This is a genomic window from Microbacterium sp. P5_E9, from assembly GCF_054049175.1.
In genome coordinates, this window is record NZ_JBFUMV010000009.1 from 1 (window position 1) to 56,870 (window position 56,870).

The window sequence follows — 56,870 nt, forward strand, 5'->3', positions numbered from 1 at the left end:
ATGTTGGCGCTGTCCAGATACAGCAGGCCGAACGAGAGGGCGGAGATGACGAACAGGAGGACGACGCCGGCGAGGACGCGTCTGATGATGAAGGTGAGCATGCTGCGCTCCAAATCTCAGGGAAGTGAGAGGGGTCCGGCCCGCCCGATCAGGTGTCGGGCGGGCCGGAGTGGCCTGTCTAGGACTTCGGGACGAAGTCGTAGATGGCCGGGTAGGCGTTCGTCGGAAGCATCTCGACTGACGTGTTCGCGTCCGTCGCGACGCTGCCCTGCACCCGGAAGAACGGGGCGAACCAGGCCTGCTCGACGATGTACGCGTTGAGCTCCTTGGCCGCTGAGTCCTGCGCCGCCTCGTCGCCGAACTGCATCTCCTGGATGTACTCGTTGACCTTGGGGTCCTCGTAGTGGAACGGGTTGAAGACGGCCTGCGGGGCGATCATGAACTGGACCAGCTGCCAGTCCGGGTTCTGCTCCAGGGCCATGAACGACGCCGGGTACTTCGGGGCCAGCAGGTCGGCGATGAAGTTGCTCAGCGGGACCTCGGTGTAATTCACCGTGATGCCGACGTCGGCCAGCTGCTGCTGGACGAGCGTGGGGGCCGCCGTGCCGAATGCCGTCACCGACGGCATGCTGAGCGTGAAGCCGTCAGGGTAGCCGGCCTCTGCAAGGAGCTCCTTCGCCTTCTCGGGGTCGTACGTGTAGAACTCGTCGAGCGCGGGGTCGAATGCGTCGCTCGAGGCGTTGAAGACCTGCGTCGTCGCCGTGCCCTTGCCGGCGCCGATCGCGGTGAGCAGGCCTTCGCGGTCGAACGCATAGTTGATCGCCTGCCGCACCTTGACGTCGGCGAGCTCAGGCTGCTGAGTGCCGGCGCGATCCAGCAGCAGGACGCCTTGGAAGTCGAGCTCGTTCGCGTTGATGGTCCAGCCGGCCCCCTCGACCTCGGCGAGGTTGTCGTTGTTGGCGAGCTTGACGCCGTTCGCCTCTCCCGCCTTGATGGCGTTGAGAGCGGCGGTCACGTCGCCCAGGACGTTGATGACGACCTCGTCGTAATGCTGCGCGTCCGGGTTCCAGTAGTCGGCGTTCTTCGTGTACGCGTAGCTCGTGCCGGTGACGGTGGCCGACGTGTCGAGCACATACGGGCCGGAGCCCACGGGGGTCGTGGGCAGGTCGGCGCTCTCGAGCGATTCTGAGCTCGCGACGAGCCCGGCGGTGCGGGTGAGGTAGCTCAGGAGTGCCGGGTCGGGTGCGCTGAGTGTGAGGACGACCGTCGTGGCGTCGGGTGCCTCGATCGTGGCGACGTTGTTGAAGTAGCCCTTGTCGGGGCCGCTGCCGTCCTTGGAGCGCTGCATGGTGGCCACGACGTCCGCCGAGTCGAGGTCGGATCCATCGCTGAACGTGACGTCGTCGCGGAGGGTGATCGTCAGGACCGTGTTGTCGTCGTTGTACGACCACTCGGTCGCGAGCCAGGGCTCGATAGTCCCCTCGGGGGTGGCGAGGAGAAGGGTGTCGTAGACCGCCTGGTAGAACGGGGCGCGGTTGCCCCACTCCGAGCCCGCGGGGTCGAACGTCGTGGGTGCGAGGATCGCACCGAGCGTGAGAGTGCCGCCCCCGTCCGTGCCTTCGCCGCCTTCGCTTCCGCCTCCGCCCGCGCATGCCGTGATGGCGAATGCGGCGGTGACGGCGATGGCCGCTGCTGCTGCGGCTTTCTTCCATCGGATCATCTTCGAGTCCTCTTGATTCGGGGGCGGTACCACTGCGGACTGCCTCTGGATCGAGACGCTAGCACCAAAGCCGAGCGGTTACTAGGTTTTTGGGATAAAAAACTAGTAACCGCTAGGTTTTTGTCGGAAAGGGGCCCACAATGGGCTCCACGCCCGATCCATCGACGGTTCGGGCGACAGATAGGGTGATGACGATGACGGGCACCGAGACCGACCCCAAGGCGCGCAAGCCGCGTGGGGAGTACGCGAAGACCGGCGCGAAGCGAGCTGCGATCCTCGACGCCGCCCTCGAAGTCTTCGCCGAGTCGGGCTACCGCTCGGGCTCTCTCAAAGACATCGCCACCCGAGTCGGGATGAGCGAGGCGGGGCTCCTGCACCACTTCAAGAACAAGAGCGACCTTCTCGCCGCGGTGCTCGACCGGCGCGACGAGCAGTCCCTGGAGTTCGTCGACTTCACGGACCCGGACGGCTCGGTCGGGCTGCGCGGCCTGGTGCGTCTCGCGCGCTACAACGCGTCGGTACCCGGCGTGGTCGAGCTCTACACGACGCTCTCGGCCGAGGCGACCTCGCCGCAGCACCCGGCCCACGACTACTTCGTGCGCCGCTACGCGTTCACACGCGAGGCGGCGTCGGCGATGTTCGGGCGCCTCGCCGACGACGGCCGGCTGGCCCCCGGAGCCGATCCGATGCGCGCTGCGGTCGCGACCCTCGCGTTCATGGACGGCCTTCAAGTGCAATGGCTGCTCGATCGCAGCGTCGTGGACATGGCCGCCGCCCTCGAGGAGTTCTTCCGCGGCTTCGTCAGCGGCTTCGAGTCCGAGGATGACGACGAGCCCGACCACGAGGTCGACGACTTCGTACCGGGCGAAGAAGTCGCCTAGACCTGCCGCGCAGCCCCGCAAGCCCCCCACAGACCCAGGAGCGCAGATGCTTCCCCGTTCTCATGCCCGCACGCTCGCCGACGGGCAGGGATGCCGCATCCGCACCTTCGACATCGCCACCGGTGAGACCCAGACCGTGCATGTCAGCGATTCGGCGCTCTTCGAGGCGCCGAACTGGACACACGACGATCAGCTCATCGTCAACGGGGACGGAGTGCTGTGGCGCGTCCCGGTCGGCGGCGGTGCACCCGAGCTGATCGCGCTGCACGGCGTGCCCGAGCTGAACAACGACCATGTGCTCGCACCCGACGGAGAGACGATCTATCTGTCCGCGAACGACTGGCAGCTCTACGCCGCGCCGCTCGAGGGCGGTCAGGCGCAGCGGATCACGCCCGACGGCACCCGCATGCACTTCCTCCACGGAGTGAGCCCCGACGGCGCGAAACTCGCCTACGTTGCGCTGGAGCCCGACGCCGAGAAATGGGGGACGGGCGCGCACGTGCGCACCGTCGGAGTCGACGGTGCCGGTGACGCGGCGCTCACCGTCGGTGCGGGGCCGGACGACGGCCCCGAGTACAGTCCCGACGGCGAGTGGATCTACTTCAACACGGAGCGCTTCTCCGAGGTGGCCGGTCACGCCCAGATCGCCCGCATCCGTCCCGACGGATCCGGGCTCGAGCAGCTGACCTTCGACGAGCGGGTCAACTGGTTCCCGCACCTGCCCCCGGTCGGGGATGCCGCGGTGTACCTCAGCTACCCGCCCGGCGTCGAGGGTCACCCCGCCGACCACGTGGTCGAGTTGCGGCTCGTGCGGGACGGGGGATGGGCCGACGCCTCCGTCATCGCCCGTCTGTTCGGCGGGCAGGGAACCATCAACGTGAACAGCTGGTCGCCCGACGGGAGGCGGTTCGCGTTCGTGGACTACCCGCTGGGCACCGATTCCAACACCGACTTCGCCGCATCGGCGGAAACCAAGGAGACCCGATCATGATCCGCGCACCCTTCCACGACGACTGGACGGTCGGCCCCAAGCTCGGCGCCTTCGAGGCGCTCGGCGGCGCGGGCTCGGCGCAGCCTGTCACCCTTCCGCACGATGCGATCCGCGACCTGCCCCGATCGGCCGACAGCGATCAGGGAGTGCACACCGGGTACTACCCGGGTGGCGTCTTCGAGTACGAGAAGTTCTTCGACGTGCCGGCGGACTGGCGTGACAAGACGATCCTCGTCGAGTTCGAGGGTGTGTATCGCGACGCCGGCGTCTTCGTCAATGGCGACTTCGTGGTGCACGAGCCGAACGGCTACAACTCGTTCTCGGCGGTGCTCGATCCGTTCCTGCGGTACGGCGAGACCAATCGCATCACCGTGGAGGCCAAGGCGCACAAGGACAGCCGGTGGTATTCCGGTGCGGGCATCTATCGCCCGGTGCATCTCCTCGTCGCCGATCCGCTGCACATCGCGCTCGACGGGTTGCGCGTCACGACCCCCGACATCGACGCCGAGCGCGCCGTCGTCGCAGTCGCCACAAGCGTCGTCAACGACACCCGCCACACCCGCACGACCCGCGTGTCCTGGTCGATCACCGGACCCGACGGTGCTCTGGTCACCGTGAGCTCGGCGCCCCTCACCGTGCTGCCCGCCAGCACCTCCGTCGCCCGCGCACGGCTCGTCGTCCCGAACCCTGCGCTCTGGCACCCGGACCACCCTTCGCTTTACGAGGTGAGCGCGGTGGTCCACGACGAGAGCGGGGCGCAGATCGACGCGGATGCCGCGACCTTCGGCATCCGTCGCCTCCAGCTGGATCCGCAGCAGGGCCTGCGGATCAACGGTGAGGTGGTCAAGCTGCGGGGCGCGTGCGTGCACCACGACAACGGACCGCTGGGAGCGGTGACGATCGCGGCCGCGGAGGATCGCCGGGTGCGGCTGCTCAAGGACGCGGGCTTCAACGCGCTGCGGAGCGCCCACAACCCGATGAGCCGGGCCATGCTCGACGCGTGCGACCGCCACGGTGTGCTGGTAATGGACGAGCTGACTGACATCTGGACGCGATCCAAGACGTCGTTCGACGGGTCGGCGATGTTCGCCGACCGCTGGCAGAACGACATCGAGGCCCTCGTGGCCAAGGACTTCAACCACCCGAGCGTGGTGCTCTACTCGATCGGCAACGAGATCCTCGAGCTCGCCACTCCCATTGGGGCGACCTGGAGCAGCCGTCTCGCCGAGGGCCTCCGCGCCCTGGACGACACCCGGTTCGTCACGAACGGAATCAACGGCATCATCGCCAACCTCGACAAGATGGCGGCGGCCATGGCGGAGGCCACGGCAGCGCAGGATCCCTCCGACCCGAACACGATGATGGCCGACATGGGCGAGCAGATGGCGCTCATGAACGCCTCGTCGCTCGTCACCGAGTCGACCGAGGAGTCGGCCGCCGCGCTCGACGTCGTCGGCTTCAACTACGCCGACTCGCGGTACGCCCTCGATGCCGAGCTCTTCCCGCACCGCGTGATCGTCGGGTCCGAGACGTTCCCGGCGAAGATCGACGTGATGTGGGACCTCGTGACCCGCCTGCCGCACGTCATCGGCGACTTCACCTGGACCGGTTGGGACTACCTGGGCGAAGCGGGCATCGGCCGCGTGGATTACACGGATGTCGAGGGCTACGAGTCGACCGGAACCGCCGGCCCTTACCCGTACCTGCTCGCTGAGTGCGGCGACATCGACATCACCGGCCACCGCCGCACGATCTCGTACTACCGCGAGATCGTGTTCGGGCTGCGCACCGACCCCTACATCGCCGTGCACCGCCCGCAGCACCACGGCCGGCCGACGGCGACGACTCCCTGGTCGTGGGACGACTCGGTCTCGTCGTGGACGTGGGATGCCGCGCCCGGCGCACCCGTGACGGTGGATGTGTACGCGGATGCCGATGAGGTCGAGCTGCTGCTCGACAGGATCTCACTCGGGGTGGCGGCGGTGGGCGGCGAAAAGGCCTTCCGGGCGAGATTCGAGACCGAGTACCGCCCCGGCGAGCTCGTCGCGGTCGCTCGGCGGGCCGGGGTGGAGGTCGGGCGCCACGCGGTGCGGACCGCTTCGGGCGCGCCGCGCCTCACGGCCCGCGCCGAGGCGGCGGAACTCGACGGCCTCGACTACGTGGCGATCACCCTCGAGGACGAGTCCGGAACGGTGTTCAGCGACGCCGACCTGCTCGTGACCGTGACCGTCGACGGCCCCGGGGTGCTTGCCGGCCTGGCGGCGGGCCTGGCGCGCACCGAGGAGCCGCTCTCTGGGTCGAGCGTCACCACCTACGACGGCCGGGCGCTCGCGATCGTGCGGCCGACCGAACCGGGCGAGGTCACGGTGACGGTGACGGCCGACGGGCTCGAGGTCGCGGAGTTACGCCTCCACGCGCGAGCCTGAGCCCGGTCGCCTGGCAACTGTCTCCGAAACCACTCACCTCGCGCGAATCCACCGACTTCCGCGCGTCGAACTGAGTGGTCTCGCGCGAACTCGGTGGTTTCGGGGCCGGTGGGCACAGGTCGAAGACGCGGTGCGGGGGAGGGGCGGCGGGATCTCACTCCGGCGCGGAGCGCCGGCGATAGGCCGTGGGGCTCATCCGATGGAATGCGCGGAAGCGCTGCGAGAAGTAGAGCGGGTCGTCCCACCCGACCGCGCGCGCGATCTCGCCGATCGACAGGTCGGAGAAGTCCAGCAGCTGGGCGGCGCGGGCCATCCGCTCGCGTTCCACGAAGCGCTGCGGGCTGGCGCCGAGGTGCTCGCTGAACAGGTGCGTCAGGCGTGAGCGCGACAGGTGCGCCACCCGCGCGAGTGCGGTCACGCTGAGATCTCCTTCCAGGTGGGACGCGATGTGCTCCATCACGCGCAGGATGCGGGCGTCGGTGCGCCCGCGGAGCGGGTTCTGGGTGTCGATCCACAGCAGCGCCGATTCGAGGGCGTTCACAGCGAAGAGCTTGGACTGCAGCTGCGGTCGCACGCCGGCGCGCGCGGTGCGACGCAGCTCGGCGGCGATCCGCCGATGCACCTCGTCCGGGCTGTGGACGTATCCGATCGTGCCCGCCCTGATCGGCCAGTCCAGCAGCGGCAGCCACTCCGCACGCGGGTGGAAATGGGCGAAGACGAGCGTCCAATCGTGGGTGGCCGTCGAGTAGTCGTGGCGCACGTGGGGTCGCAGCAGCACCGTATCGCCCGGGGTGGTGATGACCGTTCCGGACGATCCCGTGACGCGACCGGAACCCGCGATCGTGTGCATGAGGAGCCAGTCGTCGGTGCCCGAGACCCGCCACGTGGAGTAGTCAGCCGAAACCGAGTACTCCCCGGCGAGCACCCGGTCGACCTGCGGGTGGAGCGATTCGAGACGAGGTGAGGTGGCGGCATCCATAGCACGATCTTCCATATCGATGACAGCTGAGCCCATGGTGTCAGAAGCAGCCGCCCGGCACAGTGGCGTGCATGTCGAATATCACCCTCAGCCGGTCCGGGACGCTTCGCGACGAGTACGAGGAGCGGGGTGTCGTGCAGCTCTCCGCGGTGCTGAACCCCGCGGAGGTGGCCGAGATCCGTGGCGTCTTCATGGATCTCATCGAGCGCGACCGTTCGGTCGGCCACGACGACGGGACGGGAGTCGACGACGTGCTCTCGCGGTATCCGCGCATCGTGCACCCGCACCGGCGCACCGACCTCGAGATCGGACGACTCGCGCGACGCTGGATGCTGGACCTGCGGGTCGTCGGTCCGGTCGTGGAGATGGTCGGGCCGGTGTACGCGGCGCAGTCGATGTTCTACTTCAAGCCGCCCACCGCTCGCGGTCAGGCACTGCACCAGGACAACCTGTTCCTGCAGGCGCATCCCGAGACCTGCATCGCGGCATGGCTCGCCATCGACGACTGCGACGAGGAGAACGGCAGTCTGCGGGTGGTGCCGGGCTCGCATCGCTACGAAATCGTCTGCCCCGGCGAGGCGGATGAGACCGTGTCGTTCACGAGCGGCGAGGTGAAGCTCCCCGACGGCATGGCCGCACGGCAGACCGAGCTCGCCGCGGGCGACATGCTGTTCTTCCACGGGAGCATGGTGCACGGCTCCGGACCGAACCGGTCGGCGCAACGCTTCCGCCGGTCGCTGATCTTCCACTACGTCCCGGTCTCCAGCGTCGAGATCGCGCGGTTCTACAACCCGCTCCTCACCCTCGACGGCAGCGAGGTGCGGATCGAGGAGTCCGCCGACGGCGGTGCGTGTGGCGAGGGCTGGATCCCTGCCGGACCGCACTGACGCTGTTGCGCGCGGCTAAGAGGATCCCCACGCGGTCTGCAGCGCGCCGGGCGGACGGTCCCAGCGATGGGCCGGATAATCCGTGCTGATGGCGACTCCGGACGGGTCTGCGGCGATCGCGTTGGAGCCGATCGCCGTCCACGGCGCCACGACCAGCACCGACAGCAGATCGCGCGCCGGGTCGGCGTAGATCGCCGCAGCGATCGCGGTGCCGGCCGCGATCAGCTCGATTCTGCTCAGCGAACCCCCGCAGACGCGGGCGATGAGGTCGTACGCGCCAGGGGTCGTGCCCGAGGGCAGCACCTGCACTCCCGGGCTGAGTGCCACGAAGGAGGGAAGCGAGGCGCTCTCGGCGGCCAGCGCCAGCGCCTCGCCGCCGGACGCGATGCCCAGGTCGCCCCCTTCGAAGGCGACGCAGGCGGCCGGTGCATCTTCGGCTGCGCTGGGCGTGGACGTCGCGAAGGGATCGGGGGCAGCTCCACCGGTCCGGTAGACCGCGACGACCGCGACGCCCCCGACCAAGGCGCCGATCAGGACGAGAGACACCACCGCCGCGGACATCCCGAATCCGCGCCCCACCCGGGCGTCGTCCATACCCCGTAGTTTCCGCCCACGACCGGACGATGAACAGGGGCTTGCGGGTCGCTCGGACGAGTGCCCTAGCCGATGACCACGCGGGCGAATCCGAGGGCCTCGACCCGCACCGTCGCCGTCTGGCCGGCGACCGCGACGGCGATCTCCCTCGGCCGGGCGTCGAGGTTCGCCACGAGCACGGTCGAGCCCGCGGCATCCTGCGCTCCGATCGCCCAGACCAGACCGTCCGGGCTGTCGCCCCACAGCCGCCGCGCGCCCCAAGCGCTCAGTTCGGCGAGGAGTGCGATCGCCGCAGCGACGGGGAAGGGTTTGCCGGAAGGAGAGTGGATGCCGCGTGCCCCCCACTCCTCGAAGTAGGCGATGCTCCCCACGCCGGGGATGGCCAGGGCCGCGGCGCTCGCGATGACCCAGGCGGCGAGTTCGGGGGACTGCTGCCGCGCGTCTGCGGATCCGGTGAACTCCGCACCGTAGCCCTCACCGAGGTCGCTGCGGGTGGGCCCAGGCTGGGGGCCGGTCGCCACGTTGTTGAACCGGGGGCGCAGCGCGATCGGCCCGACGTGCACGGGGTGCCCGGACGCGAGCTCGACGGTCTGCTCGGCGACGAGGCGCTGCATCGCGATCGACTCGATCAGCTGCTCAGAGCCGTGGGCATGGAAGAGCGGGGTGACCGTGACGGTAATGCCGTCGAGATCCTCGGGGAGGCGGTGCTGCTCGCGGTTGAGCTCCGTGAAGTGGGAGCGCGCGCCCCCCACCACGGCGACGTCGCTGCCGACCGCGGCCAGCGCCGCGCGCAGCGCGATGACGGCTTCGCGGTCGGACACGTGCGCGGCGTAGCCCGCCTGCTGGAAGGCGGCGACGCGGACAACCTCCAGGCCGCGCAGCGCGGCGACCGCGTCGACCAGCGCCAAGGGGAGGTCGGCGTCGAGGAGGAAGCGCACATCGAGCGGCTTCCCGCTCGCGGCTGCCCGGGTGAGGGCCGCGCGCCAGTTCGGGCTCGCGAGGTCGAGCTCGACGAGGACGAAATCGCCGATCGACGCAGCGTCGGGCGCGGGATCCGGCGCCGTCGCAGCACCGAGGCCGACTGAAGGGAAGCCGTCTCCGGCCTGCAGGTCGATCCGAGCTGGCGCGGCCTCCGGCGCCGTGCTCAGCTGCGGGCGGGACTCGTGACGCGCCGGGTCGGGGCATCCGTCGTCGGCGTGTCGGTGCTCATCCCCGCTGTTGGGTACGGAGGGGTGGGGATCAGCCGCGGCCATCCGGGCGTGCAGGGTGACGCTCTGGCGCACCCGACCGCCGGCGGGCAGCAGGTACGGGAACGGCAGCGCGAGCGGGCGGCTGTACGTCTTGAACGAGGCATCCGTCCAGTTGCGCTGGTCTTCCATCTCGAACACATCGCCGGTGAAGGCGACGGATGCCTCGACCCCGTCGTCCGCCCACTCCAGCGCGGCGATTTCGAAGACCGGCTGGTGCGGGCTGATCTCGCGCGGGAACCGCGTCTGCTCGACGCCTCCGCCGGAGTGCGTCACCGCGAGCTCGGCACCCGCGACCTGGTACGGGTGCAGCACGACCAGGCCGGTGCGGTTGGTCAGGAAGTCCGAGGCCGAGATGGCATCGAACGTCACCTGCAGCCCATCGCCGTCCGCGGCTGCGCGTACGGTGCCACGCACCTCAGCCCCGAAGGCGGCCGTCGACACGGCCACCTCGAGAAACCCCTCGGCGGCCGTCACCGACTCGACGGTGAACGCGGCGGTGTTCCAGTCGCGGTCGCGGACGACGGCACGGATGCTGCGCAGCACGCGACGCCCGTCGAACCGCACCTCGGCGAGCTCGTCGTCGCGCAGCTCGAGCGACCATGGTCCGCTCCGCCACGGCACCGACGGTGCGTGCGAAGAGTCCCAGGCCGTGCTCATGCTGCTGCGCCGCTCGTCAGAGCGTCGTCATCCCGCCGTCGACCGCGAACAGGCCGCCGGTCGCGAACGCGCCATCGTCCGAGGCGAGGAACACCATGATGCCCTCGACGTCCTGCGGCGATCCGGCCCGGCCCAGCGGAATGCGCCCGATGATGGCGGCACGGGCCTCCGGGTCGGAGGTGATGGTAGACACGAGCGACGTCTCGGTATAGGCCGGCACCACGGTGTTCACGCGTATGCCCTGATCGGCATAGGCTGCGGCGACCGTGCGGGCCAGGCCGTGGATGCCGGCCTTGGACGCGCTGTAGGCGGTGAAGTCCCGGCCCTCGCCGTTCAGGCCGGTCGGGCTGCCGGTCAGGATGATCGACCCGCCGCCACCCTTCGCGACCATGGAGCGGACCGCGTGCTTGACGGTGAGGAACGTGCCGGTGAGGTTGATGTCGATGGTGCGCTTCCACACGTCGAGGTCGAGGTCGGCGGCCGCGGCATCCTGTCCGAACAGCTGCACGCCGGCATTCGCGACGACGACGTCGGGTGCCCAGCCGCTCGCGGCGAGTTCGGCGAAAGCAGCCTCGACAGACGCTTCATCGGAGATGTCCATCACCGCGGCGCGTGCCGTCGGACCGATCGTCGAGACGGCGGCAGCGGCGGCCTCGGCATTGCGGTCGGCGATGATGACCCTGGCGCCCTCGGCGGCGAAGCGGGCCGCCACGGCGAACCCGATGCCGGTGCCCGATCCGGTGACCAGGGCGGTCTTGCCTGCAAGTCGGCTCATCAGGTTCTCCTAGCGCTCGATGTGACTGCGCTCGATTTTTTCGAGGTGCAGCATGCGGGCGAGGTTCTTGTCGAGCTCGTCGTCACGGAAGATCTTCTTCCAGTCGTCCTTGATGATGCTCTCGCGACCGTAGTCCATCGCGATGAGGCAGGCGTCGCTGAACGGGTTGTCGCCGCGCAGCCCGTTCGCGAGGGCGACCTGCGTGTGGCCGTACAGGATGCTGCGCGCCGCCGCCTCGGGGACGCCCATGGTGTTGACCGCCTCGCTGAGCGCCTCATTGAGCAGGGCGCCGATCATGCACGCGACAGTCTCGACGAGGGTGGGCTCGAGCTGGGCGAGCTGCTTGATCGTGACCCAGTGCACGTCGATGATCGGCGCGTAGATCGCCCGGACGGTGGCCTCGACGATCGCCTGCTTGGCGGGGTCATCGGACTCGATCGCGGCGATCGCATCCTGTGGCGCCGCGATGCCGCCGAACGTGTCGGCCCACTCCTCAGGCGTCTGCCGCTGCAGGAAGATCGACGGGTGGCAGGGGTGCGCGACGGCGCGGATGACGTCGGCGCGGTCAGTCAGCAGGCCGGCGTATGCCGCGGCCGGGTCGAGCGTGAGCGCGATCGCGCCGGACTTCAGCTGCGGCACGAGCTCGGCAGTTACCGGGCCGAGCGCCAGGTCGGGGACGGCGAAGACGACGATGTCGGCGTCGGCGACGGCGGTCGCGGCATCCGTCAGCTCCCGCCCCGCGTCGATCGTGCGCTGCGCGCCCGCGGGGGAGTTCTCGACGTAGCTGACGTGATGGGCGGTCTTGGCGAGGTTGTTCGACACCCGCATGCCCATCTTTCCGCCCGCGCCGATGACGGCGATCCGGTAGGTCCCTGAGCTTGGAGATGGGGTCCCTGAGCTTGTCGAAGGGTCGGTAGGTGTGCTCACAGCGTGCTCCTCAGATAGTCGAGTGTGATGCGGGTCCAGTCCCGCTCGGCGGTGACGGTGGTCTCGGGGTCGCCCTGCCAGGGCAGCCAGTGCTCGACGATCTCGTTGATGCCGCGCTCGCGCGGGCGGACGGTCTCGAGCAGGTGGGGGTAGTCGTGCAGGCCGGTGCCCATCGGGGCGCCGCTGTAGGTGAAGCCCACCCAGCCGTTGCGCCGGGCGAAGGCGAAGTCCTTCACGTGGATGTTCTTCACTACGGGCGCGGCGATCTCGACAGCGGTGCGCGGGGGCTCGAGGCGAGCGACGACGTTCGCCGGGTCGAGGCACACGCCGAGCCGATCGGATCCGACCCGTTCGACGAGCGCGACGAGGTCGGTGGTGGCGACCTGCTCGTACGTCTCGAGGGCGAGCGTGACTCCGGATGCCTCGAACTCCGGCAGCGCGGCGGTCAGCCACTCCTCGGCCTCGGCCAGCGAGGGGCGGGTCGTGGGACCGAAGAGCATCGACCGGACGAGGCCGGCTTCGAAGATCGCGGCGAGCTCGAGGAAGCGCGTCAGGCGCTCGGGCTCGATGCCCTTCGTGCCCAGCTCGATCGTGAGGTGCAGGTCGCGCGCGGCTGCGGCGGCATCGGCGAGTTCCGTCGCATCCATCGACTCCAGCGGTGCGTAGTCGCAGATCTGGAAGAGGTCAACGCCGAGCTCGCGCGTCGCCTCGAACGCCTCGATCAGCGACAGCTGCGTCGGTGCGAGATCGGAGTGCTGCCAGAAGAACGCGTACGTGCCGAGCCCGATCATGCGTCGCCTCGCTCACCGTCGGTTGACGACCGGGACTCGGCCAGCGCGGCGGCTTCGTCGAGCACCGCAACGAGGTTGTCGGGATCGTGGGCGAAGCGTCCGAGGAAGAGCCCGTCGACGGCGTCGCCCAGCTCGGTGAGCAGCCCCGGGCCGGCCGAGCCGCCGTAGATGACGAACGTTCCTGGCCGGTCGGCGACGGCATCCCGCAGCGCCCGCGTCACGGTCTGGATGTGTGCGACCGGGGCAGGCTGGGCCGCGCCGATCGCCCACACCGGCTCGTAGGCGACGATGATCCCGCCGTCCGGCGCACCGTCGAGCGCGTGGCGGAGCTGGGCGACCGTGCGGGCCGCGGCTTCGGCGGGCTCGACGCGCTCGTCCTCGCCGATGCACAGCACGGGCCGCAGTCCGTTGCGCAGGGCGGCGGCGGTCTTGGCGCGCACGACCTCGTCGGTCTCGCCGAAGAGCCGGCGCCGCTCGGCGTGTCCGATCTCGACCACGCCCACGCCGACCTCGGCGAGCTCCGCCGGGCTGACCTCGCCCGTGAACGCACCGGAGTCCTCGGTCGCGGCATCCTGCGCTCCGATCACGGTGTTCGTTCCGGCGAACGTCTCGAGTGCTGCGGCGATCTGCAGATAGGTGGGGATGACGAAGAACTCGACGGTGCCGCTCGCAACCGCGGGATGCCCGGCGACGACCTGCGCGACGCGCGCGAACCACGCGTGCGCCTCGAGATGCCCGAAGTACATCTTGAGGCTCACGCCGACGGTCACGCGCGGGGGCATCAGCAGCTGCCGGTCTGCTCGTACCGGTCGAGGTCCGCGACCTTCTCGGCGGAGGCCGAGGTCGGGTCGAACCGGTAGGTCAGCCACTCGCGGGCCAGGCGGCGGGCGAGCTCGATGCCGACGACACGCTGCCCGAAAGTGAGCACCTGCGCATTGTTCGAGAGCACGCTGCGCTCCACGGAGAAGCTGTCGTGCGCGGTCACCGCGCGGATTCCGGTGACCTTGTTCGCGGCGATCGCGACGCCGAGCCCTGTGCCGCAGACGAGCAGCGCACGGTCGGCTTCTCCCTTCGCGACCAGCTCCGCCGCAGCCGTGGCGATGCGCGGATACGAGGTGTGGCCGTCGGCGTCCACACCGACGTCGACCACGGACGCGACGCCGGGGTTCGCCTCCAGGTCGCGCTTGAGGATCTCCTTGTAGTCGAAGCCGGCGTCGTCGCAGCCGATGACGATCCGCAGCGGTTCGGGCATGTCAGTTCCTTTCATCCGCGGCACCGGCGAGCAGCGCGCCGACGGCGGTGGCGATGAGGGCGAGCGAGTGCGCGCCCGGGTCGGGGGTGCCGAGGCTCTTCTCCGCATGCGGACGCGCGCGGCCCATGCGGGGGAGCAGGTCAGCGGTGGAGGCCGCAGCCCGCGTCGCGGCGCTCGCCGCGGTCGCCCAGGCATCGGCGAGGCGGGCCCCGCCATCGACGGCACGGCTGAGTTCGGTGCTGAAGGGCACGAGCGCGTCGACCATCGTCTTGTCGCCCACCTCGGCCTTGCCGTAGGCCATCACCCCCGCGGAGGCCGCGGCGACGCCGGCGGAGACGGATGCCGCGCTCGGCGCGTCCTCGTCGCCGATCGCTTCGCCGACCGCGCGGAGAATGACGCCCCAGAGCGCGCCGGACGTGCCGCCCGCGCGGTCCGACCACGCGTCGCCCGCGTGGACGAGGACGGTGCCGGCACCGGCGCCCTGCGCGGCGGCGCGGGCCGCAGCCTCGCGCGCAGCGCGCGCTCCACGCTGCATGCCGATGCCGTGGTCGCCGTCACCGGCGATCTGGTCGAGCCGGCCCAGCTCGTCGACGTGCTCGTCGATGATGGCAGCGGTCGCCGCAACGACGCGGGCAGTCAGGTCCGCGGCCGCGCGGGAGGCGTCGCTCGCGGGCGGGACCGCGTCGGCGGTCGCGGCATCCGTCGTCGTAGTGTCATCGTGGGCGACCGGCGCGACCGAGCCCCGGCGGTAGGCGGGTGTGTCGACGGGTGCGTCCCAGAGGGGTGCGAGCTCGTCGTCCAGCCAGAAGAGGGTGAGCGATGTGCCCGCCATGTCGAAGCTCGTGCAGTACTCGCCCACGTGCGGGTCCACGATGACGGCGCCCGCTGCGGTGAGCAGCTGCGCGATGCGCCGGTAGACGACGAACATCTCCTCGTACTTGAGCGATCCGAGCCCGTTGAGGATCGGCACGACGCGCGCGCCCTGGGCGGTCACGATGCCGGCGGGCAGTTCGTCGAGCAGCCGGGACACGAGCAGTTCGGCCAGTCCGTCGGCGGTCGGGATGTCGGTCTCGTCGATGCCCGGTTCGCCATGGATGCCGAGGCCGATCGCCATGCGCCCCTCGGGCACGCTGAACAGCGGTGCCTCCGCGCCGGGGAGCGTGCAGCCGGTGAAGGCGACGCCGAAGGAGCGGGTGCGCTCGTTCGCGAGCTGCGCGAGCCGGGTGACCTCGGCGAGGTCGCTGCCCGCCTCAGCGGCGGCGGCGGCGATGCGGAAGACGGTGAGGTCGCCGGCGATGCCGCGGCGCTTGTGCTTCTCGTGGGGAGCGGCCGAGAAGATGTCGTCGGTGACGGTCACGGTCTCGCAGGCGATCCCTTCGGCGCGGAGGCGATCCTGCGCGGCATCGAAGTTGAGCACGTCGCCGGCGTAGTTGCCGTAGCTGAAGAACACCCCGCCGCCGTGATGCGCGGCCTTCGCGACCGAGACGATCTGCTGCGTCGAGGGCGAGGCGAAGAGATTCCCCATCGCGGCGCCGTGCGCGAGTCCGGGTCCGACGAGCCCGCCGAAGGCGGGGTAATGGCCCGACCCGCCGCCGATGACGACGGCAACCTGGCCGTCGGGCACGACGGTGCTGCGGACGACGCCTCCGGCGACGCGGCGGACCGAGCGGCTGTTGGCCGCGACGAAGCCGTCGATCATCTCGTCGGCGAAGGCGGCCGGGTCATTCCATAGACGCGTCATCGCGGTTCCTCCCTGGCAGACTCCGCGTCCGCTCTCTCATTTTGGCAAACCGGTTGACCAATTGCAAGCCCTGCGGAGAATCGGATGCGGTGGGCGGCCGCAGCTGCCCACCGCATCCGATTCCATATTCCTACTCGATGGCGAACAGCGTGTAGCCCCCGGCGTTCGCGGCGTTGATGAGGATGCAGTCGATCGACTGCTTCTCGTCCTCGCCGGTCTCGCCGGTCGTGATGAACTTGTCGGCCTGCTGCACGGCCAGCTGCGAGATGAGGACGGCCGGCTGCAGACCMGTCGCCAGCAGCGTGCCCGCCTCGATAGCGGCGACAGCGTCGGGACTGCCGTCGAAGCCCGCGATCACGACCTTGCCGGTGAGTCCGGCCGCTTCCACCGCAGCGACGGCACCGAGTGCCATGGTGTCGTTGCCCGCGATGATGCCCTGGATGTCGGGATCACGCTGCAGGAGGGTCTCGATCTTCGTGAACGCCTCGTCCTGGCTCCAGTTCGCGGTCTCCTTGGCAACGCTCACCAGGTTCGGGTACTGCGAGATGACGCTCGCAAACGCCTCCGAGCGCACGCCCGCGTTCGTGTCGGACTCCTTGCCGGTCAGCTCGATGTACTTGCCGCCGTTCGGCAGCCCGGCGACCCATTCCTCGGCGACGGCGGCAGCGCCCTGGGCGTTGTTCGCCACGATCTGCGCCTCGGCGATGCCGGTCTCGTTGATCTCACGGTCGATGAGGAAGACCGGGATGCCGGCATCCTTCGCCTTCTGCACCGGGCCGATCGACGCGTCGGCGCCGGCGTTGTCGAGGATGATGGCCTTCGCCCCGTTGCTGATCGCGGCGTCGATGAGCTCGCTCTGCTTGTTGGGGTCGTCGTCGTGCGAGGCGACGGACGTCTCGTAGCCGAGCTTCTCGGCTTCGGCCTGCGCGGCATCCGCTTCGGCCTTGAAGAAGGGGTTGTCGGGCGAGGGGGTGATGATCGCGATGAGGCCGCCGGCCTCCGCGGCATCGCCCGAGGCTTCGGAGCTGTTGTCGGAAGACGAGCAGCCTGCCAGTCCGATGGCGAGGAGTGTCGCCGCAGCAGCGGCAATGATCCTGCGTCGCATGTTGTTACCTTTCGATTGAGGGATGTGTTCTCAGGTGCCCGCCCACCGGGTGGTCGGCGGAGTCTTGGGGTGTCAGCCGGTCGCGTCCTGGGTGGTCGGACGCGCCGACTGCTTGTCGGCGGCGGCGAGGGCTGCGTTCTTGGACCGCTTGATGCGCTGCTGTGCCTGATCGAGCATCACGGCGAGGATGATCACGGCGCCCTTGATGGCGATCTGCCAGAACGTCGATACGCCGACCAGCACGAGGCCGTCGCTGAGGAAGCCGATGACGAAGGCGCCGATCAGCACGCCGCGGACGTTGCCGCGGCCACCGGTGAGGGCCGCGCCGCCGATCACGCAGGCCGCGATGGCGTTGAGCTCGAAGGTCTCGCCGAGCTGCGGGGCGGCGCTGGTGAGCTCGGAGGAGATGAGGATGCCGACCGTCGCCGCGCAGAAGGCGCTGATCATGTACACCCGCATCTTCACCTTGCGCACCGGAACGCCGGAGAGCGCGGCGGCCCGCTCGTTGCCGCCGGCCGCGTAGACCCACCGGCCGAACGGCGTGAAGCGCAGGACGAGAGCGGCGATCACGGCGAAGACGACCATGATCCAGATCGCGTTGGGGATCCCGAGCGTGCGCCCGCCGCCGATCGCGAGGAAGCCCTGGTTTCCGAGCTCCGCGGTGCCGGCGAGGCGTGGGTAGGTCGTTCCGCTCGAGATCAGCAGTGCGGCGCCGCGCGCGATGTAGAGCATGCCGAGGGTCGCGATGAACGGCGCGACATTGAACCGGGTGACCAGAATGCCGTTGATCAGGCCGACGAACGTGCCGACCGCCAGCGACGCCAGCACGACGAGCCACACCTGCGGGTAGAGGACCGCGTCGAAGACCGTGAGCTGCCAGCCTTGCAGCAGCGTGCCGGCGACGACGCCGGAGAGCCCGACGATGGACCCGACCGAGAGGTCGATGCCGCCCTTCAAGATCACGTAGAGCATGCCGAGCGCCAGGATCGCGTTGTACGCGACGTGCTTGGTCATCGTGATGAGGTTGCCGAAGGTGAGGAAGGAGTCGGACAGCAGCGCGAAGATGATGATGAGGACGATGAGCGCCACGAAGGCACGGCCTTCGAGCAGCAGCGACCAGATGTCGACGTCTCTGCGGGGGCGGCGCTTGCCGGACGCCGGCGTCTGACCCGTCGGCGCGGTGGTCTGGGCGGTGTTGGCGTTCATGCGTGGTGGCTCCCCAGCGGGTCTTCTTCGGTGGCTTCCCCGGACGCGATCATCAGGTCCTCCCGGGTGGCGGTGGCGGAGTCGAACTCGCGGACGATCCGGCCCTTCGACATGACGAGGACGCGATTGGACACGCTGAGCGCCTCGCCGACCTCGGAGGTGGCGAACAGGACGGCGAGTCCGCGGCGGGCCTCGCGCGCCATGAGCGCGAAGATCTCGGCTTTGGCGCCGACGTCGATCCCTCGGGAAGGCTCATCGAGCAGGATGACGTCGGGCTGGGTCATGAGCACCTTGCCGATGACGACCTTCTGCTGATTCCCGCCGGAGAGCGAGGTGATGGAGGCCGCCGGACCGGAGGTCTTCACCCGGACGTCGTCGATCTGCTTCTGCACGGCATCCCGCTCGCGGCGCATGCTGATCGACAGCCCCTGCACGAAGGACCGCAGGCTCGCCAGGGAGGTGTTCTCGCCGACCGACATCGTCTGCACCAGCCCGTCGCGCTGGCGGTCTTCCGGCACGAGCGCGAGGCCGAGCTGGATGCGCTCGGCGATCGACTCGCCCTGCAGCACGCGTCCGCGCACCTCGACCGTCCCGCGCTGGATCGGGACACGACCCGCGAGCGCCTCGAGCAGCTCAGTGCGGCCGGCGCCCATGAGGCCGTACAGGCAGACGATCTCACCCTCGCGGACGTCGAGGTCGAGGCCGCTCACGGCCAGCCGGGCGGGATTCGCCGGATCCGCGACGGTGATGCCGCGCAGGCTGAGCGCGACGTCGCCGAACGTGTCGAGCAGGTCGGGCGCCAGATCGTCGATCGACCTGCCGACCATGTTCGCGATGACCCACTCGATGTCGATGTCGGCGCGCTCACCGCGGGCGACCAGTTCGCCGTCGCGGAACACGACGGCGTGGTCGGCGATCTCGAGCGCCTCCTCGAGGTGGTGCGAGATGTAGACGATCGCGACGCCGGCCGCGGTGAGCTCGCGGATGAGCGAGAAGAGGACCTCGACCTCGCTGCCGCTCAGCGCGGAGGTGGGCTCGTCCATGATGAGCACCCGTGCTTCGCCGGCGAGCGCGCGGGCGATCTCGACCACCTGCTGCTGTCCGAGTCGGAGCTCTTCGACGAGGGTGCGGGGATCGAGGTCCTCGGCCAGGCGGCGCATCAGCTCGCGGGTGCGGGTGGCTTCGGCCTTGTCGTCGATGATGATGCGCGACCGCACGATTTCGCGACCCATGAAGATGTTCGCCTGAACGCTGAGGTTCGGGCAGAGGCTGAGCTCCTGGTGGATGATCGCGATCCCGCGGCGCGACGCGTCGACCGTGTCGCTGAGCTCGATCTCGAGGCCGTCCAGTTCGAGCGTGCCCGAGGTGGGCGACTCCACCCCGGACAGGATCTTCATCAGGGTCGACTTGCCGGCGCCGTTCTCGCCGAACAGCACCGTCACGGCGCCGCTGCGGATCTCGAAGTCGACGCCTTTCAGTGCGCGCGTCACGCCGTACGTCTTCGTGATCCCCCGTGCGCGCATCACGACGGCGTCGTGGACGGGTGTGATCGTGGGAGTGCTCATTGCTCGACCTCGAACACGACCGGCACAACTGACACCAGCGCCGGATTCACCCGGGTGTAGGCGCCGACGACGTGGATCGTTTTGCCCTCCAGAGCCGCGGGGTCGACGTCGGCCAGCACGCCGGCGCGCACCCTCGAGTTGAACTCGGTCGCGACTCCCTGAAATTCGAGCTGGTTGGTGAACTCGTTGAACGAGACAGTGCCGGTCACGTCGCGCAGCGCCGTGCCGTTGATGGCGGGGCCGATCTGCACCTGCACCGTGAGACCCGCGGGCAGGCCATCGAGGGTCACCGGGAGGATCGCCCCGTTGGGAGCGCCGGCCACGCCGGTGAACTCCACCGGGAAGGAGTAGGAGCTCCCCGCGCCGGGGGCGTGGCCGAAGTCGGCCTCGTCGGCTCCACCCTCGAGGTCGGCGAGGAGCGTCGCGAGGTCGACGGCCTCCTCTTCGATCTGGGGAACGATCTCGCTGTCGAAGCGCGCATCGGCGTACGCGACGGGATCGAACCGCTCGCCGCTCGCGGCCGCCTCGACGTCGGCGATCGGGACGACCTTGGTGGTGAGCACCGCGGCGACCGCGAGTACGACCGCGAGCGCGGTCCAGATCATCCACGGACGAATCGGCGAGCGCCTCGGGGACGGCTTCGGCACTGCCATGGGCAACTCCCTGGAATCGGCGCTGATGGGGACGGGCGGGGTACAGCTTGTCAAACCGGTTGACCAGTTGGCAAGCGCAGCTTCAACATTCGTTTCAGCCGGAAGGCAATGGTGTCGATCGGCCGGGGCCTGTGTATGTTGATCCGCATGCCAGCCTTCCCCCGGGCGCGAACCGCCGCCGGAGTCGTGGTGGTCGGGTCTGCGAACGCCGACTTCGCCACGCAGGTCGAGCGTCGACCGCGCGCGGGGGAGACGGTCATGGCGGTCGCGAGCGATCAGCATGCCGGAGGAAAAGGGGCGAATCAGGCCGCTGCCGCGGCCCGGGCGGGCGCCGCGGTGTGGTTCGTCGGCGCGGTCGGCGATGACCAGCTGGGGCGGGCTCAGCTGGACGCGCTCCGCCGGGTTTCGGTCGACGTCGGTCACGTTCTCGTCACCTCGGCGGCGCCGACGGGTGCGGCGTTCATCACCGTCACGCCGGATGGCGAGAACACCATCGTGGTCGCGCTGGGCGCGAACGCCCTTCTGCGTGCCGACGAGGTGCTGAACCGGCTGACGGCGATCCCGACGCCCGCCGTCGTGCTGATCCAGACCGAGATTCCGGTGTCGACGATCGACGCCGTCGCCGGCTGGTGCGCCGCCAACGGGGTGCGGCTCGTCCTCAACAACGGCCCCTACCGCCACCTCGCCGCCGCGACGCTGCGGGTCGCGGATCCACTCGTGCTGAACGAACACGAAGCCCGCGAACTCTGCGCGGATGCGACCCTGCCGGCCGCCGTGCTCGCCGAGGCGAGCAGCCGCGCGTCGGGCGCCCGGTCGGTGCTCGTGACGCTCGGCAGTGCGGGCGTCCAGCTCTGCACGGAGGATGCCTCAACCCATGTTCCGGGGGTTCCGGTCACGGAGGTCATTGACACCACCGGCGCGGGCGACACCTTCGTCGGAACGCTCGCCGCTCTCCTGGCCGCCGGAGAGCGCCTGGAGGGTGCGACGGCGGGTGCGACCGCGGCCGCCGCGGAGTCCGTCACCTGGCCGGGTGCGAGACCCGCATGACTTGCGATGTTCGAACGCTAGGTTGTTCGCATGCCCGCCTTTCCCGATGATCGATCGGCCGAGATATCGGCCGCTCTCGGCGCCCTGCCCAGCGGCACGCCGGTGTCGGAGGTGGCGCGGCGCCTGATGGATCTGTTCACGAGCGGGTCGATCGAGCCCGGCACCCGTCTCCCGCCGGAGCGGCACCTCGCCGCGACTCTCGGCGTGGGCCGCTCCGCCGTGCGAGAGGCGCTCGCCGCCCTCGAGATCCTCGGCATCGTCGATGTGCGACCAGGCTCGGGCACCTACCTGCGCGGCACGGCCAGCGAACTCCTGCCGCAGACCCTGCGCTGGGGGCTGCTCATCGGCGAGCGCAACACCGCCGAGCTGCTGGAGCTGCGCTCAGGCCTGGAGATCTTCGTCGCCCGACTCGCCGCATCGCGCGGGGACCAGGCATCCCTCGCCGTCGTCGGCAAGCAGCTGGAGCGGATGCGCACGGCCCTCGGCGATCTCAAGCCGTTCGCGCGCGCCGACCTCGAATTCCACCATGCCCTGGCGGCGGCCGCCGGCAACGCGGTGCTGATCGACCTTCTGCATGTCGTCCGTTCGCTGCTGCAGGTGTACGCGGATCGGGCCGTCGAAGACGTGGCCGGAGCCCAGAAGGCGATCGACGAGCACGCCGCGGTCTACGCGGCGGTCGCCGCGCGCGATGAGGATGGCGCGGCGTCGGCAATGGCGATCCACATGGCGACGGCCTCGGCACGACTCGCCGCGGCGACCAGATGAGCACTGCCCAGGAAGGCGCACGATGACCCTGAATCCCAGCCCGATCACCCTCGGAACGTCGGGCCTGGGGCGTGACTCGCTGCCCGGCAGCTCGGAGGAGGCGGATGCCGTCGCTGACGCGATAGCGCTCTTCGAGTCATCCCACACGTTTCTCGACACCTCGAACAACTACTCAGGCGGCCGGTCCGAGGCCGTCATCGGTCTTGCGCGCGCACGGGTCGGAGACCGAGCCACCGATCGTGTGATCACGAAGGTCGACGAAGATCCGGTGACGCACGCGTTCGGTCGCGATCGTGTGCTGCGCTCCTTCGAGGAGAGCTGCGCCCGGCTCGGCGTCGACACGCTGCCGCTGCTGCACTTCCACGATCCGTATTCGGTGACCTTCGCCGAAGCGGCCTCCTCTGGCGGTGCCATCGAGGGGCTTCTCGAACTGCGCGCTGCCGGAGTGGTCGGAGCGATCGGAATCGCCACCTACCCGGTGGACGAGATGATCGAGTACGTGGAGACGGGCGCCTTCGATGCGGTGCTCAGCCACAACCGTTACACGCTCGTCGACCGCAGCGCCACGGAGCTCTTCACAAGGGCGAAGGAGCGCGGGATGACGGTGTTCAACGCGGCTCCGTTCGGCAGCGGCCTGCTCGCGAAGGGCTCGGCATCTTCGTCGACCTATGCGTATCGGGAGCCTTCTGCCGAGCTCCTGGCGTGTGTGGTCCGCATGGAGGAGATCTGCCGCGCGCACGACGTGCCGCTCGCCGCCGTCGCCCTGCACTTCTCACTGCGATCGCCGCTGGTGGATTCCACGGTTGTCGGCATCAGGACCGCTGCCCGACTTCGTGCACTGGACGAGCTCGCCGCCACGGTGATCCCCGATGAGCTCTGGGCGCTCATCGATGATGCGAACGCGAGCGAGTGAGGGCTGAGCGCATGTCACGCAATTGGGCCGGAACCCACGAGTACACCGCGCCGCGCATCGCGCCCGCGCAGACGGTCGACGACGTGCAGCGTCTTGTGCGGGAGCCCGGGCTCGTCCACGCGCTCGGCACGCGGCACTCGTTCACCGACCTGCCCGACACGACCGGCACGCTCATCGATCTCGCCGGCCTCGAGCCCGGGTTCGCGCTGCACGCCGACGAGGGCTATGCCACGATCGGCGCGGGCACCCGCTACGGGGAGCTCGCGCTGCTGCTCGACGAGCAGGGCTGGGCGCTGCACAACCTCGGCTCGCTGCCGCACATCGCGGTCGGCGGCGCGACGGCGACCGGGACCCATGGCTCGGGCGACGCCAACGGCGTGCTGACGACGGCGGTGCGCGCGTTCCGCTACGTCGGCGCCGACGGCGACCTGCACGAGGTGCGCCGTGGGGACGCCGACTTCGCCGCGCAGGTGGTCGGGGTGGGCGCCTTCGGGATCATCGTGTCGCTGGATCTCGACATCCAGCCGTCGTATCGGCTGCGGCAGGACGTCTACGAAGGAATCACGTGGGATGCCGCGCTCGCCGACCTCGACGCCATCACTGGAGCCGGCTACAGCGTGTCGGTGTTCACGCGATGGGACGACGACAGCATCGGCTACGTGTGGGTGAAGACCCGCCTCGATCAGGACCATGACCCGGTGCCCGACGAACTGCTCGACGGTGGGCGCGTCCTCGGCGCCGGCTCGCCGCTGGGCGAGGGCGACAACATCACGGAGCTCGGGGGTGTGCCAGGACCGTGGATGCTGCGGCTCCCGCACTTCCGACTCGACTCGCAGCCCTCCTTCGGCGAGGAGATCCAGACCGAGTACTTCGTCTCGCGCGAGCATGCAGCGGGCGCCCTCAATGCCGTGCGTGCGCTGGCCTCGAGCATCCAGCCGCACCTCCTCGTGAGCGAACTGCGCACGGCCGCCGCCGACGACCTCTGGCTGAGCGGCGCCTATGGGCAGGACGTGATGGCCATCCACTTCACCTGGTACCGCCACGACGAGGTGTACGGCCTGCTCCCATCGATCGAGGCGGCGCTCGCCCCGTTCGGGGTGCGGCCGCACTGGGGCAAGGCGCACCGGTTCGACGCGGCATCCCTCGCCAGGGTGCACCCGAAGCTCGCCGATGCCCGGGCGGTGTTCGAGCGCCTCGACCCGGAGGGCCGCTTCTGGAACGCGCACCTCGAGCGGGTCGGCCTCCGCGACCCCCGCTGACCCTCCCGCAGCGCGCCGACCGAACCCTGGATGGCTCGGCGTCGTCAGAAGGTGGCGCAGGTGGTCGTATGCCTGTGACCGAGGTGACCGTTTGCGACCCCTTCAGCGGCCGGATGACTGCGACGCGAGCGCGGCGTCCCGCGCGTCGGGGATCGGGATGGGCGTCGTGCCGGCGATCTCGTCGCTGAACTCCTCCGGCACCGGCTGCACCACGCGGATGGGGAGCGTCTCGTCGATCGTGAGGCGGAAGCGCCGCGACTCGTGGCGACGGACCCGGCCGGAGGCCAGCATCCAGGTCGCTCCGATGGCGAAGGCGACGAAAGCGCCGACCGCACCCAGCATGATGGCGACGCGCGGACCATACTCCGCGGCCACCCACCCGACGATGGGAGCGCCGATCGGCGTGCCCCCCATCAGGATCGCCATGTAGAGCGCGAGCACGCGGCCGCGGAGCGCCGGATCCGTCGTGGTCTGCACGTAGCCGTTGGCGGTGGTCAGCGTCGTCACGACGGCGAACCCGGTGACCATGAGCGTGAGTGCGTACAGCCAGTAGCTCGGCATGAACGCCGAGACCGTGGCGGCGACGGCGAACAGCGCCGTGCCGCCGATGACGAGCCGGATGCGCGCGCGATCCCGCCGCGCGGCCAGCAGCGCGCCGGCGAGCGACCCGACCGCGAGGATCGAGCTGAGCAGACCGTAGCCGTCGGCCTCCTGGCCGAACTCGATCGCCATCGTCGAGGCGAGGATCGGGAAGTTCATGCCGAACGCGCCGAGCAGGAACACCATCGCGAAGATGACGAGGATGTCCGGCCGCTTCTTCACATAGCGGAAGCCGTCGGCGAGGCGTCCGGAGCCGTTGGCGCGGGCGCGGGGGATGAGCTCATGCGTGCGGATGAGCATGAGCGCGACGATCATGCCGAGGAAGGTGACGCCGTTGACGAGGAACACCCAGCCCGTGCCGACCGCGACGATCACGATGCCGGCGACGGCAGGCCCGATCATGCGCGCGCCGTTGAAGGAGGCGGCATTCAGTGCGACCGCGTTGGAGGCGTTCTCGCGGGTCACGAGGTCGGACACGAACGCCTGTCGCGCGGGGTTGTCGAACGCCGAGACCACGCCGAGGGCGAGCGCGAAGGCGTACATGAKGGGGAGGGACATGACCCCTTGGAGGATCAGGATGCCGATCACGACGCCGATCACGAGCAGCAGCGACTGCGTGACCATGAGCAGACGCCGCCGGTCGAACCGGTCGGCGACCCAGCCCGTCGCCCCCACGAGCAGCAGCGGCGGAGCGAACTGCAGCGCCATCGTGATGCCCATCGCGGCGGCGTCGTTGTCGGTGAGCTCGGTCAGCACCACCCAGCTGAGCGCGGTGGCCTGCATCCAGGCGCCGATGTTCGACACGAGCGCGCCGATGAACCAGACGCGGTAGTTGAAGACCGAGAAGGAGCGGAACATCGCGCTCATCGGGCGGCCACCGCCAGCATGATCCCGGCGGCTTCGGCGAGCAGGTGACGCTGCTGCGGGGTGAGCGCGGCGAGCGCCTCCTCGAGCCACGCGTCGCGGCGCCGCACGGTCTCTTCGACGACCTCGCGTCCGGCATCCGTCAGCGAGAGGTTGACCTTGCGACGGTCGTCGATGTCCGGCGTGCGGGCGAGGTACCCGGACTCCTCGAGGCAGTTGACGGTGCGATTCATCGACGGCGACGACACCCGCTCACGGTCGGCGAGCTCCCCGAGGGTGTGCGGCCCGTGCATCTTGAGGGCTGCGAGCACCGCGAACTGACCGTCGCTCATGGCGTCGATCGCACGCTCGGCGCGCAGGCGGCGGGCGAGGCGGAAGGTCGCCATGCGGAGTTCGGATGCCTCGGCAGGCAGATCCTCGACGGTCGGGGCGGCAGGGGTATCCGTGGCGGGGCTCATAACGATCGTTAGCCTAGCTCATTAGCCTTGCTAAGTAAATCTCCATCGTGCTGCTGCGCGTCGAATCCCCGCACGGGGGGCGGGCTGCGGCATCCGATCTAGACTCATCCGCATGCCAGAGTTCACCGATGCACATGGCATCGACATCGTCTATGACGTCCATGCGGCCAAGACCACGCCCCGGGCTGTGGTGCAGCTGCTGCACGGTCTCGGAGAGCACGCCGGGCGGTACGCCGCGCTCGTGGAGTCCCTCACGAGCGAGGGCTACATCGTGTACGCGGACGACCACCGCGGGCACGGGCGCACCGGCATGAAGCAGCACGGCGACAAGGACAAGCTCGGCCGACTCGGACCCGGCGGGCACCGCGCCGCCGAGGATGCGCTCTGGCAGTTCACCCAGTTCATCCGCGCCGAGAACCCGGGGCTCCCGCTCGTGCTGCTCGGACACTCGTGGGGGTCGTTCCTCTCGCAGATCCTCGTCAACGATCACCCGGACGGATACGACGCGCTCATCCTCTCGGGATCGGCGCTGCGGTGGCCCGGGTCGCTGAATGCGGGCGACCTCAACGCACCGTGGAAGCACAAGGACGCCAAGGGCGTCGAGTGGCTGTCGTCCGACCTCACGGTCGGCGATGCGTTCCTCGAAGACCAGCTCACCACGAGCCAGCCCATGCTGAAGCTCTTCGGACCGATGGCGGCGTTTCGCATCTTCGGCAAGCCGCGCAGGAACCTGGGGCACGACATCCCGGCCCTCCTGCTGGTGGGACGCGACGACACCGTCGGCGGCCCGCGCAGCGTTCACAAGCTCGCCGAGGCCTACCGCACCCGGTCGGGGCTGACGGATGTGACGACGCTCGTCTACCCGGGCGCGCGCCACGAGATCTTCAATGAGGTCGTGCAGGCCGACGTCCGCGCCGACGTCGTGGCGTGGCTCGACAAGCGGTTCCCCGCGCGCGACTGAGCCCCAGCGCGCGGCGCTGGACGTCGAGCATTGACGTGGAGCCCAGGGAACGGGCATGCTGACACTTAGCGCTAGCGGTGGGAGCGCTCCCACGGGTGGTGCGGCGTCGACAGAGCAGTCGGCGCGGTCGATGAAGACCTAGCAGAGGAGCCGTTTCATGTCCCCCCAACTCCGCCCATCCCGCCATCGCTCGCGGATCGTGCTCGGAGCCGTCGCGCTCCTGGCCGGTTCGCTCGCGCTCCCGCTAGGCGCGACCGCCGCCGCGGGCGCGGAACCCGGCCTCGCCGGTTCGACGCTGTTCGTCAATCCGTTCAGCACCACCCTCGAGGCGGCGCAATCGCTCGACGGACGGGCCCGCGACGACGCCCAGCTGCTGGGGAGCATCCCATCCGCGGAGTGGTTCACGAAAGGCACGCCTGCCGAAGTCGAGACCGCGGCGCGCCGCTACGTCGACCGCGCCAGCGAAGTGGGCGCGATGCCGGTCCTGGTCGCGTACAACCTGCCGTTCCGCGACTGCGCGCAGTACTCCGCGGGCGGGGCGGCCAGCACCGCCGACTACGAGGCGTGGATCGACGGGCTCGTCGCCGGCATCGGCGGCCGCCCGGCGACCGTGATCCTGGAGCCCGATGGCCTCGGCATCATTCCGCATTACACGACCATCAACGGCGACCACGAGTGGTGCCGGCCGGCCGACGCCGATGCCGCCACTGCTGCGGCCGATCGTTTCGCCCAGCTCAACTACGCCGTCGACGCGCTCGGCGGGTCGGCAGCGACATCCGTCTATCTCGACGGCACGCACAGCGGCTGGCTCGGCGTCGGCGATATCTCGGATCGCCTCATCAGGGCGGGTGTCCAGCGGGCCGAAGGGTTTTTCCTCAACGCGTCGAACTACGTCGAGACCGAACGGCTCGCCAAGTACGGCACCTGGGTCTCGGACTGCATCAACCTGTCGGTGAACTCCTGGTGGGAGCCCGGTTGGTGCGCGAGCCAGTACTACCCTGCGAACCCCTCGGACTTCTCGACGTGGGGGCTCTCCGACGCCGAGTACGCCAAGGCGTATGCGCAGACGGGCGTCACACGCGACCCGGCGACCCAGGCGCACTTCGTCCTCGACACCAGCCGCAACGGAGAGGGCCCATGGTCGGGTCCGGCCGCGGCGTACCCGGGTGCGCCGGCGGGCGCCGACCCCCAGGTGTGGTGCAACCCGCCCGAGCGCGGACTCGGGGCGCTGCCGACGACCAGCACGGGTGACGCACTCATCGATGCTTACCTGTGGATCAAAGTCCCCGGCGAGTCGGACGGCCAGTGCTACCGCGGCACGGGAGGCCCGCTCGACCCCGAGCGCGGCATCGAGGACCCTGCGGCGGGTCAGTGGTTCGTCGAACAGGCGCATGAGCTCATCGAATTCGCCGAGCCACCGATCGACCCTCTCGACTGCCACGTGAGCTGGGATGCGGCGGGTGCAGGCAACGCGTTCTCGGCCAAGCTCCACGTCGACGGTGCGACCGGGCTGCCGCTGTCATTCGTATGGTCCGGCGACCAGAAGGCCACCAAGGCCACGCGCGCCACCGTCAGCCAGGCCGGTCACGTGGTGACCCTCACGGCGAACGGCGCATCCAAGCCCGGAAAGGCGCCCGACGTCGTACTGAGCGGGAAGGGCTCCGCTGAACAGCCGTGGATCTTCTGGCTCGACGGGAAGGCCTGCACCTCCGATTGACCGGGAGAGGGGAGCGGACTGACTCAGTCCGCTCCCTTTCCCATGGGGACCGGATGCCGAGCCGCGACGAATCCCACGGCGAAACCACCCGGTTCACGCGAAACCACCGAGTCCTGCGCGCGAAACTTTGTGGTTTCGGCAGAACTCGGTGGTTTCGCGCTGAGCCAGCCGGAGCTGGCTCAGCGGAGGGCGTCAGCTCGAGGAGAGCGTCAGTTGGACGACCAGCGGGGGACAGACCCGCCGCCGGTCGCGCGCCGTGCGCCGCCGCCGCGGGGGGCGCTGCTGCTGCGCGGAGCGCCGTCCTGGCGGGGCTGACCGCCACCCGAGCGACCGCCACCGGTGCTGGCGCCGCCGGAGCGACCGCCACCGGTGCCGGCGCCGGAGCGACCGCCGMCCGTGCTCGCGCCGACAGTCGCTCCACCGGAGCGTCCGCCGCCGGAGCGCGATGCGCCGCCGCGGCCGCCACCCGAGGGGGCGCCGGTGCGAGGTGCGCCGCCGCCGTTGCGGGGGCGTCCGCCGGAACGCTGCTGCTGGGGCTGCTCGGTGACGGGAGCCGGCTTGACGTGCGCGGCCGGCTCACCGACCAGCTCGACGATGGTCGCGGCATCCGCGGCGACGCGCTCGAGAGGCGCGGTGATCTGCGCCTTGCGGAGCAGGTCGGTGACGTCCCGGCGCTGCGCGTCCAGGGCGACCGTGACGACGATGCCCTCGGCGCCGGCGCGGGCGGTGCGGCCCGAGCGGTGCAGGTACGACTTGTGCTCCATGGGCGGGTCGACGTGCACGACCAGCTCGACGTCGTCGACGTGCACACCACGCGCAGCGACATCCGTCGCCACGAGCACGCGCACGCCGCCCTTGTCGGCATCCGCTCCGAACGCGGCGAGGTTGCGCTCGCGGGCGTTCTGCGAGAGGTTGCCGTGCAGGTCGACGGCCGGGATGCCGGCGCCGGTGAGCTGCTTGGCGAGCTTCTTCGCCTGGTGCTTGGTGCGGGTGAACAGGATGCGGCGGCCGCGGCCGGACGCGAGGTGCTTGACGAGAGCGGTCTTCTCGTCGGCGTCGCCGACGATGAACACGCGGTGGGTCATCTGGCCCTGCGGAACGCTGGACTCGTCGACCTGGTGGCGCACCTCGTCGCGAAGGAATCGGCGCACGAGGGTGTCGACGCCGCCGTCGAGGGTCGCGCTGAAGAGCATGCGCTGGCCGCCCTGCGGCGTGGCGGTGAGGATGCGGGTGACGCCGGGGAGGAAGCCCAGGTCGGCCATGTGGTCGGCCTCGTCGAGCACGGTGATCTCGACGCGGTCGAGGCGCACGACGCCCTGCTTCATGAGGTCTTCGAGCCGGCCGGGGCAGGCCACGACGATGTCGACGCCGTTGCGCAGCGCGGTCTCCTGCGGCTTCTGGCTGACGCCGCCGAAGATCGTGGTGACCTTGAGGCCGGTCGCCGCGGCGAGGGGCTGGAGGGTCGCGGCGATCTGCGAGGCGAGCTCGCGGGTCGGGGCGAGGATCAGGCCGCGGGGCCGTCCGGGGGTGACGCGGGCGGCCGAGCCGCCGGAGAGGCGCGCAATCATGGGCAGCGCGAAGGCGATGGTCTTGCCGGAGCCGGTGCGGCCGCGGCCGAGCACGTCGCGACCCGCGAGCGAGTCGGGCAGGGTGTCGGCCTGGATGGGGAAGGGCTCGGTGATGCCGGAGGCGACGAGCGAGTGGGCGAGGGCCTCGGGCACGCCGAGGTCAAGGAAAGAGGGCATGGGGATGCTTTCGTGGTTGCAAGCTCGCGGATCGTCCGGCAGAGCGAGGGAGTTGGGCGACGGCGCGGGATCGCGCATCGGTTCGCCGATCGAAAAGACGTCGCGGCTCAGAAGGCCGGGAATCATGACGTCGACGCAGCAGCTTGGGAGAGCCGCAGCCTTCACCTTAGCAGGCGGTTGTGCCGCGACCCTGTGCGTCGGCCCCGCCGGCCGGCGCCGTGCGCCCGGCGGCCCGCCGTCCCGCGCCGCGGACCGGCACGCCTAGGCTGAGCGTCATGCACGGCGAATTCAAGGTGCCCGGTGGAAAGCTCGTCGTCGTCGACCTCGAGGTGCGTGACGGCCGCATCGCGGAATTCCGCCTCGCGGGCGACTTCTTCCTCGAACCCGACACCGCCCTCGACGACATCGACGAGGCGGTGAACGGATTGCCCGTGGAGACGGATGCCTCGGCCATCGCCGCAGCCGTGCGCGCGGCTCTCCCCGAGGGCGCGCAGCTGCTGGGCTTCACCCCCGAGGCGGTGGCCACCACTGTGCGGCGGGCCCTCGTGACGGCGCCGGGCTGGCGCGACTTCTCGTGGGAGATCGTGCACGAGAAGCCGGTCTCGCCGCGGATGAACCTCGCGCTCGACGAGGTGCTGACCGGGCGCGTCGGCGACGGCCGGCGCAAGCCGACCCTCCGCCTCTGGGAGTGGAACGAGTCCGCCGTGGTCATCGGATCGTTCCAGTCGTATCGCAACGAGGTCGACCCGGAGGGGGCCGCGCGCCACGGCTACGACGTGGTCCGCCGGATCTCGGGTGGGGGCGCGATGATGATGGGTGCGAACTCGATCGTGACGTACTCGCTGTACGTCCCGGCATCCCTCGTCGCGGGGATGACCTTCGCCGACTCGTACGCGTTCCTGGACGACTGGGTGCTGCAGGCGCTGCGCTCGCTCGGGATCGACGCGACCTATCAGCCGCTCAACGACATCGCGTCGCCGCAGGGCAAGATCGGCGGGGCCGCGCAGAAGCGCCTGGCGAACGGCGGGGTGCTGCACCACGCCACGATGAGCTACGACATGGACGGCCAGGTCATGACCGAGGTGCTGCGCATCGGCCGCGAGAAGCTCAGCGACAAGGGCACCGCCTCGGCCGCCAAGCGCGTCGACCCGCTGCGGCGTCAGACCGGGCTGTCTCGCGAGGCGATCATCGAGCGGCTCAAGGAGACGTTCGCGAACCTCTACGGCGCCGCGCCTGGACACATCACCGACGACGAGTACGCCGAGGCCGAGGCCCTCGTCGCGACGAAGTTCTCGTCCGACGCCTGGCTGCACCGCGTCCCGTGACGGTCCCTGAGCCTGTCGAAGGGCCGACCGTCGGCCGCGTCACCATCCACGAGGGCGACAACCTCCAGGTGATCCGCGGCTTCGCCGACGGCTCGTTCACCCTCATCTACCTCGATCCGCCGTTCAACACCGGCCGGGTGCAGGCGAAATCGGTCCAGACGGCGACCTCATCGGGCGGTGGAGCGGATGCCGGTGCCGTCGTCCGCCGCGGCTTCCACGGCCGGGAGTACGAGCGGCTGAGCGGCGACCTGCGCAGCTACGACGACAGGTTCGGCGACTACTGGAGCTTCCTGGAGCCGCGACTGATCGAGGCGTGGCGACTGCTCGCCGCCGACGGCACGCTCTACCTGCACCTGGACTACCGCGAGTCGCACTACGCGAAAGTCCTGATGGACGCCCTGTTCGGCCGCGACCGCTTCCTCAACGAGCTCATCTGGGCGTACGACTACGGGGCGAAGAGCCGACGCCGCTGGCCCACCAAGCACGACACGATCCTCGTCTACGTCAAAGATCCCGCAGGCTACTGGTTCGACTCGGAGGCGGTCGACCGCGAGCCCTACATGGCACCAGGCCTCGTCACCCCCGAGAAGGCGGCGCGCGGCAAGCTCCCCACCGACGTCTGGTGGCACACGATCGTGCCGACCGCAGGACGCGAGAAGACCGGGTACCCGACCCAGAAGCCCGAGGGCATCCTGCGCCGGATCGTGCAGGCCTCCACACGCCCCGGCGATCGGGTGCTCGACTTCTTCGCCGGCAGCGGCACCACGGGCGCGGTCGCGTCGGCGCTCGGTCGCGAGGCCGTGCTGGTCGACGACAACCCTGCCGCGATCGCCGTGATGCGGGAACGGATGCCGCATGCCGAGGTCGAGGGGAATCCCCTCCTAGGCTGAACCCATGCGATTCGGAACCTTCATTCCCCAGGGCTGGCGCTTCGACCTCGTCGGCATCGATCCGGCCGACCAGTGGCGGGCGATGTCAACGCTCGCCCGGCAGGCCGATGAAGGTCCCTGGGAGTCGCTCTGGGTGTACGACCATTTCCACACCACTCCCGTCCCGAGCGAGGAGGCCACCCACGAGGCCTGGACGCTGATGGCCGCCTTCGCCGCCTCGACCAGCCGCATCCGCCTCGGCCAGATGTGCACGTGCATGGGGTACCGCAGCCCCGCCTATCTCGCGAAGGTCGCCGCGACCGTCGATGTCATCTCCGGCGGACGTGCCGAGATGGGCATCGGCGGCGGGTGGTACGAGCACGAGTGGCGCGCGTACGGCTACGGGTTCCCGCCCGTTCCGGAGCGCCTGCGGATGCTGCGCGAAGGCGTCGAGATCATGCACCAGGCCTGGACCACCGGCGAGGCGACCCTGGACGGCACGCATTACCAGGTCGACCGGGCGATCGTCCGGCCGCTGCCGCTGCAGGAGGGCGGCATCCCGCTCTGGGTCGCGGGAGCCGGCGAGAAGGTGACGCTCAAGATCGCGGCGCAGTACGCGGCGTACACGAACTTCGCCGGAGACCTCGAGGAGTTCGATCGCAAGAGCGAGATCCTCCGCGGGCACTGCGATGCGCGCGGCCGCGACTTCGCGGAGATCACCCGGTCGTCGAACTTCAACACGATCGTGGGTGCAACCGAGGCCGAGGCATCCGATCGCCTCGCCGCGGTGAAGGCGCGACTGCTGCCGCACGTCGGCCAGGACCGCGCCGACGCGATCGAGCACGACTACCGCACGTCCGACGGGTTCGGCACCGCCGAACAGGTCGCCGAGCGCCTCGCGCTGCGCGCCGAGCACGGGCTCGGCTACGCGATCCACTACTTCCCCGAGGCGGCGTACGACCGCTCCGGGCTCGATCTCTTCGAGCGCGAGGTCATCGGCGCGCTGGCCTGACCTGTCTCCAGCGCTCGCGCGGTCGAAACCTGGAAACGCGGTCGTCCTGTTCGGGCGCGTCTGGCGGTTTCGGCCGCGCGAACGAATCAGACGCCGGGATCGCCTGCCCGAGCCCGCGCCCCGGGGCTACATCAGCGCGAGCACGCTCGCGAACGCGTTCGGCATCACCGCGGGGGTCGAGGGGTCGCCGTCGAAGACGCGTCCGGCGGCGATGTCGGTGGCCCAGGACGTCCAGCCGGGGTCGCCGTCCCGCACGAACGCGGTCGCGGCTCCGTGTACTGCGGCGGCGAGAGCGGCCGGCGGGGCGTCTCCGGCAATGGCCGACACGCCGTCGGCGTCCAGGCAGTCGAACCAGAACGGCACGTCGAGGCAGTGCACGGCCCAGCCCATCTTCGGCGATGACCACGCGAAGCGGTACACCCAGGTCTGCGAGTCCGCGCGCTGCGCGTGGCGGATGTCGGCGATGCGCACGACCGCGGTGCGGAACAGCTTGTCGGTCATGTACCGGCCGAGGATGGCCGCGGTGCCCTTCGAGCGCGACTCCTCGTTCGCGGCGAGATACTCCTTGCGTCCGGCCCGGCGAAGGCCGAGCTGGCCGAGCGCGAGTGACACCGGCACGAAGCGCAGCTTGCCTTTCTGCCCGTCGGTGATCATCGTGAACTCGTCATCCGTCGCGCCCAGCACGAGCGGCTTGTCGGCGCCGACGCCGGCCCGCAGCGACGCCAGCGTCGACCGGGGGATGAGGTCGCCGTCGATGGCCGGCCCCCAAGGGAGGCCTTCGTCGAGGAACACGCGCACGCCCGCCATGGGGTTGCGGCCCTCAGGTGCGCTGGCCTTCTCCTGCAGTTCGAGCAGCCGCGCTTCCGGCACGGACGCGAACCCCTCGCGGGTCGGCGGCACACCTGCGAGCTTCGCGAGCTGAGCCGAGAGTTTCCACGCGCGCTCCGGGGCGATGTCGCCGAGCGCGCCGGAGAGCACCCAGACCGCATGGAAGAGGTGCTGCGCGGCCGGCATGCCGAGGAGGGTCAGCACGGCGCCGCCGCCCGCGGACTGGCCGGCGATCGTCACCCGGTCGGGGTCGCCGCCGAACGCCGCGATGTTGTCGCGCACCCACTCCAGGGCGGCGATCCAGTCGCGAACCCCGCGGTTCGAGGGGGCGCCCTGGATGTGCCCGAAGCCGTCGAAGCCCAGCCGGTACGAGACCGAGACCGTCACCACGCCGTCGCGGTTGAAGGAGCGACCGTCGTACCAGGGGCTCGCGGGCGAACCCGCCGTGTAGCCGCCGCCGTGGATGTAGACGAGCACCGGGAGCGAGGCATCCGTGGATCCCGGAACGGGGGTGAAGACGTTCACGTTGAGGGTCGACTCGCCGGGAACTGACGGCTCAGGGATCAGCGTGATGCCCTTGTCGCCGCGCTGGGCCGTCGCGCCGAATTCCACGGCATCGCGGATGCCCTCCCACGGCTCCGGCGGCACCGGCGCGGCGAACCGGAGGTCGCCGACCGGAGCCTGGGCGAACGGGATGCCGAGGAACGCGGCGGATGCCTCGGCAGTGCCGGGCTCGCCGCGCCAGAAGCCGCGCACCCGCCCGGGGGCGATCGCCACGACGGGAGTCTGGGTATCGATGATCATGCGGGGTTCGTTTCCTTGGTCGGGACCGTGAGCGCGTCGAAGAGCTGGCCGACGATGCCCGCCATGTCCACGTCGGGCTCGAGCATCCATTGCAGCTGCAAGCCGTCCGAGACGGCCTGGAGGATTCGGGCGAGGGTCTCGGGATCGATGGCGGTGGAGATCTCGCCCGCTTGGCGACGCTCGGTCAGCGCCGCAGCGAAAAGGCCGCGCAGGTGCTGGCCTCTGTCGAGGAAGAACCTGTGGGCCGGATGCTGGGGATCGGCCGCGTCGACGGAGAGCTGCGAGTAGAGCTGCACGAGGCCGGGGACATGGGTGTTGTGGCGGATGACGGCGATGTAGCCCTCGCGCAGATCGTCCGCAGAAGGGTTCGTCAGGGTGGCCGCGCCGTACTCGGTCATGTCGACGTCGTCGCGCTTGCGGACGATCTCGGTGAACAGCTCTTCCTTGCTGTCGAAGTAGTGCAGGAGCCCGGCCTGACTGAGGCCCACGGCATCCGCCAGCTCCTTCACCGACGCGCCGCGATAGCCCTCGCGGGCGATCACCTCGAGAGCCCCCTCGAGGATCTCCTCGCGCTTCGCGATGCCTTTCGCGTAGGAACCGCGTCGTCCTGGTTGCACCGTTGCCATACGCCCCAGTAAACCCGAACAATGCTTGATTTTCAATACCGAGTGTCATAAGGTTTCTGTGACGGCACACCGACGAGCCGTCGTTGAACCATTGAGGACCAACATGACAATGCCGTCAGAGTCAATCGCTCCGGTCGAGGAGCCCCTCGACATCGCCTTCATCGAGGAGGCCGCGGGCAATGACGACCCGCCCACGCCGATCAAGGGTGTGCGGCGCCTGCTGTGGTGGATCATCCCGTCCAACTTCGCGATCTTCCTCATCTGGGGCGCGGTTCCGGGCATCCTCCTCCCCGCCCAGATCACCGGACTGGACCCGGCGAACAAGGTCATCAACCTCGCGATCGTCGCGACGGTCGGCTCGTTCGCCGCGATGCTTGCGCAGCCGATCGCCGGTCAGGTCTCCGACCGCACCCGGTCGCGCTTCGGGCGTCGTGCGCCGTGGATCATCATCGGAGCGCTCGCCGGCGGCCTCGCCCTCGTCGGGCTCGCGTTCGCGAACACGTTCGTCGGGATCCTGATCGCGATGACGCTCGTTCAGATCTGCTTCAACTTCGCGCAGGGCCCGCTGAGCGCGATCCTGCCGGACCGCGTGCCGATCGCCCGTCGCGGCACGTTCTCGGCGCTGTCCGGCATCGGACTCATGGTCGGAGCGCTCGGCGGCTCGATCATCGGATCGATGTTCCTGCACAGCATCGCCCTCGGCTACGTCATCTTCGCCGTGTTCTCGCTCGTCACGCTTTCGCTGTTCGTCCTCCTCAACCCCGACTACTCGAGCAAGGACCTTCCGCGCGAGCCGTTCAGCGTCGTGGACTTCCTGAAGACCTTCTGGGTCAACCCCGTCAAGCACCCCGACTTCTTCTGGGCCTTCACGGGTCGCCTGCTGCTCTACACCGGCTACTTCACGGTCACGGGCTACCAGTTCTTCATCCTCACTGACTACCTCGGCGTCGAAGATCCCGCGACCGTCATCCCGCTGCTCGGCATCCTGAGCCTCGTCGGCATCCTGGTCTCCACCATCGTGGCAGGGCCGCTCTCCGACAAGATCGGCCGGCGCAAGCCGTTCATCTTCGGCTCGTCGGTGTTCGTCGGACTCGCGATGCTCATCCCGATCGTCTCGCCCACCATCGGGGCGTGGATGCTCATGACGTTCATCTCCGGCTTCGGCTTCGGCATGTTCCAGGCGGTCGACACGGCCCTCATGAGCCAGGTGCTCCCCTCGGCGAAGTCGTTCGCGAAGGACCTCGGCGTCGTCAACATCGCCGCGACCCTCCCGCAGATGCTGGCTCCCGCCGTCGCCGGCGCGATCGTCCTCACCTTCGGCTACGTCGGCCTGTTCCCGGTCGGCATCGTGCTGAGCATCCTCGGCGCCTTCGCGGTGCTCCCGATCAAGGCATCCCGCTGATCGCGGACGCCCTCACCCACCCACGGAATCGATACGAAAGCAGCGCAATGACTGACACCAGCACCCTCACCGACGTCCCGGCACTCGTCGCCGACCTCACCCTCGAAGAGAAGGCCTCGCTCACGAGCGGCGCGAGCTTCTGGACGACCAAGCCCGTCGAGCGCGTCGGCATCCCCGCCGTGATGCTCACCGATGGCCCGCACGGCCTGCGCAAGCAGGCGCAGGGGGGCGACCACCTCGGCCTCGGCGACAGCGTGCCGGCCACGTGCTTCCCGCCCGCCGTCGCATTGGGCTCGTCCTGGGACGCCGAACTGGCCGAGCGGGTCGGCGTCGCCCTCGGCGTCGAGTCGTCGATCGAAGACGTCGCGGTCATCCTCGGACCGGGCGCCAACATCAAGCGCTCCCCGCTGTGCGGGCGCAACTTCGAGTACCTCTCCGAGGATCCGATCGTCTCGGGCGTCATGGGCGCCGCGCTGGTCAACGGCATCCAGTCCACCGGCGTCGGCGCGTCGCTCAAGCACTTCGCGGCGAACAACCAGGAGAACGACCGCATGCGCTCCTCGAGCGACATCGACCCGCGGCCGCTGCGCGAGATCTACCTGCGCAGCTTCCAGCGCGTTGTCCAGGACGCTCAGCCGCACACCGTGATGTGCTCGTACAACCGCGTCAACGGCGTGTACGCGTCGGAGAACCCGTTCCTGCTCACCCAGGTGCTGCGCGACGAGTGGGGCTTCGAGGGTCTTGTGGTCTCGGACTGGGGCGCCGTCAACGAGCGCGTCGCCGCCCTCGCGGCCGGTCTCGACCTCGAGATGCCCGCCAGCGGTGGAGCGACGGATGCCGAGCTCGTCGCCGCGGTGCGCGATGGGTCGCTCGACGAGAAGCACCTGGATGCCTCCGCGCAGCGCGTCGCGAAGCTCGCGCTGCGCTGGGCCGAGACCGAGCGCGTCGAGGGTCCCCTCGACGTCGACGCCCACCACGCCCTCGCCCGCGAGGCCGCCGGCCGCTCGATCGTTCTGCTGAAGAACGACGCCCTTCGACCGGCTCAGGGACCGATCCTCCCGCTCGCGGCCGACGCCTCGCTCGCGGTTATCGGCCTCTTCGCTGACAAGCCCCGCTACCAGGGCGCCGGCTCGTCGATGATCCACCCGACGCGCCTCGACGACGCGCTCACCGCGATCCGCGAGGTCGCGACCGACGTGACGTACGCGCAGGGCTTCACGACCGCCGTCGACACCGACCCCGCCGAGACCGCACGCCTGCGCGACGAGGCCGTGACCGCGGCATCCGCTGCGCACACCGCCGTCGTCTTCATCGGTCTGCCGGCCCGCCTCGAGTCGGAGGGCTACGACCGCGAGGACATCGACCTGCCCGCCGACCAGCTCGCCCTCGTCGACGCCGTGCTCGCGGCCAACCCGCGCACCGTCGTCGTGCTCTCCAACGGCAGTGTGGTCGCGCTCCCGTTCTCAGACCGCGTGCCCGCGATCGTCGAGGCCTGGCTGCTCGGCCAGGCCGGCGGCTCGGCCACCGCGGACGTGCTCTTCGGCACGGTCAACCCCTCGGGCAAGCTCGCCGAGACGGTGCCGCTGCGGCTCGAGGACACCCCGGCGTTCCTCAACTTCCCCGGCGAAGACGGCCACGTCCGCTACGGCGAGGGACTGTTCGTCGGCTACCGCTGGTACGAGGCGCGCCGCATGCAGATCGCGTTCCCGTTCGGCCACGGCCTCTCGTACACGACGTTCGGATACGGGGATGCCGCAGCCGCGGTGACCGCGGACGGCGACGTCGAGGTGCGCATCACGGTGACGAACACGGGCGACCGTGCCGGTCGCGAGGTCGTGCAGGCGTACACATCGCTGCCCGGCTCGGCCGTGCAGCGGGCGCCGAAGGAGCTCAAGGCCTTCGCGCTCGTCGCGCTCGAGGCGGGGGAGTCGCGCGAGGTGACCCTCACGGTTCGTCGCGCCGACCTGGCCTACTGGCACGTCCGCGCCGACCGCTGGGTCGTCGAGGGTGGCGACTACACGGTCGCCGTCGGAGCGTCGAGCAGCGACATCCGCTCGACCGTCGAGGTCGCGGTCGACGGTGACGCGGTCTCGCTGCCGCTCACGCGCGAGTCGTCGCTCGGCGAGGTGTTCGCCCACCCGGTCGCCGGCCCGATGGTGCAGGCCGCGATGGCCGGCATGGCCGAGATGATGGAGGGCGCGGCGTCGATCATGCCCGAGGGCGTCTCGATGGACAAGATGATGGAGTCGTTCCCGGTCGGCCGCATCGGGATGATGGCCGGCGGCTCGGTCAGCCCCGAGATGATCGACGGCCTGATCGCGATGGCGAACGCCTCGCAGCAGTAGTCCGGCACGACCCGCCGGTCGTTGAGCGAGCGAAGCGAGACGAAACGCCTCGAGCTGTCCTGGACGCTCGGGGCGTCGTCTCAGTCGCTGCGCTACCTCGCTCAACGACCGGAGCGGCGCTCCCTCGCTCAATGACCGGGGTGGGTGCCCTCGCGCCGAGCCGCGGTGCGTGCCGCGACCCAGTCGTAGAAGGTCAGCGCGAGCCGCAGCGGACCGAGCTCGAGCAGGATGTGGTCGCGCGTCGGCGCGAGCCGATGCCAGAGTGCCGGGTCGAGCTCCCGCAGGTAGCCGCGGGCACGGCGGGCGTGGAACGTGTTCGAGGCGATGCGGATGGTCCGGGCCTCGCGCAGCCACGGCAGCGCGAACGCGATGTTCTCGCGCGTCGACGTCGCGCGCGGTTCGAGCGCGACATTCGCGCGCGGTATCCGCAGGCGACGGATGCCGTACTCGGCCATGATCTCGGCCTCGGGCCGCCGGCCGCGCACGGCCCCGCCGGAGAAGACGAACAGTGCCGTGGTCGGGTCGGCCGAGCGCACCGCGATGCGGGTGCGCCAGCGCTGCAGCCAGTTCACGCGGTCGTCGGCCGCCGAGCGGAACCCCAGCACGAGCACGACATCGCGCCCCGCTGCAGGCACGGTCGCAGCCGGATACTCCGCGCGCGAGGCGCGCCAGGACTGCCACTCGCCGAACGCGAGGAGCGAAACACCGGCGACGGATGCCGCGGCCAGAGCCGCCACGGCGGGTCGAGGCATCCGGAGCATGACCGCGAGCCTACGCGGGGGTGCAGCGGGCGCGGCCCGGCTCAGGCCCGCACGAAGGCCAGCAGGGCCTCGTTCACCTCGTCGGGGTGGGTGAGCAGCATCCCGTGCGGGGCGCCCTCGATCTCGACGTACTCCGCGTCCGGCAGTAGCTCGCGGAACCGCCGGGCCGTCACGTCGATCGGCAGGATGTTGTCGGCGGTGCCGTGCACGATCAGGGCAGGCACGTCGATGTGCGGAATGTCGGCGCGGAAGTCGGTCGGCCAGGTCAGCGGGGCGGCGGCGATCGCGACGTTCCCGGCGTTGTTCGCCACTTGCACGCAGGCGTCCAGCGCCGCCTGCGAGATGCGGGAACCCAAGTAGTCATCGAGGTTGAAGTAGTCCTTGAAGAACTCGGTCACGAACGCGTAGCGGTCCTTCTTCACCGATTCGGCCACGCCGTCGAAGTACTCCTGCGGTCCCGCTCCGTCGGGATTGTCATCCGTCTTCAGCAGGTACGGCTCGATCGAGCTGAGGAACGCGGCCTTGGCGATCCGGTCGCTGCCGTAGCGGGCCAGGTAGCGGGCGACTTCGCCGCCGCCCATCGAGGAACCGACGAGGATGACGTGCTCGAGGTCGAGTTCGTTGATGAGCTCATTGAGGTCGGACGCGAACGTGTCGAAGTCGTACCCCGTGCCCGCCTTGGTCGAGGTGCCGAACCCTCGTCGGTCGTAGGCGATGACGCGGAAGCCGGCGTCGAGCAGCGCGGCGGACTGCCTGCCCCAGGACTCGCCGTTAAGCGGGAATCCGTGGATCAGCACGACCGGCTGACCGGACCCCTGGTCGGTGTAGAAGAGCTTGATCTGGGCGGTGTTCTCGGTCGCCACGGTGATGTAGGCCACGACGGTTCCCTTCCGCGCCGAGGCGGGCGCTCGACACCAGCTTCGACGTTAGGCCGAGGCATCCGGTGTCTGCGAGGGGGTTGCGGACTCTGACGGCGAGGGTTACGGCCTTCGCGCCGGGCGCCAGGGCTGCCACGGGCAGAGTGTGGCCCTCCGCTCGGCGGAGTGGCACGCGGGAGCGGAGGGTTGGGGTGCCCGGATCTAACCTCCGCTCGCCTGTACCCCTCCGCTGAGCGGAGGAATGGCTGCGGCCTTGACGACCGGGGCGCAACGCGGCTCGCGTCAGGCGTCGCGGCGGGCGCCCTCCGACGGCGTGACGGTGAAGATGTGCGGGGCGCGGAATCCGGATGCCGCGAAGGCGGCGGTCACGGCATCCGACACGTTCTGCACCGCATCGTGGGTGACGAGCGCGATCGCGGCGCCGCCGAAGCCGCCACCGGTCATGCGGGCGCCGACCGCGCCGGCGGCGAGGGCCGCGTCTACCGCGGTGTCGAGCTCGGCGACCGAGATCTCGAAGTCGTCGCGCATCGAGACGTGGGAGGCGACCAGGAGGTCGCCGATCGCCTTCGGGCCCTGCGTGCGCAGCGTCTCGACGGTGTCGATCACCCGCTGGTTCTCGGTCACGATGTGCCGCACCCGGCGGAACGTCACGTCGTCGAGCAGCTCGGCGGCCCGCGGCAGGTCGTCGACGGTCAGGTCGCGGAGCGCCGCGACACCCATGGTCCGGGCGCCGAGCTCGCACGAATCGCGGCGCGCGCGGTAGCCGCCGGTGGCGTGCGAGTGCTTCACGCCGGTGTCCATGACGAGCAGCTCGAGCCCGGCGGCGGCGAAGCCGAGGTCGACGATCTGCGCCTCGAACGAGCGGCAGTCGAGGAAGATCGCCGCGTCGGTCTGGCCGAGCATCGACGTCATCTGGTCCATGATCCCGGTGGGGGCGCCGACGGCTTCGTTCTCGGCGGTGCGGCCGACCTTGGCGAGGGCGACGCGATCGAGGCCGAGCGCCCAGGTGTCGTTGAGGGCGGATGCCACGGCTCCCTCGATCGCGGCGGACGACGACAGCCCGGCTCCGACCGGGACGTCCGAGGCGATCGCGAGATCGACACCCGAGACCGAACCCGCGCTGCGGCCGGTCGCGTGCAGGAGCGCCCAGGCCACGCCGAGGGGGTAGGCGGCCCACTCCGGCACCCGGGTGCGACCTGTCGGAAAGAGCACGTCGAGCTCGTCCAGCGCGACCTCGACCACTTCGGCGCTGAACGTCGACGCCACGCGGATCCGCCGGTCGGTGCGCGCGCCCAGGGCGACGTGCGTGCGGTGCTCGATCGCGAAGGGGAACACGAAGCCGTCGTTGTAGTCGGTGTGCTCGCCGATCAGGTTGACGCGGCCGGGCGATGACCAGAGGCCCGCCGGGTCGGTGCCAGTCAGCTCCGCGAAGAGGGCGCGGGCCGCGGCATCCGGAGTCGATTCGGTGGTGGTGCTCATGCGGGGATTCCTTCTACTGCGTCGCGCAGCCGCGCGGCTGCTGTCTCGGGGGCGGCATCGCCGATCCAGGCGCCCATGGCGGCCTCGGATCCGGCGAGGTACTTCAGCTTGTCGGCGGCCCGGCGTGGGCTCGTCAGCTCGAGGTGCAGCCGGACGCTGTCGCGCCCGACGTGCACTGGCGCCTGATGCCAGGCCGCGATGTACGGGGTCGGGGTCTCGTAGAGCGCGTCGATGCCGCGCAGCAGGCGCAGGTAGAGGGGGGCGAGCTCGTCGCGCTCGGCATCCGAGGTCGCCGCGAAGTCCGGCACGTGCCGGCGGGGGGTGAGGTGCACCTCGATCGGCCAGCGCGCGGCGAACGGCACGTAGGCGACCCAGTGCTCCGCTTCGAGGACGACACGGGGACCGGATGCCTCGAACCCGAGGATCCGCTCGAACAGGTCGGCGCCTTCGCGCTCGATCGACGACAGGAGCAGCTTCGTGCGCGGGGTGATGTACGGGTACGAGTAGATCTGGCCGTGCGGGTGGTGCAGCGTGACGCCGATCTCTTCGCCGCGGTTCTCGAACGGGAACACCTGCTGGATGCCGGGGAGTGCGGACAGGGCGGCGGTGCGGTCGGCCCACGCTTCGATCACGGTGCGGGCCCGGGTGGGGGAGAGCGTGCCGAACGACCCCTCGTGCTCGGGGGAGAAGCAGACGACCTCGCAGCGGCCGACCGAGCTGCGGGTGCGGCCGAGGCCGGGAGCGTCGAGATCGGCGAGGCTCGCCGGTGCGTCGGCGGCGGCCGGGGCATCGGTGGTCGCGGCGGCGAGCGCAGGACCGAATGAGGGCGACTTGTTCTCGAAGACCGCCACGTCGTACACGGATGGGATCTCGGACGGGTTCGTGGGCGTCTGGGGCGAGAGCGGGTCGAGGTGCGCGGGCGGCAGGAACGCCCGGTTCTGCCGGGAGGCGGCGACCGAGATCCAGTCGCCGGTGAGCACATCGCGGCGCATGGTCGCGGTGTCGGGGCGGGCATCGAGGGTGCGGGTGTCGATCGAGCGCTCAGGCGGAAGCGCGGTGCCCGGGTCGTCGAAGTAGATCAGCTCGCGGCCGTCGGACAGGCGGGTGGGGCGTTTCACGACGCCGGCGCCGATGGTGGTCGCGCCGAACTGGGTTGTGTTCACGTCAACACGCTAGTCGACGGCCATGGTAACGTCAACACAAGGGGTGCAATATACCTCCGGAGGGGGCGCGATGGGTCCGGCCGAACGCAGGGTCTCGATGGCCGACGTCGCCGAGCTGGCCGGCGTGTCGGGCCAGACCGTGTCGCGCGTCGCGAACGACAGCCCTCGGGTCGATCCGGCCACGCGCGCGCGGGTCGAGGCGGCCATGGCGACGCTCGGCTACCGCCCGCACCGCGCCGCGCGGGCGCTCCGCACCGGTCGCAGCCAGACCATCGGTCTCGTCGTATCGACCCTCGCGACCGTCGGCAACTCGCGCATGCTGCAGGCGGTGGCGGATGCCGCGGCCGCGCGTGGCTACGCCCTCACGGTCGTGACCCTTGCCGAGGGCGACATCGCCGACGCCTTCGCGCGGCTGCGCGACCAGGGCGTGGACGGTGCGATCGTGCTCAACGAAGCCACCGCCGTCGCGCGGGGCGCCGGCGCGCCGGCCGGTCTCGCCCTCGTCGTCGTGGACTCTCCGGCGGACGACCGCTACGCCGTCGTGCAGACCGATCATGCGGCCGGAGCCGCAGCGGCGACCGCGCATCTGCTCAGCCTCGGGCACGCGACCGTGTGGCATCTCGCCGGTCCGGCAGGCTCGTTCGCGGCGGCCGAGCGCGAGCGCGGGTGGCGCGAGGCGCTGCAGGCGGCCGGCGCCGAGGTGCCCGAAGTTCTGCGCGGAGACTGGACAGCGGCATCCGGATCCCAGGCGGCCACCGCGCTCGCCCGACGACCGGGGGTCACTGCGCTGTTCGCCGCGAACGACCAGATGGCCCTCGGAGCGCTGCGGGCGCTCGCCGAGGCCGGCCGCACGGTGCCCGACGACGTGAGCGTCGTCGGCTTCGACGATGTGGCGGATGCCGCGGACTACCGCCCGCCGCTCACCACCGTGCGCCAGGAGTTCGACGAACTCGGTGCGGCGGCGGTCACCGCCCTCGTCCACGGCATCGAGCACGGGGCGCGTGGGATGACGACGGTTCCCGCCCGGCTCGTGGTGCGCGCGAGCACGGCCGCCCCGCGCTGAGGCGCTACGCGCCCGCCGCGCGGCGGGCTTCCCAGCCGGTGCGCACCATCTCGTCGACCGAGTACCGGTTCGCCCAGTCGAGGTCGCGCGCGGCGAGCTCGCCGGTGGCGACGATCCGGTCGGGGTCGCCGGCGCGTCGCGCCGCGATCTCGGGGGTGAAGTCGACCCCGGTGACGCGGGCCATCGCGTCCATGATCTGGCGCACCGAGAGACCGTCGCCCGAGCCGAGGTTGTAGGCGGACTCGACCGGGTCGCCGCCCGCGAGCCGCTGCGCCGCGACGACGTGCGCGGCCGCGATGTCGGCGACGTGGACGTAGTCGCGCACGTTCGTGCCGTCCGCGGTGTCGTAGTCGTCGCCATTGATGCGAGGCGTGCGGCCCTCGATCAGCGCCTCGAAGACGAGCGGGAAGAGGTTGTGCGGGCTCGTGTCGTAGACCGTGGGATCGCCCGAGCCGACGACGTTGAAGTAGCGCAGCGAGGTGTGACGCAGCGGATGCTTCGACTCGGCCGTCGCGGTCGCCTGATCGCGCAGCAGCCATTCGCCGATCAGCTTCGATTCGCCGTACGGCGAGGCGGGGCGCTTCGGGAGATCCTCGGTGACGAGCGGCACATCGGGCGTGCCGTACACGGCCGCGGACGACGAGAACACGATGTTCGCGACATCCGCCGCCTGCATCGCCTCGAGCACCACCCTGGTGCCCTCGACGTTCTGCGCGTAGGTGTGCAGCGGACGCGTGACCGAGACGCCGGCGTACTTGTACCCGGCCACGTGGATCACGCCGACCGCGCGATGCTCGCGCAGCGTCTGCTCCACGAGGTCGCGGTCGAGGATCGTGCCGCGCACCAGCGGCACTCCGTCGGGCACGAACGAGGCGTGCCCGCTGGAGAGGTCGTCGATCACGACCGGCGTCAGGCCGGCTTCCGCGAGGGCGCGCACGACGTGCGCTCCGATATAGCCGGCGCCGCCGGTCACAAGCCAGGACATGTCCCCATTCTGCCCGGGTGCCTCGCGAGACTTCGAATCAGGGATGCCTCGGCTCTGCGAGATGGCGCGACCCAGGGTCTGCCCGTCATGATGTCCGGAGACGGTCCTGCGTCTTCTACAACGTTGTAGAGTCGGGAGGCGTTGGGGGAGGAGTGCTCATGTCGGTGACGCTGCACGATGTCGCCCGCGCTGCCGGCGTGTCGATCAAGACGGTCTCGAACGTCATCAACGACTACCCGCATGTGCGCCCGGCCACCCGGGCGCGGGTGAATGTGGCGATCGACGAGCTGGGCTACCAGCCGAACCTCTCCGCGCGGAGCCTGCGCTCGGGGCGCACCGGAGCCATCGCCCTCGCCCTGCCGGAGCTGAGCCTCAGCTACTTCGCCGAACTCGCCGACTCCGTGATCCGCGCTGCCGAGCGCGTGGGGCAGGTCGTCATCATCGAGCACACCGGCGGTGACCGCGAGCGCGAGCTGCAGCTGCTGGCCAGCGCGCAGCGCAAGATGACCGACGGGCTCATCTTCAGCCCGCTCGGCATGGGCATGGACGATGTGGCCCGCCTCGACGTGTCGTATCCGCTCGTGCTGCTCGGCGAGCGCATCTTCGAGGGCCCGACCGATCACGTGACGATGCGCAACATCGAGGCGGCGCGGGCGGCGACCGAGCATCTCATCGCGCGCGGCCGCCGCCGGATCGCGGTCATCGGCGCGCACGAGGGCGAGGTGGTCGGATCGGCGGGACTCCGCCTCCGCGGGTATCTCGAGGCGCTCGAGGCAGCCGGCATCCCGTTCGACGAACGGATCATCGTGCACACGACCCTGTGGCACCGCTCGAACGGCGCCATCGCGATGCGCGAGCTGCTGGCCCGAGAGGCCCCGTTCGACGCGGTGTTCGGACTGAACGACACCCTCGCCCTGGGCGCGATGCGGGTGCTGCAGGAGGCCGGCTACCGGATCCCGCATGACGTGTCCGTCATCGGGTTCGACGCCCTGGACGAGGCGATGTACTCGCTCCCGAGTCTGACCACGGTCGACCCCGGACGCGCCGAGATCGCCGAGGTCGCTGTGCGATCGCTGATGGAGCGAATCGAAAGCCCGAATGCGGTAGGCGCCCCTCGGCTGCACCTCGCGCAGTTCCGGATCATCGAGCGCGAGTCGACGGCAACTCGGTAACGACGCTTGACAAGTGTCCCGCGATCCCGGCATGATGCCATTTACAACGTTTACTTTACAACGTTGTAAGTCAGCCGGAAGATAAGGGTCGACGGTCGAGGGTGATCGAGATGGGGCGCAGAAGCCCCTGTCCGAAATCACTCACGACGTCCGGCCTTCTGGGTGGCGCACCGACAGAGAAGTCCTCCTCACACACCCGAAGGGAACCGAGCACAGTGAACAACAAGCTCGCGCTCGCGGCCGCATCGGCCATGGCGATCACCTTGCTGATGTCCGGCTGCAGCGCCGACACCAGCAGCACCAGCACGGACGGCGGCGGCGGCGACGCCGCCAGCTGCACCAACAAGATCACGAAGACCGACCTCCCCACCGTGTCGGTCTGGGGCTGGTACCCCAACATGGACAAGGTCGTCGACAACTTCAACGCGGGCAGCGACGAGGTCCAGGCCTGCTGGACGAACGTCGGCCAGGGCAACGACGAGTACGACAAGTTCCAGACCGCGATCTCCGCCGGCACCGGCGCGCCGGACGTCATCATGCTCGAGGCGGACCGCATCCCGAACTACGTGGTGCAGGAGGCGCTCGTCGACATCTCCGACTTCGGCGTCGCCGATGTCAAAGACAACTTCAGCGCCGGCGCCTGGAAAGACGTCTCGGTCGGCGACGCCGTGTACGGCGCTCCGGTCGACGGCGGCCCGATGGGCATGATCTACCGCACCGACGTCTTCGAGCAGTACGGCATCACCCCGCCCACCACGTGGGCCGAGTACGAGGCCGCAGCGCAGAAGGTCAAGGACGCCGGCGGGCCCCTCTTCGGCGACGTCGGCGCCAACGTGCCTGCCGTGTTCATGGCGCTCACCATCCAGAACGGCGCTACACCCTTCACCTACGACCCGGCCACTCCTGAGGAGATCGGCATCAAGGTCAACGACGACGCTTCCAAGGAGGTGCTCGACTACTGGGCGGGCCTCGTCGAGAAGGGCCTCGTCGGCACGCAGGACCAGTTCACGCCCGAGTACATCTCCGGGGTCGTCGGCGGCGACTACGCCACCTACGTCTCGGCGGCCTGGGCGCCCGGCTACCTCACCGGCGCAGGCGTCGGCGAGGGCGACGACGCCGGCAAGTTCGCCGTCGCTCCGCTCCCGCAGTGGGACACCGCGAACCCCGTCTCGGTCAACTGGGGCGGCTCCGCCTTCTCGGTGACCAGCCAGTCGAAGCAGCCGGAGCTGGCGGCGAAGGTCGCGCTCGGCATCTACGCCGACGACGCTTCGCTGGCCGATGGCTGGCAGAACCAGATCATCTTCCCGCTCAACAACAACGTCCTCACGTCGGACGAGTTCGTGGACGCGGAGGTCGGGTTCTTCAACGGACAGCAGGCGAACAAGGAGGTTTACGTCCCCGCGGCGGACGCCTACGAGGGCTTCACCTACAGCCCGTTCGGCTCGTTCTACTACGCCTCGTTCACCGAGGAGCTCGCCGCGATCAACAACGGTGAGAAGTCCGGTTCCCAGGCGGCCGACGATCTTCAGAAGAAGCTCGTCGACTACGCCACAGAGCAGGGCTTCACCGTCACCGAGTAGTCGTCGTCGGTTGGGGGTCGGTCACCTTCGGGTGGCCGGCCCCCCGCCACACCACAGCTAGGAACCCACCATGGCCTCCACCACTCTCGCGCCACCGGCGCCATCGAAGCCACCGAAGGAGCGGGCGAACATCGCGCGAGCGCGACGACGCCACTCGCTGATCGGCTGGGCGTTCGTCGCACCGTTCGCCATCGTCTTCGCCATCTTCCTCGTCGCTCCGCTCATCTATGCGTTCTATCTGTCGCTGTTCAAGAAGGCCCTCATCGGGGGCACGCAGTTCGTCTTGTTCGACAACTACCTCAAGGCGTTCACGGACGAGCACTTCCTCAACGGCGTGTGGTTCGTCATCCGCTTCTCGATCGTGCTGATCCCGCTGCAGATGCTCATCTCGCTGGCGATCGCGCTCATCCTCGACGCGGTGACCACGTGGTTCACGCGATTTGCGCGGCTCATGGTCTTCCTGCCCTATGCGATCCCCGCCGTCATCGGCGCTCTGATGTGGGGCTTCCTCTACAGCAAGAACTTCGGGCCGCTCGGCGACATCTTCGGCGCCTTCGGCCTCACCGCGCCCGACTTCCTGAGTCAGGGCCTCATCTTCTTCGGGCTGCTCAATGTCGTCACCTGGCAATGGGCGGGGTACTACATGATCATCCTCTACGCCGCCCTGCGAGGGATCGATCCGACCATCTACGAGGCTGCCCGCATCGACGGCGCCAACGCCTGGCAGATCGCCGTGCGCATCAAGGTGCCGATGATCGCCAACTCGCTCGTGCTGATCCTGGTGTTCGCCCTCATCGGCACGCTGCAGTTCTTCAACGAGCCGACGATGCTCAAGTTCCTGGCGGCCGGATCGATCGGCCCCGACTTCACCCCGAACATGTACGCCTACCAGCAGGCGTTCGCGCTCGCCAACTTCAACTACGGCTCGGCGATCTCGTTCGCCCTCGGAATCGTCGTCTTCATCTGCGTCTACATCTTCCTGATCGCGACGCGCAAGCGCGGAGGAGGGTTCCTGCAATGACCACCGCCACCACCGGCACTACGGAAACCACCGAGCCGCTCGCCCCCAACGGGTATCGCCGTGCGCCGAAACCGCGTCACTTCGGAGCCCACCTCGTCCTCGGCATCCTGCTCATCTACTTCCTGGTGCCGTTCTTCTGGATCATCATCAACGCGTCGAAGAATGCCTCCGGCCTGTTCGGCGGCGGGAACGCGCTGTGGTTCGCGGATTCGATCGACTACATCGGCAACCTGCGGCAGCTGTTCACCTATAACGGCGGCATCTACCTGCGGTGGATCGGCAACTCCGCCTTCTACGCCATCACCGGCGGCGTGGGAGCCACGGTGCTCGCCGTGCTCGCCGGCTACGGGTTCGCGAAGTTCGCGTTCAAGGGCCGCGAGGTCACCTTCGCGATCCTGCTCGGCTCGGTGATGGTGCCCCTCACCGCACTCGTCATCCCGACGTTCATCATGCTGTCGCAGTTCCACCTCACCAATACGGTGTGGGCGGTCATCCTGCCTTCGCTGCTGAACCCGTTCGGTGTGTACCTGATGATGGTGTTCGCCCGCGACGCCGTGCCCGACGAACTGCTCGACGCGGCACGTGTCGACGGGGCGGGCGAGCTGCGCATCTTCCTGCAGGTCGCGGTGCCGCTCATGCGGCCGGCGATCGTGACGGTGCTCCTGCTGTCGATCGTCGCCACCTGGAACAACTTCTTCCTGCCGCTCGCCATGCTGCAGAACAACCTGCTGTTCCCGGTCACGGTCGGCATCAACCAGTGGCAGAGCCTCGCCGCAGCCAACAACGGCGGTGGGACCTCGCTCTGGAGCCTCATCATCATCGGCTCGCTCGTCTCGATCGTGCCGCTGGTCATCGCGTTCCTCGCCATGCAGCGGTACTGGCAGGGCGGACTCGCCATCGGAAGCCTCAAATAGCCGCCGCTCGCCCCGCCTTTCACCCTTGAACACCCGTACCGATTTCGGACACGAAGGATTTTCCATGCATTCCGCACGCCTCACCATCGATCCCCGCTTCGCGGTCGGACCGATCAACCGCCGCCTCTTCGGCTCCTTCGTCGAGCACCTGGGCCGGTGCGTCTACGACGGCATCTACGAACCAGGGCACCCCACCGCGGATGCCGAGGGCTTCCGCGAGGACGTCATCGACCTCGTGAGCGAACTGGGCGTGTCGGCCATCCGCTACCCGGGCGGCAACTTCGTCTCCGGCTTCCGCTGGGAGGACAGCGTTGGACCGCGCGCGGAGCGACCCCGCCGCCTCGACCTCGCCTGGCACTCGACCGAGACCAACGAGGTCGGCCTGCATGAGTTCTCGTCGTGGCTCGACAAGGTCGGCAGCGAGCTCATGCTCGCCGTCAACCTCGGCACGCGCGGCACGCTCGAGGCGCTCGACCTGCTCGAGTACTCGAACATCGCGGGCGGCACGGCGCTGTCCGACCGCCGGGTGGCCAACGGACGCACCGAGCCGTTCGACGTGCGCATGTGGTGCCTCGGCAACGAGATGGACGGCCCATGGCAGCTCGGCCATCGCTCAGCCGACGACTACGGCAAGATCGCGTCGCAGACGGCCAAGGCGCTGCGCCAGGTCGACCCCGGGCTCGAGCTCGTGGTGTGCGGTTCCTCCAGCGCCCACATGCCGACCTTCGGCGAGTGGGAGCGGGTCGTGCTGCACCACACCTATGAGGATGTCGACTACATCTCCTGCCACGCGTACTACGAGGAGAAGGGTGGCGACCTCGGCAGCTTCCTCGCCTCGGCCGTCGACATGGACGGCTTCATCGAGACGGTCATCGCCACCGCCGACCACGTCGGCGCGGTCAAGGGCAGCACGAAGAAGATCGACATCTCGTTCGACGAGTGGAACGTCTGGTACATCGACCGCTACCACGGCGTCGACAAGATCGAGGGGGTCGAGAACTGGCCGGTCGCACCCCGCCTGCTCGAAGACGCCTACTCGGTGGCGGATGCTGTCGTCTTCGGCAACCTCATGATCTCGCTGCTCAAACACGCCGACCGGGTGACGAGCGCCTCGCTCGCGCAGCTCGTCAACGTCATCGCCCCGATCATGACCGAGCCCGGCGGCATCGCGTGGAAGCAGACCACCTTCTTCCCGTTCGCCACGACCTCGCGCCTCGCGGTGGGGCACTCGCTCGAGGTGCGCCTCGAATCGCCGACCTACACGACCGAGGTCTACGGCGAAGTGCCGCTGCTGGATGCCGTGGCCACCCATGACCCCGAGACCGGGGCCACAGCCCTCTTCCTGGTGAACCGCGACCAGACCGAGGCCCACGAGGTCACCGTCGACATCTCGGCGCTCGACGGCCTCTCGGTGCGGGAGGCCCTCTCGCTCTGGGACGACGACCGCTCCGCCGCGAACACGCTGGAGCACCCCGAGCGGGTCGGGCTGAAGGCGAACGAGTCCGCCGTCCTCGACGGCAACCGACTCACCGTGACCCTGCCGCCGGTGTCGTGGACGGCGATCTCGCTCGGCTGACCCTCATGCCGAAACCACTCACTCTCGCCGAGTCCACCCAGTTGAGCCGCTCAAAACGGGTGGATTCGGCGAGAGTCGGTGGTTTCGGTGCGAAGTGGCGCGGGGTTGCCCGTGCGGTGGTCGCCGGGATGGTCATGGTCGCGCTCGCCAGCTGCGCGCCCGCGCAGCCACCGCCCGCCGGTGCGCGGGAGCTGACCGGCGATCTCTCGGCCCACGACCCTGCGTTCGCGGTAGCGGACGACGTCGAGTACGTGTACTCGACCGGCAGCCAGAACGTGGCCGACGGCAACATCCAGATCCGGTCATCGAGCGACGGGCTGACCTGGCAGTACCGCGGCGAGGTCTGGGCCCACAAGCCCGACTGGCTGGGGGAGGCCGTCCCCGGCGTCTCGAACCTCTGGGCGCCCGAGCTCATCGAGCACGAGGGCACGTGGTACCTGTACTACGCCGCGTCCACCTTCGGGAAGAACACATCGGTCATCGCGCTCGCCACGAACACGACGCTCGATCCCGACGACTCCGCTTACGAGTGGGTCGATCACGGCGAGGTGCTCGCTTCGACGACCGCCGACGACTTCAACGCGATCGACCCCGGTGTCATCGTCGACGCGGCCGGCGAACCCTGGATGGCGTTCGGCTCGTTCTGGAGCGGCATCCGCGTGGTCGCCCTGGAATGGCCGGATGGCAAGCGAGCGGATGCCGCGGAGCCGCTGCGCCTCGCCGACCGGGGTGTGCCCCCCAATGCCATCGAGGCGCCGTACGTGGTCGAGCACGACGGCGACTACTTCCTGTTCGTCTCGTTCGACTCCTGCTGCCAGGCGCTCGCGAGCACCTACCACGTGATGGTCGGCCGCGCCGATGAGGTGACCGGGCCGTACTTCGATCGCGACGGCGTCGCCCTGCTCGAGGGCGGCGGCACGAGTGTGCTCGACGGCGACGGCGGCGTGCACATCGGCCCCGGCGGGCAGTCCGCGGCGGACGGAACGCTCGCCGTGCACTATTACGACGGCCGCCACAACGGGGCGTTTCAGCTCGCGCTGCTCCCGCTCGGCTGGGACTCCGAAGGCTGGCCGATCGCCCACTGGTGATCGGAAACGTTACCTGGGCGTTACAAAAGAATGTTTGACGCCGCGAGGGAAGTGCGCATACTCTCGCTATCGAAGCGGTTCGACATCGAAGCGCTTCGATCGTTGATCCACCTTGGTAGCGCTCCCACGGAGCGCCTGCCAGCCACGTACACGAGGGAGTGACGACATGCACCGACGTCCGGGAAGCGACGGCACAGTGCTCATGTTGGGCGAGGTGTCTCGATGACGACTCAGACCGTCATCAGGGAGGCTGCGGTCGCCAACCTCGACAAGCGCGGCCAGCGGACGGAGCGGAAGACCCGCCGACCCCGCGGGTACAAGAAGTCGTTCTGGCTCTTCGTGTGCATCCTGCCGTTCATGATCCTGCTGTTCCTGTTCTCCTACCTGCCGCTCTACGGCTGGATCTTCTCGCTGTACGACTACCAGCCGGCGCTCGGGCTCAAGGGCAGTGAATTCGTCGGGCTGCAGTGGTTCCGGCTCCTGTTCGACTCGCCGACTCAGCTGCAGCAGATCGGACAGGTGCTCATCAACACGCTCGCGATGAGCTTCCTCGGCATCGCGACGTCGCTCCTGCCGCTCGCATTCGCGGTGTTCCTCAATGAGGTGCGGTCCTCCCGGTTCCGCAACTCGGTGCAGACCCTCACGACGCTGCCCAACTTCATCTCCTGGGTGCTGGTCTACGTCATCGCGTTCTCGCTGTTCTCGTCGAGCGGGCTCGTCAACGACGTGCTTCAGGACGCCGGGCTCATCACCACCCCGATTCACTTCCTCGACACTGACAAGTTCGTGTGGGGCACGATGCTGCTCTGGAGCCTGTGGAAGGGCCTCGGCTGGGGCGCCATCATCTACCTCGCGTCGATTTCAGGCATCGACCCGTCGCTCTACGAATCGGCCAAGCTCGACGGCGCCGGCCGCTTCCAGACGATGTGGTACATCACGGTGCCGCAGCTCATGCCCACCTACATCGTGCTGCTCATGCTCTCGATCGCGAACCTGCTCAACAACGGCATGGAGCAGTACTACGTGTTCCAGAACGCGTTCAACAAGCAGTACATCCAGGTGCTCGACCTGTACGTCTACAACATCGGCATCACGGGCAACAGCCTCTCGATGGCGACTGCGATCGGCATGCTGAAGAGCCTCATCTCGGTCATCCTCCTGCTCACCGTCAACGTCATCGCCAAGCGCGTGCGCGGCGCATCGATCATCTGAGGGGCGGACCACGATGAGCTTCGTCACGAAAACGACCTTCACGAAGGCGCCCCGTCCCACCGGTGCGGTGCGCCAGCCCCGCACGTCCGGAGACTGGGCATTCGCGATCCTCAACTACACGGCGTTCGCGGTCTTCGCCCTCATCTGCGCGTACCCGTTCTACTACCTGATCATCAACTCGATCTCGGCGAACGACGTCTCGGCGCTCGGCGACGTGCGGCTGTGGCCCATCGACATCCACCTGTCGAACTATGCCGAGGTCTTCAAGCTGCAGGGGCTGCCCATGGCGGCAGCCGTCTCGGTCGCGCGCACCGTGATCGGCACAGCGGCGACGGTGCTGGCATCCGCGTTCCTCGGCTTCATGTTCACGCAGGAGCGCATGTGGGGGCGGAGCTTCTGGTACCGCTTCACCATCATCACGATGTACTTCAGCGCCGGCCTGATCCCCGTCTTCATCATCATGAAGGGGCTCGGCCTGACCAACAACTTCTGGGTCTACGTGCTGCCGTTCATCGTGCAGCCGTTCAACATCATCCTGGTCAAGACGTTCGTCGAGTCGATGCCGCGAACGCTCCAGGAAGCCGCGGAGGTCGACGGTGCGAACATCCTCCAGATCTTCTTCCGCATCTACCTGCCCAACATGACCCCGATCCTCGCGACGGTCGCCATCTTCTCGGCGGTGACGCAGTGGAACATGTTCCAGGACACGCTGATCTACGTCACCGACCAGAGCCTGTACACGCTGCAGTACCTGCTCTACATGTTCATCAACCAGGCGTCGAGTCTCGCGTCGGCCGCACAGAACGCCGGTGGCAACCTCTCTGCGATCGCTGGGGCCGCCACGTCTCAGACACCGACATCCATCCGGATGACGGTCTCGGTGCTCGTCGTGCTCCCCATCATCTTCATCTACCCGCTCTTCCAGCGATTCTTCGTCAAGGGCATCATGCTGGGCGCCGTCAAGGGCTGACGACGCCGACCGGGCACCACATCACCAAGAAAGGAATAGCAATGAAGCTCAAGAGGATATTGGCCGCAGCCACCGCAACCGCGGTGGTGGCCCTCTCGCTGACCGGGTGCTCCCTGTTCGGAGGCGAGCAGGCGAGCACGACGGGCGACGCGTCGGGCCCGTTCCCCACCAAGTGGGATGACGAGATCACGATCGACGTGTTCGACGGTCTGGCGAACTACATGGGTGTCCAGCAGGGCTGGTTCGCCAAGATCGTCAAAGACAAGTTCAACATGAAGCTCAACATCATCGCCCCGAACGTCGCGGGCGGCGGTGACACGCTCTACAACACCCGCGTCGCGGCAGGCAACCTGGGCGACCTCATCATCACCGACCAGGGCAAGCAGTTCGACCAGCTCGTCCAGGGCGGTCTCGTCATCGACGCCTCCGACTACTACACGCAGATGAGCAACGCGGAGGTGTTCGACGCGGCGCTGCAGAAGGTCAACGACGGCAAGGACGGCGTCTTCGGGTTCCCGACCCAGGTCTCGACCATCAAGCCGACCGAACCGAGCGAAGGGCTCAGCTCGACCTTCGGCGCGATGATCCGCTGGGATCTGTACAAGCAGCTCGGATACCCGCCGATCAACACGCTCGAAGACATCCTGCCGGTCCTCAAGAAGATGCAGGATCTCCAGCCGACCGCGGACAACGGCGGGAAGACGTACGGCCTCTCCCTGTTCAAGGACTGGGACGGCAACATGATGAACAACGCGAAGCAGCCGACGACGTTCTACGGCTACGACGAGATGGGCTTCGTACTGGCCAAGGCCGACGGCTCGGACTATCAGAGCATCGTCGACTCGGACTCCGAGTACGTGCGCGCGCTGCACTTCTTCTACGAGGCCAACCAGATGGGGCTGCTCGACCCGGACTCGACGACGCAGAACTACGACACGCTGTTCTCGAAGTTCCAGAACGGACAGGTGCTCTTCTCGCCGTGGCCATGGCAGGCGCAGCCCGCCTTCAACACGGAGGCCAACCTGGCCGCCGGAAAGGGCTTCGAGATCGCCCCCATCAAGGACCAGA

At 69.3% G+C, this 56,870-nt stretch carries 49 protein-coding genes and 1 pseudogene (1 of these 50 running past the window's edge); 25 read left to right on the forward strand and 25 right to left on the reverse strand.

Going from position 1 to position 56,870, the window contains the following annotated elements; genetic code table 11:
- A pseudogene (locus ACXJ3V_RS12305) lies at positions 1-101 on the reverse strand (ABC transporter permease); the annotation flags it as partial.
- A 77-nt stretch (positions 102-178) separates the two neighbouring features.
- Complete coding sequence (locus ACXJ3V_RS12310; RefSeq protein WP_457100603.1) at positions 179-1,720, reverse strand: ABC transporter substrate-binding protein; 1,542 nt, start codon at positions 1,718-1,720, stop codon at positions 179-181.
- Positions 1,721-1,914: 194 nt separating this feature from the next.
- Here ACXJ3V_RS12310 and ACXJ3V_RS12315 point away from each other — a divergent pair, with 194 nt between their 5' ends.
- Genes ACXJ3V_RS12315 through ACXJ3V_RS12325 form a run of 3 tightly spaced genes read left to right on the forward strand, consistent with a single transcriptional unit; the run spans position 1,915 to position 6,018 of the window.
- Complete coding sequence (locus ACXJ3V_RS12315; RefSeq protein WP_457100604.1) at positions 1,915-2,601, forward strand: TetR/AcrR family transcriptional regulator; 687 nt, start codon at positions 1,915-1,917, stop codon at positions 2,599-2,601.
- 46 nt (positions 2,602-2,647) lie between these two features.
- Positions 2,648-3,592, forward strand: a complete 945-nt coding sequence (locus ACXJ3V_RS12320) for a TolB family protein (protein ID WP_457100605.1) — start codon at positions 2,648-2,650, stop codon at positions 3,590-3,592.
- Positions 3,589-6,018, forward strand: coding sequence for a glycoside hydrolase family 2 TIM barrel-domain containing protein (locus ACXJ3V_RS12325; protein ID WP_457100606.1), 2,430 nt, complete (start codon positions 3,589-3,591; stop codon positions 6,016-6,018). Before ACXJ3V_RS12320 ends, ACXJ3V_RS12325 begins: the two co-directional genes overlap by 4 nt.
- A gap of 154 nt (positions 6,019-6,172) precedes the next feature.
- Here the strand turns inward: ACXJ3V_RS12325 and ACXJ3V_RS12330 are convergent, their stop codons facing one another.
- On the reverse strand, positions 6,173-6,997 hold the full coding sequence (locus tag ACXJ3V_RS12330) for a helix-turn-helix domain-containing protein (RefSeq protein ID WP_457100607.1): 825 nt from the start codon (positions 6,995-6,997) through the stop codon (positions 6,173-6,175).
- Positions 6,998-7,068: 71 nt separating this feature from the next.
- On the opposite strand from ACXJ3V_RS12330, the gene ACXJ3V_RS12335 reads away from it, so the two are divergent.
- Complete coding sequence (locus ACXJ3V_RS12335; RefSeq protein ID WP_457100608.1) at positions 7,069-7,884, forward strand: phytanoyl-CoA dioxygenase family protein; 816 nt, start codon at positions 7,069-7,071, stop codon at positions 7,882-7,884.
- Between the two features lie 15 nt (positions 7,885-7,899).
- Here the strand turns inward: ACXJ3V_RS12335 and ACXJ3V_RS12340 are convergent, their stop codons facing one another.
- The 12 genes from ACXJ3V_RS12340 to ACXJ3V_RS12395 form a co-directional block, all read right to left on the reverse strand.
- Positions 7,900-8,478 (reverse strand): hypothetical protein, encoded by a 579-nt coding sequence (locus ACXJ3V_RS12340; protein ID WP_457100609.1) that lies wholly within the window; start codon positions 8,476-8,478, stop codon positions 7,900-7,902.
- A gap of 65 nt (positions 8,479-8,543) precedes the next feature.
- Positions 8,544-10,385, reverse strand: coding sequence for a hypothetical protein (locus ACXJ3V_RS12345; RefSeq protein WP_457100610.1), 1,842 nt, complete (start codon positions 10,383-10,385; stop codon positions 8,544-8,546).
- A 16-nt stretch (positions 10,386-10,401) separates the two neighbouring features.
- Positions 10,402-11,160: an SDR family NAD(P)-dependent oxidoreductase gene (locus ACXJ3V_RS12350; protein ID WP_457100611.1), complete on the reverse strand. Its 759-nt coding sequence runs from the start codon at positions 11,158-11,160 to the stop codon at positions 10,402-10,404.
- 9 nt (positions 11,161-11,169) lie between these two features.
- Positions 11,170-12,021: a phosphogluconate dehydrogenase C-terminal domain-containing protein gene (locus ACXJ3V_RS12355; RefSeq protein ID WP_457100724.1), complete on the reverse strand. Its 852-nt coding sequence runs from the start codon at positions 12,019-12,021 to the stop codon at positions 11,170-11,172.
- A gap of 62 nt (positions 12,022-12,083) precedes the next feature.
- Positions 12,084-12,878, reverse strand: coding sequence for a sugar phosphate isomerase/epimerase family protein (locus ACXJ3V_RS12360; protein WP_457100612.1), 795 nt, complete (start codon positions 12,876-12,878; stop codon positions 12,084-12,086).
- Positions 12,875-13,660, reverse strand: a complete 786-nt coding sequence (locus ACXJ3V_RS12365; RefSeq protein ID WP_457100613.1) for a triose-phosphate isomerase family protein — start codon at positions 13,658-13,660, stop codon at positions 12,875-12,877. Before ACXJ3V_RS12365 ends, ACXJ3V_RS12360 begins: the two co-directional genes overlap by 4 nt.
- Complete coding sequence (locus tag ACXJ3V_RS12370) at positions 13,660-14,130, reverse strand: ribose-5-phosphate isomerase (protein ID WP_457100614.1); 471 nt, start codon at positions 14,128-14,130, stop codon at positions 13,660-13,662. Before ACXJ3V_RS12370 ends, ACXJ3V_RS12365 begins: the two co-directional genes overlap by 1 nt.
- A 1-nt stretch (position 14,131) precedes the next feature.
- Positions 14,132-15,871, reverse strand: a complete 1,740-nt coding sequence (locus ACXJ3V_RS12375) for a dihydroxyacetone kinase family protein (RefSeq protein ID WP_457100615.1) — start codon at positions 15,869-15,871, stop codon at positions 14,132-14,134.
- Between the two features lie 130 nt (positions 15,872-16,001).
- A complete protein-coding gene (locus tag ACXJ3V_RS12380; protein WP_457100616.1) occupies positions 16,002-16,976 on the reverse strand; it encodes a substrate-binding domain-containing protein in 975 nt (324 codons plus the stop codon).
- Positions 16,977-17,048: 72 nt separating this feature from the next.
- The gene (locus ACXJ3V_RS12385) at positions 17,049-18,182 is read right to left on the reverse strand and encodes an ABC transporter permease (RefSeq protein ID WP_457100617.1); all 1,134 of its coding nucleotides are present in this window, start codon (positions 18,180-18,182) and stop codon (positions 17,049-17,051) included.
- Entirely contained in the window at positions 18,179-19,747 is a 1,569-nt protein-coding gene (locus tag ACXJ3V_RS12390) for a sugar ABC transporter ATP-binding protein (protein ID WP_457100618.1), read from the reverse strand. The genes ACXJ3V_RS12385 and ACXJ3V_RS12390 overlap by 4 nt, the downstream gene beginning before the upstream one ends.
- Complete coding sequence (locus ACXJ3V_RS12395) at positions 19,744-20,400, reverse strand: DUF2291 family protein (RefSeq protein ID WP_457100619.1); 657 nt, start codon at positions 20,398-20,400, stop codon at positions 19,744-19,746. The genes ACXJ3V_RS12390 and ACXJ3V_RS12395 overlap by 4 nt, the downstream gene beginning before the upstream one ends.
- A gap of 147 nt (positions 20,401-20,547) precedes the next feature.
- On the opposite strand from ACXJ3V_RS12395, the gene ACXJ3V_RS12400 reads away from it, so the two are divergent.
- From ACXJ3V_RS12400 to ACXJ3V_RS12415, 4 genes are read left to right on the forward strand one after another with little or no spacing between them, the layout of a single operon-like run.
- Complete coding sequence (locus tag ACXJ3V_RS12400; protein ID WP_457100620.1) at positions 20,548-21,447, forward strand: PfkB family carbohydrate kinase; 900 nt, start codon at positions 20,548-20,550, stop codon at positions 21,445-21,447.
- A 30-nt stretch (positions 21,448-21,477) separates the two neighbouring features.
- The gene (locus tag ACXJ3V_RS12405; protein WP_457100621.1) at positions 21,478-22,212 is read left to right on the forward strand and encodes a FadR/GntR family transcriptional regulator; all 735 of its coding nucleotides are present in this window, start codon (positions 21,478-21,480) and stop codon (positions 22,210-22,212) included.
- A 22-nt stretch (positions 22,213-22,234) separates the two neighbouring features.
- Positions 22,235-23,125 (forward strand): aldo/keto reductase, encoded by an 891-nt coding sequence (locus tag ACXJ3V_RS12410; protein ID WP_457100622.1) that lies wholly within the window; start codon positions 22,235-22,237, stop codon positions 23,123-23,125.
- A gap of 11 nt (positions 23,126-23,136) precedes the next feature.
- Complete coding sequence (locus ACXJ3V_RS12415) at positions 23,137-24,384, forward strand: D-arabinono-1,4-lactone oxidase (RefSeq protein WP_457100623.1); 1,248 nt, start codon at positions 23,137-23,139, stop codon at positions 24,382-24,384.
- A 102-nt stretch (positions 24,385-24,486) separates the two neighbouring features.
- Here the strand turns inward: ACXJ3V_RS12415 and ACXJ3V_RS12420 are convergent, their stop codons facing one another.
- Together ACXJ3V_RS12420 and ACXJ3V_RS12425 are read right to left on the reverse strand one after the other, a co-directional pair.
- Positions 24,487-25,842, reverse strand: a complete 1,356-nt coding sequence (locus tag ACXJ3V_RS12420; RefSeq protein WP_457100725.1) for an MFS transporter — start codon at positions 25,840-25,842, stop codon at positions 24,487-24,489.
- A 5-nt stretch (positions 25,843-25,847) separates the two neighbouring features.
- On the reverse strand, positions 25,848-26,306 hold the full coding sequence (locus ACXJ3V_RS12425) for a MarR family winged helix-turn-helix transcriptional regulator (RefSeq protein ID WP_457100624.1): 459 nt from the start codon (positions 26,304-26,306) through the stop codon (positions 25,848-25,850).
- Positions 26,307-26,418: 112 nt separating this feature from the next.
- Here ACXJ3V_RS12425 and ACXJ3V_RS12430 point away from each other — a divergent pair, with 112 nt between their 5' ends.
- Positions 26,419-27,267, forward strand: coding sequence for an alpha/beta hydrolase (locus ACXJ3V_RS12430; protein ID WP_457100625.1), 849 nt, complete (start codon positions 26,419-26,421; stop codon positions 27,265-27,267).
- Between the two features lie 157 nt (positions 27,268-27,424).
- The gene (locus ACXJ3V_RS12435) at positions 27,425-28,984 is read left to right on the forward strand and encodes a glycoside hydrolase family 6 protein (protein WP_457100626.1); all 1,560 of its coding nucleotides are present in this window, start codon (positions 27,425-27,427) and stop codon (positions 28,982-28,984) included.
- Positions 28,985-29,193: 209 nt separating this feature from the next.
- Here the strand turns inward: ACXJ3V_RS12435 and ACXJ3V_RS12440 are convergent, their stop codons facing one another.
- Entirely contained in the window at positions 29,194-30,729 is a 1,536-nt protein-coding gene (locus ACXJ3V_RS12440) for a DEAD/DEAH box helicase (protein ID WP_457100627.1), read from the reverse strand.
- 275 nt (positions 30,730-31,004) lie between these two features.
- Between ACXJ3V_RS12440 and ACXJ3V_RS12445 the strand changes: the two genes are divergently transcribed.
- Genes ACXJ3V_RS12445 through ACXJ3V_RS12455 form a run of 3 tightly spaced genes read left to right on the forward strand, consistent with a single transcriptional unit; the run spans position 31,005 to position 33,935 of the window.
- The gene (locus tag ACXJ3V_RS12445; RefSeq protein ID WP_457100628.1) at positions 31,005-32,054 is read left to right on the forward strand and encodes a lipoate--protein ligase family protein; all 1,050 of its coding nucleotides are present in this window, start codon (positions 31,005-31,007) and stop codon (positions 32,052-32,054) included.
- Entirely contained in the window at positions 32,051-32,944 is an 894-nt protein-coding gene (locus ACXJ3V_RS12450) for a DNA-methyltransferase (protein WP_457100629.1), read from the forward strand. Before ACXJ3V_RS12445 ends, ACXJ3V_RS12450 begins: the two co-directional genes overlap by 4 nt.
- Positions 32,945-32,948: 4 nt before the next feature.
- On the forward strand, positions 32,949-33,935 hold the full coding sequence (locus ACXJ3V_RS12455; protein WP_457100630.1) for an LLM class F420-dependent oxidoreductase: 987 nt from the start codon (positions 32,949-32,951) through the stop codon (positions 33,933-33,935).
- 126 nt (positions 33,936-34,061) lie between these two features.
- On the opposite strand, the gene ACXJ3V_RS12460 is transcribed toward ACXJ3V_RS12455, so the two are convergent.
- Together ACXJ3V_RS12460 and ACXJ3V_RS12465 are read right to left on the reverse strand one after the other, a co-directional pair.
- Positions 34,062-35,567 carry a carboxylesterase/lipase family protein gene (locus tag ACXJ3V_RS12460; protein WP_457100631.1) on the reverse strand — a complete coding sequence of 502 codons (1,506 nt, stop codon included), beginning with the start codon at positions 35,565-35,567 and terminating at the stop codon, positions 34,062-34,064.
- Positions 35,564-36,193, reverse strand: a complete 630-nt coding sequence (locus ACXJ3V_RS12465; protein WP_457100632.1) for a TetR/AcrR family transcriptional regulator — start codon at positions 36,191-36,193, stop codon at positions 35,564-35,566. The genes ACXJ3V_RS12460 and ACXJ3V_RS12465 overlap by 4 nt, the downstream gene beginning before the upstream one ends.
- 103 nt (positions 36,194-36,296) lie before the next feature.
- Here ACXJ3V_RS12465 and ACXJ3V_RS12470 point away from each other — a divergent pair, with 103 nt between their 5' ends.
- Together ACXJ3V_RS12470 and ACXJ3V_RS12475 are read left to right on the forward strand one after the other, a co-directional pair.
- The gene (locus ACXJ3V_RS12470) at positions 36,297-37,595 is read left to right on the forward strand and encodes an MFS transporter (protein ID WP_457100633.1); all 1,299 of its coding nucleotides are present in this window, start codon (positions 36,297-36,299) and stop codon (positions 37,593-37,595) included.
- Between the two features lie 47 nt (positions 37,596-37,642).
- The gene (locus ACXJ3V_RS12475) at positions 37,643-39,940 is read left to right on the forward strand and encodes a glycoside hydrolase family 3 C-terminal domain-containing protein (RefSeq protein ID WP_457100634.1); all 2,298 of its coding nucleotides are present in this window, start codon (positions 37,643-37,645) and stop codon (positions 39,938-39,940) included.
- A gap of 128 nt (positions 39,941-40,068) precedes the next feature.
- On the opposite strand, the gene ACXJ3V_RS12480 is transcribed toward ACXJ3V_RS12475, so the two are convergent.
- The 4 genes from ACXJ3V_RS12480 to galT form a co-directional block, all read right to left on the reverse strand.
- Positions 40,069-40,701, reverse strand: coding sequence for a YdcF family protein (locus ACXJ3V_RS12480; protein ID WP_457100635.1), 633 nt, complete (start codon positions 40,699-40,701; stop codon positions 40,069-40,071).
- A 41-nt stretch (positions 40,702-40,742) separates the two neighbouring features.
- Positions 40,743-41,579, reverse strand: coding sequence for an alpha/beta fold hydrolase (locus ACXJ3V_RS12485; protein ID WP_457100636.1), 837 nt, complete (start codon positions 41,577-41,579; stop codon positions 40,743-40,745).
- 282 nt (positions 41,580-41,861) lie between these two features.
- Positions 41,862-43,058 (reverse strand): galactokinase, encoded by a 1,197-nt coding sequence (gene galK / locus ACXJ3V_RS12490; RefSeq protein WP_457100637.1) that lies wholly within the window; start codon positions 43,056-43,058, stop codon positions 41,862-41,864.
- The gene (gene galT, locus ACXJ3V_RS12495) at positions 43,055-44,221 is read right to left on the reverse strand and encodes a galactose-1-phosphate uridylyltransferase (RefSeq protein WP_457100638.1); all 1,167 of its coding nucleotides are present in this window, start codon (positions 44,219-44,221) and stop codon (positions 43,055-43,057) included. The genes galK and galT overlap by 4 nt, the downstream gene beginning before the upstream one ends.
- A gap of 97 nt (positions 44,222-44,318) precedes the next feature.
- Here galT and ACXJ3V_RS12500 point away from each other — a divergent pair, with 97 nt between their 5' ends.
- Positions 44,319-45,284 (forward strand): LacI family DNA-binding transcriptional regulator, encoded by a 966-nt coding sequence (locus ACXJ3V_RS12500; RefSeq protein ID WP_457100726.1) that lies wholly within the window; start codon positions 44,319-44,321, stop codon positions 45,282-45,284.
- 4 nt (positions 45,285-45,288) lie between these two features.
- Here ACXJ3V_RS12500 and galE read toward each other — a convergent pair whose 3' ends face one another.
- Positions 45,289-46,269, reverse strand: coding sequence for a UDP-glucose 4-epimerase GalE (galE, locus tag ACXJ3V_RS12505; protein ID WP_457100639.1), 981 nt, complete (start codon positions 46,267-46,269; stop codon positions 45,289-45,291).
- A gap of 158 nt (positions 46,270-46,427) precedes the next feature.
- Here galE and ACXJ3V_RS12510 point away from each other — a divergent pair, with 158 nt between their 5' ends.
- The 9 genes from ACXJ3V_RS12510 to ACXJ3V_RS12550 form a co-directional block, all read left to right on the forward strand.
- Entirely contained in the window at positions 46,428-47,441 is a 1,014-nt protein-coding gene (locus ACXJ3V_RS12510) for a LacI family DNA-binding transcriptional regulator (protein WP_457100640.1), read from the forward strand.
- A 215-nt stretch (positions 47,442-47,656) separates the two neighbouring features.
- Positions 47,657-49,021: an ABC transporter substrate-binding protein gene (locus ACXJ3V_RS12515; protein WP_457100641.1), complete on the forward strand. Its 1,365-nt coding sequence runs from the start codon at positions 47,657-47,659 to the stop codon at positions 49,019-49,021.
- A gap of 70 nt (positions 49,022-49,091) precedes the next feature.
- On the forward strand, positions 49,092-50,042 hold the full coding sequence (locus tag ACXJ3V_RS12520) for a carbohydrate ABC transporter permease (RefSeq protein WP_457100642.1): 951 nt from the start codon (positions 49,092-49,094) through the stop codon (positions 50,040-50,042).
- The gene (locus tag ACXJ3V_RS12525; protein WP_457100643.1) at positions 50,039-50,956 is read left to right on the forward strand and encodes a carbohydrate ABC transporter permease; all 918 of its coding nucleotides are present in this window, start codon (positions 50,039-50,041) and stop codon (positions 50,954-50,956) included. The genes ACXJ3V_RS12520 and ACXJ3V_RS12525 overlap by 4 nt, the downstream gene beginning before the upstream one ends.
- Positions 50,957-51,020: 64 nt before the next feature.
- Entirely contained in the window at positions 51,021-52,532 is a 1,512-nt protein-coding gene (gene arfA, locus ACXJ3V_RS12530; protein ID WP_457100644.1) for an arabinosylfuranosidase ArfA, read from the forward strand.
- A gap of 5 nt (positions 52,533-52,537) precedes the next feature.
- The gene (locus ACXJ3V_RS12535) at positions 52,538-53,620 is read left to right on the forward strand and encodes an arabinan endo-1,5-alpha-L-arabinosidase (RefSeq protein WP_457100645.1); all 1,083 of its coding nucleotides are present in this window, start codon (positions 52,538-52,540) and stop codon (positions 53,618-53,620) included.
- Between the two features lie 222 nt (positions 53,621-53,842).
- Complete coding sequence (locus ACXJ3V_RS12540; RefSeq protein ID WP_457100646.1) at positions 53,843-54,832, forward strand: ABC transporter permease; 990 nt, start codon at positions 53,843-53,845, stop codon at positions 54,830-54,832.
- 13 nt (positions 54,833-54,845) lie between these two features.
- The gene (locus ACXJ3V_RS12545; RefSeq protein WP_457100647.1) at positions 54,846-55,802 is read left to right on the forward strand and encodes a carbohydrate ABC transporter permease; all 957 of its coding nucleotides are present in this window, start codon (positions 54,846-54,848) and stop codon (positions 55,800-55,802) included.
- Positions 55,803-55,843: 41 nt separating this feature from the next.
- On the forward strand, positions 55,844-56,870 hold the 5' portion of the coding sequence (locus tag ACXJ3V_RS12550; protein WP_457100648.1) for an ABC transporter substrate-binding protein. Its footprint extends 737 nt past the window's final position; only the first 1,027 of its 1,764 coding nucleotides appear in the window; it begins with the start codon at positions 55,844-55,846; its stop codon lies beyond the right edge, outside the window.

Excerpts from the sequence above, each read along its gene's own strand:
- ACXJ3V_RS12310 (WP_457100603.1), bottom strand. The coding sequence starts at position 1,720 with ATGATCCGATGGAAGAAAGCCGCAGCAGCAGCGGCCATCGCCGTCACC.
- ACXJ3V_RS12315 (WP_457100604.1), top strand. The coding sequence starts at position 1,915 with ATGACGGGCACCGAGACCGACCCCAAGGCGCGCAAGCCGCGTGGGGAG.
- ACXJ3V_RS12320 (WP_457100605.1), top strand. The coding sequence starts at position 2,648 with ATGCTTCCCCGTTCTCATGCCCGCACGCTCGCCGACGGGCAGGGATGC.
- ACXJ3V_RS12325 (WP_457100606.1), top strand. The coding sequence starts at position 3,589 with ATGATCCGCGCACCCTTCCACGACGACTGGACGGTCGGCCCCAAGCTC.
- ACXJ3V_RS12330 (WP_457100607.1), bottom strand. The coding sequence starts at position 6,997 with ATGGATGCCGCCACCTCACCTCGTCTCGAATCGCTCCACCCGCAGGTC.
- ACXJ3V_RS12335 (WP_457100608.1), top strand. The coding sequence starts at position 7,069 with ATGTCGAATATCACCCTCAGCCGGTCCGGGACGCTTCGCGACGAGTAC.
- ACXJ3V_RS12340 (WP_457100609.1), bottom strand. The coding sequence starts at position 8,478 with ATGGACGACGCCCGGGTGGGGCGCGGATTCGGGATGTCCGCGGCGGTG.
- ACXJ3V_RS12345 (WP_457100610.1), bottom strand. The coding sequence starts at position 10,385 with ATGAGCACGGCCTGGGACTCTTCGCACGCACCGTCGGTGCCGTGGCGG.
- ACXJ3V_RS12350 (WP_457100611.1), bottom strand. The coding sequence starts at position 11,160 with ATGAGCCGACTTGCAGGCAAGACCGCCCTGGTCACCGGATCGGGCACC.
- ACXJ3V_RS12360 (WP_457100612.1), bottom strand. The coding sequence starts at position 12,878 with ATGATCGGGCTCGGCACGTACGCGTTCTTCTGGCAGCACTCCGATCTC.
- ACXJ3V_RS12365 (WP_457100613.1), bottom strand. The coding sequence starts at position 13,660 with ATGCCCCCGCGCGTGACCGTCGGCGTGAGCCTCAAGATGTACTTCGGG.
- ACXJ3V_RS12370 (WP_457100614.1), bottom strand. The coding sequence starts at position 14,130 with ATGCCCGAACCGCTGCGGATCGTCATCGGCTGCGACGACGCCGGCTTC.
- ACXJ3V_RS12375 (WP_457100615.1), bottom strand. The coding sequence starts at position 15,871 with ATGACGCGTCTATGGAATGACCCGGCCGCCTTCGCCGACGAGATGATC.
- ACXJ3V_RS12385 (WP_457100617.1), bottom strand. The coding sequence starts at position 18,182 with ATGAACGCCAACACCGCCCAGACCACCGCGCCGACGGGTCAGACGCCG.
- ACXJ3V_RS12390 (WP_457100618.1), bottom strand. The coding sequence starts at position 19,747 with ATGAGCACTCCCACGATCACACCCGTCCACGACGCCGTCGTGATGCGC.
- ACXJ3V_RS12395 (WP_457100619.1), bottom strand. The coding sequence starts at position 20,400 with ATGGCAGTGCCGAAGCCGTCCCCGAGGCGCTCGCCGATTCGTCCGTGG.
- ACXJ3V_RS12400 (WP_457100620.1), top strand. The coding sequence starts at position 20,548 with ATGCCAGCCTTCCCCCGGGCGCGAACCGCCGCCGGAGTCGTGGTGGTC.
- ACXJ3V_RS12405 (WP_457100621.1), top strand. The coding sequence starts at position 21,478 with ATGCCCGCCTTTCCCGATGATCGATCGGCCGAGATATCGGCCGCTCTC.
- ACXJ3V_RS12410 (WP_457100622.1), top strand. The coding sequence starts at position 22,235 with ATGACCCTGAATCCCAGCCCGATCACCCTCGGAACGTCGGGCCTGGGG.
- ACXJ3V_RS12415 (WP_457100623.1), top strand. The coding sequence starts at position 23,137 with ATGTCACGCAATTGGGCCGGAACCCACGAGTACACCGCGCCGCGCATC.
- ACXJ3V_RS12425 (WP_457100624.1), bottom strand. The coding sequence starts at position 26,306 with ATGAGCCCCGCCACGGATACCCCTGCCGCCCCGACCGTCGAGGATCTG.
- ACXJ3V_RS12430 (WP_457100625.1), top strand. The coding sequence starts at position 26,419 with ATGCCAGAGTTCACCGATGCACATGGCATCGACATCGTCTATGACGTC.
- ACXJ3V_RS12435 (WP_457100626.1), top strand. The coding sequence starts at position 27,425 with ATGTCCCCCCAACTCCGCCCATCCCGCCATCGCTCGCGGATCGTGCTC.
- ACXJ3V_RS12445 (WP_457100628.1), top strand. The coding sequence starts at position 31,005 with ATGCACGGCGAATTCAAGGTGCCCGGTGGAAAGCTCGTCGTCGTCGAC.
- ACXJ3V_RS12455 (WP_457100630.1), top strand. The coding sequence starts at position 32,949 with ATGCGATTCGGAACCTTCATTCCCCAGGGCTGGCGCTTCGACCTCGTC.
- ACXJ3V_RS12460 (WP_457100631.1), bottom strand. The coding sequence starts at position 35,567 with ATGATCATCGATACCCAGACTCCCGTCGTGGCGATCGCCCCCGGGCGG.
- ACXJ3V_RS12465 (WP_457100632.1), bottom strand. The coding sequence starts at position 36,193 with ATGGCAACGGTGCAACCAGGACGACGCGGTTCCTACGCGAAAGGCATC.
- ACXJ3V_RS12470 (WP_457100633.1), top strand. The coding sequence starts at position 36,297 with ATGACAATGCCGTCAGAGTCAATCGCTCCGGTCGAGGAGCCCCTCGAC.
- ACXJ3V_RS12475 (WP_457100634.1), top strand. The coding sequence starts at position 37,643 with ATGACTGACACCAGCACCCTCACCGACGTCCCGGCACTCGTCGCCGAC.
- ACXJ3V_RS12480 (WP_457100635.1), bottom strand. The coding sequence starts at position 40,701 with ATGCTCCGGATGCCTCGACCCGCCGTGGCGGCTCTGGCCGCGGCATCC.
- galK (WP_457100637.1), bottom strand. The coding sequence starts at position 43,058 with ATGAGCACCACCACCGAATCGACTCCGGATGCCGCGGCCCGCGCCCTC.
- ACXJ3V_RS12500 (WP_457100726.1), top strand. The coding sequence starts at position 44,319 with ATGGCCGACGTCGCCGAGCTGGCCGGCGTGTCGGGCCAGACCGTGTCG.
- galE (WP_457100639.1), bottom strand. The coding sequence starts at position 46,269 with ATGTCCTGGCTTGTGACCGGCGGCGCCGGCTATATCGGAGCGCACGTC.
- ACXJ3V_RS12510 (WP_457100640.1), top strand. The coding sequence starts at position 46,428 with ATGTCGGTGACGCTGCACGATGTCGCCCGCGCTGCCGGCGTGTCGATC.
- ACXJ3V_RS12520 (WP_457100642.1), top strand. The coding sequence starts at position 49,092 with ATGGCCTCCACCACTCTCGCGCCACCGGCGCCATCGAAGCCACCGAAG.
- ACXJ3V_RS12525 (WP_457100643.1), top strand. The coding sequence starts at position 50,039 with ATGACCACCGCCACCACCGGCACTACGGAAACCACCGAGCCGCTCGCC.
- arfA (WP_457100644.1), top strand. The coding sequence starts at position 51,021 with ATGCATTCCGCACGCCTCACCATCGATCCCCGCTTCGCGGTCGGACCG.
- ACXJ3V_RS12535 (WP_457100645.1), top strand. The coding sequence starts at position 52,538 with ATGCCGAAACCACTCACTCTCGCCGAGTCCACCCAGTTGAGCCGCTCA.
- ACXJ3V_RS12540 (WP_457100646.1), top strand. The coding sequence starts at position 53,843 with ATGACGACTCAGACCGTCATCAGGGAGGCTGCGGTCGCCAACCTCGAC.
- ACXJ3V_RS12545 (WP_457100647.1), top strand. The coding sequence starts at position 54,846 with ATGAGCTTCGTCACGAAAACGACCTTCACGAAGGCGCCCCGTCCCACC.